Here is a 56,565-nt window from a genome sequence, read left to right on the forward strand (position 1 = left end):
CGCTTATGGGGAATCGGCTGTTTATCGGGCGGGCGTTGCGGCGTTGCGCTGAACTCCCTGTTCCTCGCAATTGTGGTCGGTTTTGTCACGACGGTTCTGGGCCTGATTTTTGCGCTGGTGGTGACGCGCTCGGGCTTCCGTTACAAACGATTTTTGCGCGCGTTGACAGTTCTGCCAATCATCACACCGCCCTTTGTGATCGGCCTCGCGCTGATCTTACTGTTCGGCTTGTCCGGCTCTGTCACGGTGTTCTTTTCCGATATGTTTGGCATTCAGCCGACCCGCTGGTTGTACGGGATGCCGGGCTTGTTGATCGCTCAAGTTTTGGCCTTCACACCCATCGCTTTCTTAGTGTTGATCGGCGTGGTCGAGGGGGTTTCACCCTCGATGGAGGAGGCCGCGCAAACGCTGCGCGCATCCAAATGGCAGGTGTTCAAGACCGTATCTTTGCCGTTGATGCGCCCCGGATTGGCCAATGCGTTTCTGTTGGGCTTCATCGAGAGCATGGCGGATTTCGGCAATCCACTGGTGCTGGGGGGCAACTTTGATGTGCTCTCGACCGAGATTTTCTTTGCCATCGTTGGGGCGCAATACGACCAAGGCAAGGCAGCCGTTCTGGCCATGGTGCTGCTGTGTTTCACGCTTGGCGCCTTCTATGCGCAGCGGTTTTGGTTGGGCAATAAAAGCTATACCACCGTGTCGGGTAAGGGCGACAGCGGGGTGCATCCGCATATGCCGCGCGCTTTGTCGGTGCCGGTTTTGGGCATCGCGATGCTATGGGCCACATTCACCATTGTTGTCTATGTGATGATTTTCTACGGCTCCGTGGTCGAGCTTTGGGGGGTCAATAACGCGTTGACTTTAAAGCATTATATCACGGCCTTCTCGTTCCGGTTTGAGGACGGAGGCATTCGGTGGTCCGGCTCTGCGTGGAACAGTTTCTGGACGACGTTGAAGATTGCTGCCATCGCCGCACCGCTGACGGCGATTGTCGGGCTGATCACGGCTTATCTACTAACGCGCCAAAACTTTGCGGGTAAAAATGCCTTTGAGTTTGGCACGATGCTAAGTTTTGCCATTCCGGGCACAGTGATCGGGGTGAGCTATATCCTTGCGTTCAACGTGCCCCCGATTGAGCTGACGGGCACCGGGATCATCCTCGTGGTGAGCTTCATTTTCCGCAATATGCCGGTGGGCGTGCGGGCGGGCATCGCGTCGATGTCCCAGCTGGATAAGTCGCTGGACGAGTCCTCGCTGACGCTGGGGGCGAACAGTTTTCAAACCTTCCGGCGCATCATCTTGCCACTGCTGAAGCCCGCCATTTTGGCCGCATTGGTCTATAGCTTTGTGCGCGCGATGACGGCTATCTCAGCGGTGATTTTCCTTGTCAGCGCGGAATATGACATGGCCACGAGCTACATCATTGGTCGGGTTGAGAACAACGATTACGGGCTGGCGATTGCCTATTCCACCACGCTAATCTTTGTAATGCTAACGGTAGTGGCCACCATGCAATTTGTCGTTGGACGCACCAAGATTGGGCGGCGTATGTCGCCGTCAGGACCAACGTCTAAGGGGACAACATAATGAGCATTAATTCCAAAGCCGCCCCTGTGAGCTTTCGCAATGTCACCAAGGTCTATGGCAAGGACGTGGTGGCGGTGGATGACATCAACCTCGAGATCGAGGCGGGCAAGCTGGTCACATTGCTGGGGCCGTCGGGCTGCGGCAAGACCACCACTTTGCGGATGATTGCGGGGCTGGAAATGGTCACGAAGGGCGCGATTTTTATCGGTGACCGGGACGTGTCTTTACTGCCTGCGACGGACCGCGATGTGTCCATGGTGTTCCAATCTTATGCGCTGTTTCCGCATATGACGGTGATGCAAAACGTGTCCTACGGGTTGGGCTTTTCTGGCTTCGACAAGTCCGAGACCGGGGACCGTGCCATGCAAGGCTTGGAGTTGGTCGGGCTGAAAGGCTATGGTGATCGCTTGCCGTCAGAGCTGTCTGGTGGGCAGCAGCAACGCGTGGCCGTGGCGCGCGCGTTGGTGTTGGAGCCGCAGGTGTTACTGTTTGACGAGCCGCTGTCCAATCTGGATGCAAAGCTGCGCCGACAAGTACGTGAAGAAATTCGCGAAATCCAGCAAAACTTAGGCTTAACAGTGGTTTACGTGACGCATGACCAAGAAGAAGCCTTGGCCGTGTCCGATGAAATTGTGGTGATGCGCAATGCAGGTATCGCCCAAATTGGCACCCCGCGGGAGCTTTATGACGCGCCCGCCGACCGCTTTGTGGCGGATTTTATTGGTGAGGCGAATATTATTGCCTGCGAGATTATCGGTGTTCGGGGCGACACTGCGATGATCAGCATTGGCGCTTATACCCACGAGCTTCCGGCCCGCGGCATGACACCGGGGCCAGCGTCATTGGCAGTTCGGCCAACGCGGCTTAAACTTGGCGCGGCCAGCGGGTTGGAGATGTCGGTACGTAAGGCGACCTATGTGGGCAGCCGTATGGAGTACGCGCTGGAAGCCGAATTTGGCACAGTGTTTTTGGTGAGCGAAGAGGTCGATACGCCGCTAAAAGCCGGGGATGTGGTGAAAGTCGGATTGGATGCGATCGGACCTGTGTTGTTGCCAGCGGATCAGACCCAAAAGGGCTGACCCGCCATTGGGTTTACACTTGTTAATGGGCCAAAAGGACCGGCATGTCGCGCTGCTCGACAAGGCGTTGGGTTGTCCCGCCGAAGATGACTTCACGCATACGAGAGTGGCCATATGCGCCCGCCACAACCAGATCCGCGCCGACTTCCTTGGTCCGCTCCAAGATGCAGGTGGCGATGTCTTTTCCGCCGCTGGGGTGCTGCTCGACGGTGACGCTACAGCCGTGATGGGTCAACCACTTCGCCAGATCGGACCCGGGGTTTTCGCCGTCGCTCATCTCGGACATGACGGGATCAAAGCTGACGATTGTGACCTTTTCTGCGGCTTTGAACAGCGGCAGGGCCAGTTTAGCGGTTCGGGCGGCTGGCAAGCTGGTATTCCACGCGATCAATATGTGTTTGGCATTCAAGCCCGCAGAGGTTTCCATGCCGTTCACCACCACTCCGGCTGGTGATTTGAACAGCAAACCATGCACAAGGTTGCTAAAAGTTGTGGCGTCATCGCGGAGGCTATTGGACACGGTGGTTAGGTCGCAAAGCTTGGCGCGGCGTGCCACGAGGTCGGCCAAGCCAGCGGGTTCGGCATAGAGCGAAGTTACGTCACCGGACACGGCTTCCGCCGCTAAAACGTGTTCGATTTCGTCCACTTTGGACTTCAGATCATGGGTGACCTTATGCACGGCGTCTTGCCATGCGTCGGGTATGACGGCGCTTCCATAAGGCAACATTCCGACCCCGTAGTTCGGAAAGGGAGGAATCGCGCCGACCACAAGGGCTGCCAAATGCACATTCTTAGCCCGCGCAGTTTCAATGGCCGGGGTTAGATCGGCCTTGGTGAAATCTGTTCCGATCACCGTCAAAAGTGTTGTGTTTTCCATGCCCTGATCCTTTTCACTAGGTGGGGCAAGTTTAGCTGATTTGATACTGGGCCGGATTGAGATGGCTCAATTGGGACGGCGAATTTTGTGGCACACTCAGCGCATAATGGAATTTGACGCATGAATTTGAAGCCGGTTGCGACCTTTATTGTCTGTGCAGTATGCACTCATTTGGTCAGGGATACGGCGACTAATCCACATGAAAGCATGGAAGGTTAGGAGATGACGAAAGCGAAGACAAACAGCCTTGATGGTATGACTTTTGATTGTCTTACGTTGGTTGAGCTGTGCCGGTTTTGCGGCGCGGAAGAAGCATGGGTTCAGGAGTTGGTGACTTATGGTGTTGTGGAGCCGCTCGCCATTAAAGGGAGCGAGTTCAGCTTTGGGCGGGTTAGCGTCATTCGTGCCAAAATGGCCCGCAGGTTGGAGCGTGACCTAGGGGTTAACATGCCCGGTATTGCCTTGGTTCTGGACCTGATGGAAGAGCGCAACCAGCTACGCCGCCTTCTTGGGCACCGTCGAGCCTTGCCTATTTAAGCGGTGCACGGATACCTATTCGCAGCTTTCGGCTAGCGCCTGCAAGGCGTCGGGTTTCAAGACGATGACGGTGTGGATGCTCTCGATAGAGATGACATTTCCCTTGCGCAGTTGCGTCAGGCTGCGGCTTACAGTTTCAGTGGTCAGCCCCAGAAAATCGGCAATATCAGCGCGGCTCATGGGCAGTGAAAACTGATTAAACAGCCCAAGAGGTTGTCCCACCCGCTTTGACAGAACGCTCAGAAACGCCGCAATTTTTTCGGTCGCTGTTTTCCGCCCGAGCATGATGAAATGCTCCTGCATTTCAGTGATTTCGCGCAATGCGGCTTGTAGCAACTCCATGTGCAGTTCCGGGTCGCCATCCATGCCTTCCAAATGTCGCCTAGGGTATGAGGCGAGAACCGCGTCGCTGAGAACATCGCAGTCGGTTGTGTGTGTCCCGTTTGAGGGAAACCCGATGATGTCGCCGGGATAGCCAAACGCGATAACCTGCCGGCGCCCGGCCAAAGTTAGTCGGGTCAGGCGCAAAACACCGCTGGTTATTTTGTAAATGCGCTCGGCTCTATCGTGTTGGCGAAACAGGTAAGCGCCTGCTTTGACATCGCGGGTTATGTGGTCGTGTAGGGCATTTCCCCGCGATTTACGGGGGGCAATTTCACTACGCAAGCTAGGAGTGGTGACATACATGGCGCGTATTCCTGATGTGGATTACGGCCTGTCTACGCTTGCTATGTCTCAGGACTTATCGGGTAAGGGGGCGGAATTGTATCAATTTGTATCAAGGGGAGCTTCGATGTATGAAGGCTAAATGCCTGACTATCCCAAGACACTGAGAGCAGTTCCTAATGAATAATACCCGAATTCTTGTTGTGGATGATGACCCGAAGCTGCGCAATTTGCTGCGTAATTGTTTCGAGGGGGAAGGTGCGCATGTGCTTGAGGCCGCAACAGGGCAAGATGCACTGGATCAAATCGCTGATAAGAAGATTGATCTGGTCACGCTTGATATCAGCCTTGGGGGCGATGATGGCTTCGAGATTGCGCGCCGTATTCGGAGCACCTCGCAACTGCCTATCATTATGGTGACGGGGAAAAATGATGTGATCGACCGGGTTGTCGGGCTGGAAATTGGCGCGGATGACTACATCACCAAACCCTTCCATGTGCGCGAAGTTATTGCGCGGGTGAAAACCGTTTTGCGCCGCACCAAGGGCGGGGCAGGCACGGAGCCACCGCAGGGATTGGCGGGCATTAATGGAGGCGACAAAAGCAGCAGCGTAACGCTGTCTTTTGATGGGCTAAGGGCCGTTCCGGACCGGTTGGAGTTGATCAATCGGGATGGGACAATCTGTGATTTGACCAGCGGTGATTTCAAGCTTCTCAATGTCTTTCTCAGCCACCCGAAACGGGTTTTGTCACGCGAGATGTTGATGGATTTGCTCGGCGGCGTGGAGTGGGCGCCCTTGGACCGGACCGTTGATAATCAGGTCGCACGGTTGCGCAAGAAGATTGAGCGTGCACCGGCCAAGCCGATGTTAATCAAGACGGTGCGCGGGGTCGGGTACAGCCTTGCTTGTGATGTCGTGAGTAAGCTTACTTAGCTGATAATACTTGCTGAAGCCGCGCGGCCAGCGCGTGGTGTTTGTAGGGTTTATGCAAGATGTTGAAGCTCTCCAAGTTTCCCGTCGCGGGATCGCTCGCCCCCATGGCATGGCCGGAGGTGAGCAAGATTTTGACCGTGGGAAATTCATCTTGGACCTTGCGCGCTAAACTCAGCCCATCCAAATCTCCGGGCATCAAAATATCCGAGAAGACCAAATCCACCCGGACGCCCGACTTTAACATCGCAAATGCCGTATCGCCGTTTGTGGCTTCCAACACATTGTAGCCAAGCTCTCGGATGCGCTGAACAGAGAGTTTGCGCACCTGCGCATTGTCCTCGGTGACCAGAATGGTCTGGCCGGCCCCCTTGGAGACAGCCGTATTTGTCATGTGGGTGCTATCGTCATCGGCTTGCGAAATTGCCGGAAAGCAAAGCGCAAAAACCGTGCCAATACCCAGTTGGCTATGCAAGCTGATGTGCCCACCGGATTGGCGGATAAAGCCGTAAACCATGGCCAGGCCCAGTCCGGTCCCATGCAGGCTGTCCTTGGTCGTGTAAAAGGGATCAAAGGCACGCCGTTGGGTCTCATCGGTCATGCCTTCGCCCGTGTCACTGACCAGCAGGCGAACATAGAGGCCGGGTTGAATATCGGCGTTTTGGGCTTTGTGGGTCTCGTTCAGCGTGACCATTTGGGTCTCTAGCTTGAGCGTCCCCCCTTTTGGCATCGCGTCTTTGGCGTTGAGGACGAGATTGGCCAAGGCAGTATGGAGTTGGGTCGGGTCCACCAGAATAGAGGGGATGTTTGCGGCGAATGAGGTCTCGATCGCATAACGCTCCCCGAGGGAGCGCTTTAACAGAGCAAGGGATTCATCGCAGGCCGTATTCAGGTCTGTCTTGGCAGGCTTCAACTTGGTTTGTCCGGAGAACATGGTCAGCCGCGAGGTCAATTCGGCACCCAGCTCCGTGGCCTCCAGCGCATCCTTGATCAAGGCAAGGTGTCGCGGCTCGGTGATGCGCATCTCCAACAGTTCAAGATTGCCCATGATGACGGTCAACAGATTGTTGAAATCATGGGTAATCCCGCCCGTCATCTGGCCAATGGCGTCAAGGCGTTGCGACCGCGAAAGTGCCAGCTCGGTCGCCTTGCGTTCGGTCAGGTCATGCATGATCGAGATGAAGAGTAATTCACCCTCGACATAAGTGCGCCCGACCGAGAGGTGCACGGGAAAACAACTGCCATCCTTGCGTTGGGCCTCTTCCTCGCGACCAATCCCAATAACCCGCTTTTCCCCGGTTTTGATGTGGTGGGCCATGTAATTTTCGTGGGTCGCGGCAACTTCCGAGGGCATGAGGCGGGTGATGCTTTGCCCCAAAAGTTCACGCGCTTCATAGCCGAATAATTGCTCTGCCGCGCGGTTTGCATGGGTGATGGTGGAGCGGCTGTCGCACACGATAATGGCGTCTACGGCGGCGGCAAAAATACCTGCAAGAAGGGCGGAATCGTCAGACATAGCTGATGCTTTCATTGGGTCGGTTTATTCTGCCCAAACGGGGGCGGTGGTATCAAGTAGAAATCGGGCGTCGGCATGGTTTGTGGAACGCCGCCCTTAAGGGCCGCTTTCGGTCTAACTTAGGGGGCGAATGCACGCTGTCGTTGATCTTTCTCAACGGTTCAAGATGAGCCGTAGCCCCGTTTCAAACAGTTTTCAGACCTTGATATCGGTCAAATTGCGCGGTGCCCTTTGCTGCTATAGTCCGCGTGATCCCAGTTTTGGGTGGTTTTTAAATGGGGTGGAAATGGACAAAGCAATAATGAAATCCAACCGGGAAGCGCGCGGCGCGTTGGCGGTGATGCCAGTGCTGTTGAGCGGCTTGTTTTTGCCCCTTAACGGGACCACGGCTGTGCTTGCATCGGTGGTGCTTGCATGTGCCTTGGCTGGTGTGTCTATGCTCAATTCCCGCCGCCAAGATGTAAACTTAGCAAAGGTGAAATCATGATTGATAACAAACGACTAACGCCCGAGATCAGTGTGTGCGCGCAGCCGTCTGCCAAAGATCTGGCTTTGATCCACACTCTTGGTTTCAAGTCCGTGATTTGCAATCGGCCGGACGGAGAGGCGATTGATCAACATTTGTTCGGTGAAATACGCCAAGCGGCAACATATTCGGGGTTGGAGTCAGCGTATTTGCCAATCGCAGTGTCTGGTCCGACGGATGATGACGTAGAAGCACTGGCCAAGATGTTGGCGTCCATGCCGCGTCCGGTATTGGCCTATTGTGAAACCGGCGCGCGCAGCGAAGCACTGGTGAACGCACTTTTGATGCAAGACGCTTAATCTCACTGCCGGGTGGCAACTTGGCAGCATCTTAGCCAAACAAAAAGGGCGCATCGAGAGGTCGATGCGCCCTTTTTGCCTGCACTTTAAGGCTGCTAGCCGCCGTAAATATAGCGCGGCAGCCATGTGGCAATTGCCGGGATCATGAACACCAATCCAAGGCCGGTAATCTGGATCACCATGAATTGCATCATGCCCAGATAGATGTCCTTGAGGTCCCATTCCGGCACCACGCCTTTGAGGAAATACGCCGATAATGCCACCGGCGGACTGAGCCATGCAGTTTGTAAGCAAACGGCCACCAGAATGGCAAACCACAGCATGTCTACCTCCAGTTTAATCAGCACTGGGGCCAAGATCGGCAAGATGATCAACACGATCGGCACCCATTCCAAAGGCCAGCCCAGCACAAACACCAAGGCGAGGATCAAGATCACCACCACGGAGGCCGAGACATCCAAATTCAGCAGTAATTCGGTGATCATTGTTGGCGTTCCAAGCCGCGAGAACACCGCGCCAAAGAAGTTGGAGGCGGCCACGAGGAACAAGATCAACACCGAGATTTCCAGCGTCTTGATCAGGGCATCATAGAACCCCGCGACAGAGAATTTGCGGTATCCAATAGCCAGCACGATAGAGCCAAACGCGCCCATGCCTGCACCCTCGGTTGGCGTTGCCCAGCCTGCCAAAATGGAGCCCAACGCAAAGGCGATTAGGATCGTTGGTGGTACGAGGCCAAAGAACAGCTCTTTCCAGATGATGGATTTGTTCTTCGGGATCATGTCCTCGGGCAGGGGTGGGCCTAGGCTTGGATTGATCCAGCAGCGCCCCAATGTGTAGACCACGTAAAGTGCGGCCATCATGACGCCCGGTATGATCGCAGCGGCGAATAAATCCGTGACCGGGATTTCCAGCACTGGCCCCATCACCACCAACATAATCGACGGCGGGATCAAAATTCCCAAGGTGCCGCCCGCAGTGATCGTGCCTGCCGCAAGGCGCACGTCATAGCCAGATTTGTTCATGGTTTTGGCGGCCATGATGCCCAGAATGGTCACCGATGCGCCAACAATGCCCGTGGCCGCGCCAAAGACGACCGACACGAACAGCACCGCCAGATAAAGCGAGCCTTTCATGCGCGCCAGCATCATCTGAATGGCTGCGAATAATCGCTCCATCAGACCGGCTTTCTCCATCATGAACCCCATGAAGACGAATAGCGGCACGGCGGCCAGCGTTTGCTCCATCATCGAGTTGTAGAATTGCAGGGTCATCAAGAAGATGGTTAGTTTAACGCCAATTCCCCATGCGCCAAAGACCACGCCGAGGAAAATTAGGGTGAAGGATATTGGGAAGCCGATAAAGATCGCAAAGAGCATGGCCCCGATCATAAGAAGGCCGATTATTTCAGTTGAAAATTCCATTAAACTGGCCACTTTCCGCGTGTCGCTGCATACCAGCTTTTGAGAATTTCAGAGATGCCTTGAATGACGAGGAACAACACCCCCGAGGTCAGCGCGATTTTGATTGGCCACACGATAGGGGCCCATGTGCTATCCCCCGCGCGCTCATTTTGTAGGATGGATTTCCACGAGAAATCATAGCCTGCTTTGAGGAAAAACAGCATCGAGGGCATGAACAGCACCACATAAAGGATTAGGTCAATTCGCCCTTGGGTGCGCTCGGTCAGGCCACGATACAAGAAGTCAGCGCGGATATGCAGCCCGCGCATCAACGCATAGGCCGAGCCCAGCATGAACGAGACGCCATAGAGCATGCGCGACAGATCATATGACCACAGCGTCGGTGCTAAAAAGAATTTGCGCGCTATCACCTCGTAGACCATGCCAAAGATGATGGGCACCACCAGCAGGCAGGCAATGCGGCCCTGCCAGTTAGAGAAGTTATCGATAGCGTAAATGGCTTTGCGTGCCAGCGGGTGCATGTCATCGGGCAAGATTTTGCCCACGGCACCACCGGCATCTGCCAGAAGCTCGTCGCCGACATTCTCGTATTCCGAGAAGTCGATCTTGTCTTGATCTTCGTTGATCATTGGGGGTGTCCCTGTTGGCGAAAAGAGTGCCTCGGCTTTATGCGCCAGAGGTCATGTAGGGTCTTGCCCGCATCCCTTTGAGAGATGCGGGCAGGCTCGTTATTTATCCTCGGCAGCCAGTTGGGCGGCATAGGCACGGCCCAGATTGGCGTTAGAAGTTTGTGCACCAGACCAGAACGGGATTGCTGTGCGGGCAAAGTCTTTTTGGGACTGCCAAACTTCAGCAAAGAACTCGTTCTCGGCGGCGTTGGTTTCCAGCGCTTTCGCGGCGGCGGCCATGTACTCGGTGAAGTAGTCGGCCGGGGTGTCGTGCAAGATCACACCATCTTCATGAACCAGTTGGTCCAGTGCGATGCCGTTCTCGTTGATGCGGTAGGCCAGCGATTTCATCAAGGACGCGTTAGCGGCGACTTCGATGGCCTTTTGCTGTGTTTTTGTCAGGCCGTTATAGACATCACCATTGATATAAAGGTCAGCATTCACAACAACTTGGTGCAGGCCTTGCAGGTAGTAATGCTTCAGCACTTTTTGGAACCCGAACACGCGGTCAGGTTTCGGGCAGCACCATTCGGCCGCATCAATTGTGCCTTTTTCCAGTGCAGGCAGGATGTCCCCACCGCCCATTGAAACCGAGGCCACGCCGATATCTTTATAGGTCTGGCCCGGAATGCCCGGAGGTGTGCGGAAGCGGTATTTACGGAAGTCATCCATGGTCTCGATTGGCTCTTTGAACCAACCCAAAGCCTCTGGGCCGTTTGGCTGCAACATGAAGCCTTTGACGTTCATGCCCATCTCGTCCCACAGCTGGTCGTACAGCTCTTTGCCGCCTGCATAAAGGAACCATGACACGAAGGCCAAGTTGTCCATGCCAACGCCAGCGCCCGCAACTGGCGAGCCGAACAGCATTGCGGCAGGGTGTTTGCCTGACCAATAATGCGTCCAGGCAAAGCCACCCTCGATCAGGCCAGCATCAACGGCATCAAGCGTTTCTTGCACGCCAACAACCGCGCCCGCGGGCAAGATTTCGATGACGACTTCGCCGTCGGTCAGCTCTTTCACGTCATTGGCAAAATCCGTCAACATGACGATTTCATCTGCCGATGATGGGATCACAGATTGTACACGAATTTTGGTCTCGGCAACGGCCGCCGAGGCCAGCATCGACAAGCCAAGCGCGCCTGCCGTGATGGTTTTTAAGTTCAACATAAGGTCCTCCCTAAGGTCCACGCCTTCTGTCTCGTCGTCGGCGAGTTGGGGAAGGCATCCCAAACCACCTTTTCTTCAACGGGTCACTGCGCGCCTCCTCCAAGGTTGCAGTGGTTGAATTCTTAATGCCCTTTGGTCAGCGCATACCCCTCAAACCAGCCCATCATTGGGCCAATTCCGGTCGAGGAATCGAACACGCCGCGGTAGAACATCTCGCAGGCCACATAGATCAGCACGATCAGGCCCAACCAACTGATCCACGGATAATGCGTCAGTAATTTCATGATCATGGTTGCAGCAAAGGCCATCAGCACGATTGCCAAACCTAGGCCAAACACCAGCATATGCGTGTTGCCATCGGCGATGGCCGCGACGGCCAGCACGTTGTCTAGCGACATTGATACATCGGCGATAGTGATTGAAATAAGGGCCGAGAAAAGCGTGCGCTTGGCGGGGCCAGTATAGCCTTTCTCGGGATCATCGGCGTCTTCTAGCGCGTGCTCTGCTTGCTCATCCACACCGTCACGAATTTCAGTGTACAGACGCCAGCAGACCCAAAACAGCAGCAGCGATCCGACAAATAATATGCCGGGAATTCCCAATAGTTTTGTGGCGATAACTGCAAATACAATACGCAAAACTGCGGCGATGATCATCCCATAGAGGATGGCCTTCTTGCGCAAATCAGGCGCGAGCCCAGCCGCAACCATGCCAATGATCAGCGCATTGTCACCCGATAGGATCAGGTCCGCGACCACAATTTTGGAGAAGTCTAGAACAGTGTCAATCATGCTGCGGCGTCCTCGAGGATCATGTCAGATGCTTTCTCGCCGATCATTATCGCCGGCGCGTTGGTATTGCCGCTCACAATCGTGGGCATAATGGAGCAATCGGCGACCCGAAGTCCCGATACCCCACGCACCCGCAGGCGCTCGTCGACCACGGCCATGTCGTCTTGGCCCATTTTACAGGTGCCAGTGGGGTGATAGATGGTGACGGCGGTGTTGCGGGCCCAGTCCAGCGTGGCGTCATAATCGTCAAAACCCACCTCACGGCCCGGGGCAAACTCTTCGATTATATGCTCTTTAAGCGGGCTGAAACCCGCGATGCGCCGCGCCACTTGGATGCCTTTAACGATGGTCCGCTGATCTGTATCGGTGGCCAGATAGTTAGGATGGATAGTGGGGTGATCGCGCCAGTCGCTGGATTTCAGTTCTAAATGCCCCACGCTTTCAGGGCGCAATTGCAACACCGAGGCGGTGAAGGCCGAGAACTTATGCGGCCCATCAGCCGGATGCGAAGCCGAGAACGGCTGGATATGGAACTGAATGTCAGGGGTCTCCAAGTGTGCTTCGGTCTTCAAAAAGCCCGTGCCAAGGCTCGCGGCCATCGCCATGGGGCCTGTGCGTTTCAGCGCATATTCCAGCGCGATAAGCCCTTGCTTGAAGTAGTTTGATACCTCGACGTTGATTGTCGGCAGGGTCGTCTTAAAGACAGGGCGCGCTTGCAGATGGTCTTGCAGATTACAGCCAACACCTTTCAATTCATGGACCATCTCAATGCCATGGGGCTTGACCTCATCTGCATTGCCGATGCCAGATAACATTAGTATCTGCGGGGAACCTATTGATCCTGCTGACAAAATTACTTCTCGGCGTGCACGAAATTTTGCGGGCTTCCCCTTCAAATCCACCTCAACGCCGACAGCGCGTTTGCCATCCATCATCACCCGTTTGGTTTGGGCCTGCGTGAAAATCGCAAGGTTGTCGCGATGTTTGGCGGGTTCTAGATAGGCGACCGAAGTGGAGCAGCGGCGTCCCTTTGACATGGTTAATTGAAAGTAGCCAACACCCTCTTGGTCGCCGTCATTGTAGTCGGGGTTCTTTTTGTAACCTGCGGCTTGGGCCGCGTCGATCCACTTGTCTACGATCTCTCGTTTCAGGCGGGTTGGGGAGACCTGCAACGGCCCCCCTGTGCCGCGATTATCCCGGGCCTGATCGCCCAGCCAGTTTTCGGCTTTTTTGAAGTAAGGGAGGGTGTTGTCCCAGTCCCAACCCTTGTTGCCGAGTTGCGCCCAATGGTTGTAATCTTGTGACTGACCGCGGACATAGAGAAGTCCGTTGATCGAGGAGGACCCCCCCAAAACGCGCCCGCGAGGCCATGGAATGGAGCGCCCGTTCAAGCCGTCATCGCGCGCCGTTACATAGCGCCAGTCAGTTTTAGGATTGCCCATGGTTTTGAAGTATCCAACGGGGATATGGATCCATGGATTGGTGTCACGCCCGCCCGCTTCAAGCACGGCAACAGTGTACTTGCCGTCTTGGGATAGGCGGTTGGCAAGGACGCAGCCTGCCGAGCCGGCACCAACAATTACGTAGTCAAATTCCAAAAATCCCCACTATCACCAAAAAATGAGACTTTTTGTCTCGTTTTTGATATATACACCGTACAGCGATTCGATTTTGGCACAAGGTAATTCCTTGTGGTGGAGGCGTAGGGGCTGCTTGGCGGGCGGTTTTAGAGGGTGGTATGTCAGCTATAGGAGGGTATTTTGCCCGACAGTGATTTTCACGACGATGGCGCAGCGGAGCGGATTCCAACAAACTTGCGGGTCTTGTTGTTGCTCGAGGCGCTCGGGCGCAGTGACCGCGCTATGACGCCGACCGAGCTGAACGCGGTGATCGGGCTGCCCAAACAGACAGTACACCGCCTTTGTGCAACGCTGGAGGCAGAGGGCTTCTTGATCCGGGACACGGGCGGAAAGCGCTTTCGGGCGGCACGGCGCGCGCGCCTGATGGGGGCCGGACTTCTCCATGCCAGTTGGGCGAATATTGCGCGCCATCAAGTGTTGGCGCGCGTGGCTTTGGAGCTCGGCGAGACGGTGAATTTCGTTGTACCGGAGGAAGAGGGGATGCGCTACCTCGACCGCGTCGATACGCGCTGGTCCTTTCGGGTGCAACTTCCGGTTGGCACAAATGTGCCGTTCCACTGTACCGCTTCGGGAAAAATGTTCATGGCATCGCTGGCACCAAAAGCGCGCTTAGAATTTGTAAATGCACTGAAATTATCTGAACACACCGAGGCCACAGTAACCGATGTCGACGTGCTAATGGCGGAGTTGAAGGTGATCGCAAAGCAAGGGTTTGCCGAAGACATGGGGGAATTTTTAGACGGTATGGTGGCGATTGCAGTGCCGGTACGTGACGAGCTTGGGCGTTTTGTCGCCTCGCTGGCGGTGCATGGTCCGGGCCAGCGCATAAGGTTCCCTGAGGCGCGCGATATGTTGCCGCTTTTGTATGAGGCCGCGGAGCAATTGCGCGAGACGCAGTTCGCCTAGGTCTAAGGGTTCAGGATTATCTTTGGGGCCATAACGCGCCCCGCCAGAATGTCGGCAAAGGCCTGTGGCCCTGCGGAAAGCGGGCGCGTCTCGACCCAATTCAGGGTGCCTAACCGGCCCTCCGACATTGCGCAAACCGTGTCTTTAAAGTCTTTTTTCGTGTAGGCGTATGTCCCAAAAAATGTTATTTCTTGTAGGGTTATGCGTCGGACTTCAACCCCTCCATCGCTATCGCCCAGCCCGACATGGCAGATGGTCCCTCCGGGGGCTACTAGGGCGCAGGCGGCTTCACGGGTGGCTTTATATCCGACGCAATCAATGACCAGTGCGGCTTGGGCCTTGTCTAAGGTGTCGGGGGTGCGGACGGGGATATCGGTCAGGGTCCGCAGGTGGGCGGCACGAAGCGGGTTGGTCTCGATTAGGGTGATGTTTGTCGCGCCGAATGCAGTCAGGGCCAAGGCGCAGCCAAAGCCGATTGCGCCGCCGCCAATGATCACTGTGGGGGCGCTGAGGTTGGCGAACGGGTGCTCTGCGCACAGGCGAATGGCATGCCAGCACACGGCCAAGGGTTCGGCAAGCGCGGCTTGGTCGAAACTAAGGGTGTCGGGCAGGGCCATCAGATTGCCGTCGGGCATGGTAAGCCATTGAGAAAACGCGCCTTCTCGCGGTGGCATGGAGATAATCTGGCGTGTCGGGCATAGGTTGCTTCGCCCCGATGTGCAGGCGGGGCAGGTGCCGCAGGTTACCAGCGGGTTCACGGTGACACGGGCCCCGGCCATCGGGCCGGTTGTCGCAACTCCGGCGGCTTCGTGTCCAAGCGTGAGCGGTGCGGGGCGCCGCTCGTCGTGCCCGAGGTAGGCGTGCATGTCAGAGCCGCAAATGCCGACGGAGCGTATTTTGATTAATGTCTCATCCGCCTGCGGCGTCGGGCGGGGGGTATTGCGCATTTCCATGGTTTTTGGAGCGGTATAGACGAGAGTTTGCATCATGGCGTTCTGCTTCCTTGTGTCTGCGACAGGTGCAGCTTTCTCGCAAGTCGGGTGCAACACAAGCGAAATGCCAGTGAAAGCCAGCAAAACAGCGCGGCGGGTGTTGCCCTAAGGTCAGTAAAAACCACAAGATATAGGAAATAAGTGGATATATTGTCATTTCCTCTTGGATAAATCGAACATTTCAGGTTTAAGTGGCGAATAACAATCGAGGCACAAAAGTGCCCGAGTCCAGAGGCGGAGTAGTAATTATGGAAGCGATTGAGTTCGTCGTTCGCGATCGTGCGGGCAATATTAGACGTGGTATGTTGGCGGAAGGTGACGCGGCAAACACGGTCTTCCTAAATGGTGGTGACGATGTCTCCCTGAACCTACGCAGGTTTCAGGTCGCGGGCTACGAGCGCGCGGGCGATGCGATGATCGTCACGCTTGCCGATGGTCGCAAGATCCGGTTGGAAGGCTACTTTAGCGCGGATGCCGATCTTTATATTAGTGCGGACGGCTTGTTGACTGAGGTTGACTTTGCAGGCGCGCAGGAAGGTTTGGTTGAGGCGGATTACGCCGAGGCGCAAGTTTTCGGCAAGTGGAGCCCTGACGATTCACTCTTCTATGTTGGTGGCTCCGAGGTTGATACGATCATTGCGGCGGATGCTATCGCGACGGAAGAGACCTCAACGATGTTGGCGGCTGCTCCGATCCTTGCGGGTCTTGGTGGCGGCGGTGCTGGTCTCGGCGCTGCGGCTGCGGTTGTTGGTGGCGCGGTTGTCGTCGGCGGTGGCGGCGGTGGTGGTGGCGGAGGTGTCGATACCGAAGCGCCGTCTGTTGCCCTGGATCAGGGCGTTGTGTCTGTGGATCACGTCTTTAACGCCGAAGATCACGCCGATGGCGTAGAGCTTGGCGGCACGGGTGAGCCCGGTGCTGCGATTGTTGTCGAGATTGACGGCGAAACCCAAGAGACCGTTGTCGCGGATGATGGGACTTGGGAGGTTGTGTTCGACCCAACCCAAATTCCAGAGGGCGAGTATGACGTGGATGTGACGATCACTGCTACGGATGATGCTGGGAATTCAGCTACCGTGACGGATGTGGTTCGCGTCGACACAGTAACTGTGGTTGATATGGTCACGATTGATGGCGCGGCCACTGGGTCGGGCGATGTGATCAATGCGGTCGAGCACGCGGACGGCGTGACCTTGACTGGCACCGGAGAGGTCGGGGCCAATGTAGTTGTTACCATTGAAGAAAACGGCGCGACCACAACGGCTGTTGTGGATGCGGACGGGAATTGGTCGGTAGAGTTCGGGTCTGATCAGGTGTCGACTGGTGAATATTCCAGCACGGTCACTGTGACCAGCACGGATGCCTACGGCAACACGGCAACCGCCACGGCGGAAATGATCGTGGATACGATCACGGATGTTGCAATCACGGGTAATAACTCCGGCACAGATGGCGTTTATAATGAGGCCGAGGCTGCAAGCTCCGCTGCTCTGAATGGCACCTCGCAGCCGGGGGCTTCTGTTGTGGTGACTTTGACGGGTCCAACCGGGCAAGTGCTGGGCACGCAGACGGTTACGGCATCGTCAGATGGCACATGGACGGTTCAATATCCGGCAGGCTCTCTGCCCGCGGGTGAATATGATGTGACGGCCACGGCCGTTGCGACAGATACGTCTGGCAACAGCGAAACAACGTCGGTCACCATTCCGGTTGATACTATTACCAATGTCGAGATTGCCCAAATTGACGGCCAAGCGGCTGGCACGGGCATCATCAATGCGACGGGTCACGCGGACGGCGTTACCATGTCGGGCACGGGCGAGCCGGGTGGCAATATCACCGTATCAGTTGCCGGTGGCGGCACTGTGACGGGTGTGGTTGGCGCGGATGGCACTTGGAATGTGAACTTCCAGCCTTCGCAAGTCCCTTCGGGCGAGCGGACGGCGGATGTGACTGTTTCTATCACCGATGCGGTTGGCAACACGGATACAGCCACGGCAACGATGAACATCGACACGATCACCGATGTGGCAATTACTGGCAATAACACTGGCACCGACAACGTGATGAACCTTGCCGAGAGCGCAAGTGGCACCGCTTTGAACGGCACCGCGCAGCCGGGGGCCTCGGTCGAGGTCACTTTGGCCACCTCGACAGGCGTAATGCTGGGCACGCAAACGGTTATTGCGAACTCGAACGGCACTTGGACGGCCAACTTCTCGGCCAGCACATTGCCATCGGGTGAATACGACGTCGCGGTTACGGCAGTTGCAACGGATGGCGCGGGCAATACCGCGACCACCACGTCCAGCTTCGCGGTTGATACGATTGCCGATGTCTCGGTCAATACGATCAATGTTGAAGGCGATAACGTGATCAATATCGCCGAAGCCAGCGACGGGGTGCAAATCTCCGGCACGGCAGAGGCGAACTCCCGCGTTGAGGTCGATTTCGGCGGGGCGACACGCACTGTAGTCTCTGACAGCAACGGCAACTGGACCGCCTCCTTTGGTCCGGGCGATGTGCCTGCGGGGGTTGAAACCACAATTCCTGTGCAAGCAACATTCACCGATGCGGCGGGTAACACGGCTGTGGCAAATGGCACGGTTCAGGTTGACACGATCGTGCGTAATCTCAGCGTATCTGAAGCCACCGGCGACGGTGTGGTTGATGCCAACGAGGCCGGTTCCGGCTTCACCATGACGGGCACAACCGAGGCTGGCGCGCAAAGCGTTATGGTGACATTCCACAACTTGCCACCCCGCGCTGCAACGATAAGCGCAAATGGCAGCTGGTCGGTTACATTTGGCCCGAACGAGATCCCAACCGGCGAGTACACCTCGCAGGTGACGGTCGCGACGGTTGACCGTAACGGCAACCCCGATAGCGTCTCGACGCCAGTAACTGTGGACACCGAGGTGCCAGAAGCGCCAGTTGTGATCTCCTACACCGAATACTTCCGCGGCGATCCCGGTGTGTCGGGCATCGGCACAGAGTTGACCGACGATATCGTCGCAATCAGCCAAGTGAGCGAGACCGGCTCGGTCAGCAATGTCAGCTACGACACCAACGTGGTGCGCGGCGACGAGCTGCAATTTACGTTCAATGATCGTATCCCAGACGGCTCGAACCTTGTGGTGAATGCTGAGGACGCAGTTGGCAACGAGAGCGCCACATTGTTGGTGCTGGATGATAATGCCATCGGGACGGTTAACGTCTCGCTCAACGGGCTGTCGAGCTTCAATGTCAGCGCGATTGATCTGTCGATTGTGGCCGAGAGCGAGCTGACCTTGACCGAGGCTGACTTGCTGGGGCTGTCGGATGACACCAACGCCTTGGTCATCCATGGCGACGATACCGACATCGTTAACATCAACGGCGCGACAGATACCGGACAGACCGAGCAAATCGGCGGGCGGGTCTATGACGTCTACACATTGGGCAACGATGGCAGCTTGCTCATCGAGCATGACATCACAGTGAACTACTAAAAGCGGGCAGGGGCGTAGCCATAAGGATACGCCCTTTCCAACCTCTCGATTTAACAAGAAGGGGCTCCGCATGGGACAGGGTACAAGTAAACGCGCAATTTTGCGCATAGTGTTGGCAGGCACTACCGCAGCGTCATTAATGGGCTGCATGGGCGATGAGGCAACGCGCGGGACATTCTCCGCGACCAAGCCCGCTGCTTTAGGCAAAATGAAAACCACCGGACGGTTCGCCGAACGTGTGCAGGTTGAAGACAGCGAAGAGGGGCAAACCACGCCAATTTTCGGGTTCTTCAAGCGCAAGAAATCCAACGAGGCGGCGACACGCAATGCCACGGGCATATTAACCGGCGAAAACCTCGCTGGGGCCAGTGCGAAACCTCTGGCGCAACCTGCGCTGGCGGGTGGCACGGGGGGTAAAGAAAGCTCTCCGTTGATCGAAACGCTGCTACAGCGCGAAGCGGTTCTGGATGCGCGCACGCCCTATGGCAAAGTTGCAGGCTCGGTTCTGGCGGCAAATTCACGCGCTGCCGAGGCCGAGTTACGCTCCGCCAAGTTGCGCGCCGAGGCGGCTTCCAAGAACTGGCTTCCCACAATTGGCCCATCATTGAGCCTGTCTAGTTTGGGCGAAGTCATCGCCTCCATGGTCATTGATCAGGTGTTGTTCGACAATGGCCGCAAAAAGGCCGAGCGCAGCTTTGCCAAGGCCGATGTTGAGGTTGCTGCCGTCGCATTGGCGCAAGATACCAACGATCGGGTCTATTCCGCGCTGGAGCTTTACGTCACCGCGGAACGCGCCCGCGCCCAAGCCACGGCAGGCTCCAAAGCGGCCAGCCGCATGGGTGAATTTGCATGGGTTATGGATCAACGTGTGCGCGGCGGGGTGTCTAATCCGGCCGATTTGCAGATCATCAAGCAAAAGCTGGCCGAGGCTGAAAACCAGCGCAATTCCGACATGGAAACCGCGCGCACGGCCATGGCCGAGCTGAACGCGATGTCCTTGAAGCCGCTTAGCGATGTGCGCGGCTTGGCGTCGATTGCTAATCCGGCGTCATCTAAGCCGTTGTCGGTTCTCAAGGCCGAGGCCGAACGGGACCGCGATATCGCCCAAGCCACCATTTCGCGCGCGGGCTATCTGCCCGGCGTATCGGCTAGGGGCTCGCTGCAAAAGGGCGGGGCGACGGGCAGTTTGGTTGTCGGTGCCGCGAATGGTTTCGGCTTTGGCACCAAGGCCAGCCTCAAAGCCATCGAGGCCACAAAGGACGCCGCCGCACGCCGTGTCTCGCAGGCCTCCGAGGATAATTCGCGCACTATGCGCCGCCTCGAGCAAAGCCTGATCTCGCTCAAGCGCCAGCAGACACAAGGCGAGGGGCTGTTAAGCTCTGCCGACAGCAATTTGTCGCTGTTTGACCGCCAGTATAAGGCTGGTCAACGTCCGATCATGGATGTGGTGCGCGTCTATGAGACCAAAGTTTCGACCGAGCGCGAGCAGATCGGCCTGACGTATCAAATCGCCTTAGTAGAGTTGCAGATTGCCCATCTTATGGGCGCGTTGGTGGACGGTGAGGATATATGAACACGCCCGTCATTGCGTTTGACATGGCACGGGCCAAAGCGGCCCAAGCATCAAATACTGCAAAGCTAGAACCGGTCGAGACCCCGACCGCTGTGGCCAATGATCCGGGGCTGCGCGTTCCTATGCCGCAAGCGCGCGAGAAGGCAGGGCGGTTCTCTAAGAAACTGCGCAGCCGCGCCGATCTGGTGTCGGTTTATGCCGGGCTTCTGGGCGTTGATTTGCAGCCATCTGATGTGCTGGACGCGGCGGTAGAGTTGCCGCTGGACGCGTCTGGCATCTCGCCGGAGTTGCTGGCCAGCGCGATGAAATCGCTGGGGCTGATTTGCGGCGTACGCAGCACTGCGCTGCGTGCTGACCTGTGGCCTGCGCTTGTTGAAATGAAAACGGGCCAGCTGGTTTTGGTGCTGGAACAGCACGAGCAAACATTGACAGTTTTTGACCAAACCATCGGCGACCGCCGCGCAGAAGTACAACTGTCCGAGTTCGCCAAAGTGTTCTCTGGCAAGGTGCTGAAGGCCGAAAGCTCCATGGGGCAAGTCGAGGCGAAACATCGCCTTGAAGCCAAGCCCGCGCATTGGTTCTGGGGCGAGTTCCCCAAGTATAAGCGCCACCTGATCGAAATCACCGCAGGCTCTTTCGTCGCGAACATTCTGGCGGTCGCTGTCGCGCTGTTTTCCTTGCAGGTTTATGACCGCGTGATCCCGCATCAATCCACCGCAACGCTTTGGGTGCTGGCTATCGGGGCCATGGGCGCGTTGACGTTGGAGGCATTTTTGAAGCTAGCACGCGCCCGCATGATGGACGGGGCTGGCCGCAAGATCGAGATGGGCGTGCAAAAGACGCTGATGAACCGCTTGCTGGGTATGAAAGCAGGCACGCCGGGGGCCACGCCGTCGGGGACGTTTTCAGCTATGCGCGAGTTCTCCTCCGTGCGCGAATTTTTTACCGCTTCGACTGTTGGAACGCTAACAGATGTGCCGTTTATCTTCTTGTTTTTATTGCTAGTTTCCTCGATTGCAGGCAATGTGGTTTGGGTGTTGATGATCGGCGGCACGCTGATGGTCTTGCCGGGCTTTTTCTTGCAAAAACGCATGATTAAACTGACTGAAGAGACCCAAGGGGCCTCGGTCAAGGCCAACCGGTTGTTGCACGAGGCCATCTATGAGGCCGATACGGTCAAAGCCCATCGCGGCGAAGACCATTTTGCCCGCCTTTGGAACGAATTGAACGCGCTGTCCGCGCTGAAATCATCCGAGCAACGCCGCCTTGCTTCCGCGCTGACCTTCTGGTCTCAAGGGGTGCAGCAGGCAACTTATGTGGCCGCCGTGGTGATGGGAACCTTCCTTGTTTTTGCTGGGGAATTCACTGTTGGCTCAATCATTGCAGTCGGCATTCTGACGTCCCGCACCTTGGCGCCACTGACCCAATTGGCGGGCACAATGGCGCGCTGGTCGAACGTGAAAACGGCGTTGGCTGGGCTGGATTCTGTGGTGCAATCGCCGCAAGATTTCGACGCCGATCGCAGCTATTTGCGCCGCGAGCGGATCACAGGGCGCTTCGAGTTGCGTGACCTTGTTCACCGCTATGACGAAGACGCGGCACCTGTGTTGGACTTGGGCGGTTTGGCGATCCCTGCGGGTCAACATGTGGCAATTTTAGGGGCCAATGGCTCTGGCAAATCGACACTGATTAAACTGCTGTCGGGGCTTTATGAGCCAAGCGCTGGTCGCGTGCTGATTGACGGAATTGATATGGGGCAGGTGCACCCCAAAGACCTGCGCCGTGGCGTCGGCTACCTGTCGCAAGAGGTCCGTTTGTTCGCAGGGTCCCTGCGCGAAAATCTGAACTTGTCGGGGCTGGAGCGTGATGACGCGCGGCTGATGGCGGCGTTGGATTTTTCCGGGTTGGGGCGCTATGTGCGCGAACATGCCAAGGGGTTGGATTTGCCAATTCACGACGGCGGGGTTGGCCTATCTATTGGGCAACGCCAGTCGATCGGCTGGGCGCGGATGTGGTTGCAGGACCCGTCGGTGGTGCTGTTGGACGAGCCGACGGCCGCATTGGATCAAAGTCTGGAGACAGCTTTGGTCGCGAATTTGCAAGGCTGGCTGAAGGGGCGCACGGCGGTAATTGCTACGCACCGGATGCCCATTCTCGCGCTGACGGAGCGGGTGATGATCCTTAAAGGCGGCAAGCTGTCAGTTGATGGCCCGCGCGAGCAAGTACTTGCGCACCTTAAGAAAAACAAAGCTGGCGGGGCCGGTTCAGTTGCTATCAATACTCCGAAAGGGGGCAAGTAATGGCCACTATTGACGCAGCATTTGATGATGATTTGCGCGGCCCCTCTTGGGTGATCCGCATCATCGGCTTGACGGTTTTGGCCTTTATCGTTTGGGCCTCGGTGGCATGGGTCGATGAAATCGTGCGCTCTGACGGCGAATTTGTCTCCTCCTCGCGCCCGCAGATTATTCAAAACCTTGAGGGCGGCATTTTGTCGGAGCTTTTGGTATCTGAGGGGGATACGGTGTCGCCCGGCGACATTCTGGGCCGCCTGTCCGGCACTAATTTTCAAACTTCGGTTGATGACCTGCAAGACCAGATTGACGCGCTTGATATCCGCCGGATGAGGCTTGAGGCGGAACTGGCAGGGCAGTTTGATTTCCTTGTGGCGGGAGATCTGGAAGCCCGCCAACCCGAGATAGTGTCCTCTGAACGTGCCTTGTTGAACGCGCGCCAAACCGACTTTGAGGGGCGCACTGACAGCGCGCGTGCCATCCTGCGCGAGACCCGTCGAGAGACGGTTTTGATGGAAGATTTACTCGACCAAAATATCGTTTCCCTTGTTGAGGCCACCCGTGCACGCAAGGCCAATACTGATGCCGAGGCCAAGTATAAAGAGATCGTTTCCAAGGCCGAACTGGAGCGCGCATCGGAGTTTTCCGACACGTTAAAAGAATTGGCGACGCTGAAGCAAAACTTGAAAATCAGCAATGACCAGTTGTCGCGCACAGTGATCCGATCCCCGATGAAAGGGATTGTAAACAACGTGGCGATTTCAACCATCGGTGGGGTTGTTCGCCCGGGCGAAGAGATTTTTCAAATCATCCCGATGGGCGAAGAATTGTTCGTAGAGGCCAAGGTGAAACCTAAAGATATCGCCAGTTTGCGGATTGGTCAGGAGGCCACGGTTAAGTTGTCGGCTTATGATTATACGATATACGGCACGCTTTCAGGGAAGGTGAAGGTAATCTCTGCCGATACCTTCAAGGATGAGCGCGTGGCGGATGGTGACCCGCATTATAAGGTGCTGCTGTCGGTTGACTTGGCGCATCTGTCACCGCGTCAAAAGTCAGTGGAAATACGTCCCGGAATGCTGGCGCAAGTCGAATTGCACACGGGCGAGAAGACAATTTTGCAGTATCTCACCAAGCCGCTTTATAAGTCGCGCGAGGCCTTCCGCGAGCCGTAGCGCAAGAATTACCGACGGATAAAGACTTGCACATCTGCAACATTTGTTCCCGTGCCGCCTGTCATAAGTAAATCACCCGAGGCGCCAAGGGCTGCATAGGCGTCGTTGTTCTCGAGCCGCGCTTGCGGGGAGATCCCTGCGGCCTCCATGCGCGCCAAAGACCCTGTATCCACCATGCCGCCAGCGGCGTCGGTCGGGCCATCGCGCCCATCGGTTCCACCCGATAAAAACACCCAATCGCCAGGGATATCTTGCATGGCCATGCGCAGGGCGAGGTCTTGGTTGCGCCCGCCTTTGCCGTTGCCAGTCAGCGTCACAGTGGTCTCGCCGCCAAACAGCAAAACGGCGGGGCTATCTTGCGGCAGGCTGTGAAAAATCGCGGCCAGTTGCGGCGCGACTTCGGCCACATTGCCTTCCAGTCTGTCGTTTAGAATTTGCGCCTCGGGGCAGGCGGTCCGCATGGCATCGAGGCTTTGGCGGTTGGAGGCGACCAAGGTGTTTGACGCTTTTGGCAGCGCTGAAGGCCCGGCTTCTGCGGCGCTTAAATGGCGCTGCACGCTGGCAGGCATATCAGCCCAAACGCCGGCTTTTTCCAGCAAGGCTTTGGCGCTGGCGCGGGTGCCGATGGGGGATGCCGTCGGGCCGGACGCAATCGCGCGTAGGTCGTCGCCGACAACATCTGACAGGATATATGCGCGCACGGGCGCGGGGGAGGCGGCGCGCAAAAAGCCACCACCTTTGAGCCGCGAGAGTTGTTGGCGGATGTGGTTCATATCGTTGATCTCAAGCCCGGAGCCGAGCAAGATTTCGTTAACCTTTGCCTTCTCGGCGAGCGTCACGCCCGCAACGGGCGCAGGCAGCAAAGCCGAGCCGCCGCCCGATATCAGGGCGATGACCTGGTCTTGTGCACAGGTCTCTGCCAGCATTTCCTCAACCGCGATGGCGGCTGCTTCACCCGTGGAATCGGGGATGGGATGGCTGGCGCGCAGGACGGTGCAGCCGTTGATATCATGGGCATTTTCGGGGTTGGTCACGGCGAGGGCACGGCTGGGTGTACCTGCGCTGACTTGGGCCAAAGCGGCGCGCATCATCGGCACCGCGGCCTTGCCAATGGCGATCAAGAACAGGGTGCCACCGGCAGTTAATGCTGTGTTTACCAAGGCGCGCTCGACGGCGCGCGCCGGATCGGCGGCGGCAATGGCCACGTCAAAGAGGTGATGCGCCTCGGCGCGCATGTCAGAGATTTTCGTCATGTGGTGTCCCGCCAAACAAGTGCTCGGCGGGACTATAGCCTAGAGGAACCTATTGACCAGATTTTCCAGAACTTCTTGTTTGCCGGAGCGTGGCTCCGGGTTGATATTTTGCGAAATCACACGATCTGTCAGGCTTTCTAGCGTGGCGTCTTTGCCGATCTCGCCTTTGTCCCAGCCCGCGTAGCGCGCATCGCGTTTTGCTTCCAGTGTGCCATCTTCCAGCATTCTGGCTGCGGCTTTCAGCCCCGCGGCGCAGACGTCCATACCGCCAATATGGGCTGCAATCAGGTCTTCCGGATCCAGCGATTGGCGACGCAATTTGGCATCAAAATTGGTGCCGCCAGTGGTGAAGCCCCCGGCGCGCAGAACTTCGTAATAGGCAAGTGCTGCCTCGGGGATATTGTTGGGGAACTGGTCCGTGTCCCAGCCGGATTGATAGTCATTTCGGTTCATGTCGATGGAGCCGAAAATCCCCAAGCTACGGGCCATGGCCAACTCGTGCTCGAAGCTGTGACCGGCAAGGATCGCGTGGCCTTGTTCCAAGTTCATCTGTACTTCGTTCTCGAGGCCGAACTCTTTCAAGAAACCATAGACCGTGGCGACGTCATAGTCGTATTGGTGTTTGGTTGGCTCTTGCGGTTTTGGCTCGATCAGGATTGCGCCTTTGAAGCCGATCTTATGTTTGTAATCGACGACCATTTGCAAGAAGCGGCCAGCATGCTGGCGCTCGCGTTTCAGGTCGGTGTTGAGCAGGGTCTCATAGCCCTCGCGGCCGCCCCACAACACGTAGTTTTCCCCCCCGAGTTTCTGCGTTGCATCCATGCAGGTCTTCACTGTGGCGGCGGAGAAGGCGAAGACATCCGGGTCAGGGTTGGTCGCGGCACCCGACATATAGCGACGGTGCGAGAACAGGTTCGCCGTGCCCCAAAGCAGCTTCGGCCCGCCTGCTTCCATTTTCTCACCCAGATAGTCGACGATGATCTCAAGGTTGCGGGTGTTCTCTTTGAAGTCCGCGCCTTCGGGGCGGATGTCGGCGTCGTGGAAGCAAAAGTAGGGTACGCCCAGCAGGTCGAACATCTCAAACGCGACGTCTGCTTTCAGTTTTGCGTGTTCAATGGTGTCACCGAACCAAGGGCGATCAAACGTCTGGCCGCCAAAGGGATCACCGCCGGGCCATGCAAAGGAATGCCACCACGCGCAGGAGAACCGCAGGTGGTCTTCCATGCGTTTGCCCATGATGATCTCATCGGGGTTGTAGTGGCGGAAGGCCATCGGGTTGGTGCTGTCTGGCCCCTCGTATTTTGCCTTGGCGATGCCTTGAAAGAAGTCGGTCATGAGAGTGTCCTTAGTGCGTTATAGGTGTCTTTATATCTGCTGTGTGCGGTGGCGAAGGCCTCCGCAAGAGCCGCATCTGGCTCGATTGTGGTTTGTAGTTTGGGCGGGGTGGCCAGCGTTAAATCACCGCTTTGCGCCATCATGCCAAGGCGTGCGGCCCCGAAGGCTGCGCCGAAGTCGCCCGCAACGGGCAGTGCGATTGGGGTGGCAAGGATCGAGGCCAAGGTTTCCAGCCAAACGCGGCTTTGCGCACCGCCCCCCACGGCGATCAACTGACTGACTTTGGTGCCTGTGGCGGCCAAGGCGTCGAGGTTGTCTTTCAACGCATATCCCACACCTTCCAGCACGGCGCGGGTGCCTGCATTGGTGTCGGTTTCATTCTCGATGCCGATTAGACTTGCGCGAATTTTGGCGTCGTTATGCGGGGTCCGCTCGCCCCCCAGATAGGGCAGGAACAAGGCGCGGCCGGGGGCGGTGACGCCTTGCAAGGCCCCTGTCAGCGCGGCGGGGGATTTCCCCACGAGGCGGCCATACCATTCCAAGGCGTCCGCTGCCGATAGGATGACGCCCATCTGGTGCCAAGTGTCTGGTATTGCGTGGCAAAAACTGTGAACGGCAGTTTCGGGGGCAGGGGCGTAGCTGTCGGTTGCGGCAAAGACCACGCCCGATGTTCCTAGGGATAGAAACGCCTGTCCGGGCTTGGTGACGCCCATGCCGATTGCCGTGGCTGCATTGTCGCCGCCGCCGCCCGCGACCGGCGTGCCTGCTTTCATGCCCCATTGGGCGGCCAACTCGGGGCGCAATCCGCCAGAGACGTCAGAGCCCTCCACCAGCCTTGGCATATGCGCGCGGCTCAGGCCTGTGGCCTCCAGCAGGCTGTCGGACCAATCGCGCGCACCGGTGTCCAGCCAACTGGTGCCAGCGGCGTCGGACATCTCGCTAACGGCCTCTCCGGTGAGCCATAAGCGCAGGTAGTCTTTGGGCAGTAAAACCTTGGCTGTCGCCGCGAAAATATCCGGCTCGTGCTCTTTAACCCAAGCCAGTTTCGGCGCGGTGAAGCCCGGAAAAACGATATTGCCAGAGATGGCACGAAATTGCGGGTCGCCATCCATCGCCTCGGCTTGGGCGTGGCTGCGGGTGTCATTCCACATGATGCACGGGCGCAGCACATCGCCGCGCCCGTCAATCAATGTGGCCCCGTGCATATGGCCGGATAGACCAATGGCTTTCACGGCCCCAAGGTCGGCTTTGCCAGCCAGCGCCGACATTATGGCACTGGTTGCGCTTAACCAGTCGGCGGGGGCTTGCTCGGACCAGCCAGATTGGGGGCGGGACACAGTAAGCGGCGCATGGGCCTCGGCCACAACCGCTTGGTTGTCGTCGATCAGCAGGCCTTTTAAGCCCGAAGTTCCAAGGTCGAGGCCCAGATACATTACGCCGCCTGCTTTGGGTTTTTACCCAAGATGATCATCGACAACACGTCGTCTTCTGTGATGTCCTCGACCCTCTCTGTGCCGACGAGTTGACCGTTTTTCATCACGGAAACCCGATCGCATAGCTCCATCATCTCATGGGTGTCGTGCGAGATCAGGAAAATGCCCAAGCCTTGCTTTTTCAACTCCCCGATCAGCTCTGCCACCATTTGGGTCTCGTGGACCCCTAGGGCGGCTGTTGGCTCGTCCATGATCAAGATTTTAGCGTTGAAATACACTGCGCGTGCAATGGCCACTGATTGGCGTTGACCACCAGATAGCGCCGAGACCGGCTCTTTCAACTTGCGAAAGTTAGGGTTTAGACGGGCCATGATTTTGGCCGTTTCGGCCTCCATCTTGGCGTCATCCACAAAGCCCAGTGCATTGGTTAACTCACGCCCAAGAAACAAGTTCGAGGCAGCATCCAGATTATCAGCCAAAGCAAGCGTTTGGTAGATCGTCTCGATGCTATTGTCGCGCGCGTCACGTGGGCTGTTGATCTCGACCTCTTTGCCGTTGATCAAGATTTGGCCGCCGTCTTTCTTATAGGCACCGGCGAGGATTTTAATCAACGTTGATTTGCCAGCGCCGTTATGGCCCAGAAGGCCCACAACTTCGCCTGCGTGAAGGTCCATGCTTACGTGGTCGACGGCCTTGATCCCACCAAAGGAAATCGAGATGTCGCGCAGCTCTACGAGAGGTGTGTCGGTCATGTCAGTTCTCCTTATTTAGCGTTGCGGCGGTAAAGAATGTCGAGCCAGACGGCTAGGACAAGAACTCCACCTACGACGATTTGTTGGATAGCGGCGTCAAAGCCAATCAGCACCATGCCAGTTTGCAGTGATTGCATCACTAGTGCGCCAAGAATGGCCCCGTAGATTGTCCCAACACCACCCGCAAGCGAGGTGCCCCCGATGACGGCGGCGGCGATGACGTATAGCTCATCGAGCGTGCCAAGCGCGTTGGTCGCAGATCCTAAACGCGCGGAGGCCACGACAGCAGACAGGCCAGTAAGGGCGCCCATCAAGCCAAAGATTTTGACTGTCATCCAACGGGTGTTGATGCCTGCAAGCTCTGCCGCCTCAGGGTTGCCACCGATGGCATAGACATAGCGGCCAAAGCGGGTGCGGCTCATCAAAATGGTCATGAAGATGGCAACGCCGACGGTGATAAGTACAGGAATGGCATAGCCGTGCGAGATGAATAACTCCTCAACCGGGATATCAAGATTGTTCTCGGCGATGTGGCGTTTCACGATGCCTTTTGGCCAAGGGTAGGAGTTCACAAGCAAGGTCGCGCCGATAACTGTGCCACAGCCGATCAGGGCCAGAAGTCCTTCGGCCCAAGCAGGGCGTTGTTCTATATGGAATGTGGTGCGGTTGCGCCGCGCCATAGCCAGCAGGCCAAGAACGCCGATGCAGCCCAGAATACCAACGATCCAAGAGCCAGTGTTCCCAACGGCACCATAAGGCCCGCCGCCCATCAACTTAAAGGTTTGATCCACCGGCGAGATGGTCTCGCCACGTGCCACAAGGAATGCGGCACCGCGCCAAACCAGCAAGCCACCTAGCGTGACAATAAAGGCGGGGATTTTGCCGTAAGCAATGAGCGCGCCGTGAAATGCCCCGACGCAAGTGCCAACGATCATGCCAACAACAACCGCGATGATCCAAATCATCGGATGGCCAAGCCCCAAAACTTGAGGCAAAATGTTGACCTGCAACACCCCCATTATAATAGCGCAAAAGCCCAGAACCGCGCCGACCGATAGGTCGATATGGCGCGTTACAATCACCAGCACCATGCCGGTGGCCATAATGGCAATCGAGGAGGTCTGAACAGATAAGTTCCACAGGTTTCGCGGCGTCAAGAAGGCTCCAAAGCCATTAACAAGCGCGCCGTATACATGAAAGCCGATCCAGATCAGGGCCAAAGCTGCGACCATACCCAACATGCGGGTATCAATCTCGGTTTCACGAAGAATGCGGGCAATTAAGCCCTCTTTTGGTTTGGATGTGTCGGACATAGTTAAGCTCCGAATTCAGATGTGCAAAGCCAGTTCCGCCGTCAAATGACGCGCAGATTGGTGCGATGCTAAATGGAGGGAATAGTAAAAGGTGCTCCGGCACGCAGTGCGCGCCGGAGCGGTAGGGACTAGCAGCCGTTAACGCCTGCCATTGCGCCTTCGCAAACTTTGTCTTTTGCGATGTGGCCCGCGTCAATCACGGTAGCAATGTTGTCTTTGGTCACTGGGGTTGGGGCAAGGAAGATGGCGTTCATCTCAACGCCCTTCGCGCCGCCGGACCATTTGACTGCATCGGTGATGCCGTCAAGCGCAGTGCCGCCAGCCAAAGCCACAGCTACGTTTGCTGCGCCGACACCCAATTGGCGGGCATCTTTCCAAACAGACACGGTTTGCGTGCCACGTGCAACGCGGTTCAGCGCTGCGTGGTCGCCGTCTTGGCCACCGATAGGAATGGCCAAGCCTTGTGCTTCCAACGCCGCAATCGCGCCGCCTGCCATGCCGTCATTCTCGGCCAGAACAGCGTCAACTTTGTTGTCTGCAGCTGTCAGGATTTGCTCCATGTTCTTTTGAGCATTGTCCGGCTTCCAGCCATCCGAGAAAGCTTCGCCAACGATTTTGATATCGCCAGATGCCACTTTGTCGCCGATGACTTCCATCATGCCTTCTAGCAAGAATGCGGCGTTTGGATCGCCTTTGTCGCCTTTGATGATCGCATAGTTGCCAGTTGGCTGCGCATCCATAACGGTTTGCGCAATGATCGAGCCGACGCCTTTGTTGTCAAAGGTGATGTAGAAAGTACGTGCGTCTTCAATCAGACGGTCATAGCCAACGACTGGAATGCCTTCGTTTTCAGCTTGATCAATTGCTGGGATGATAGCGTCTTTGTCCATCGCCAGAATGATCAGCGCGTCTGCGCCTTGTGCGATCAATGCTTCAACATCAGTCAATTGCTTTGCAGCAGAGGCCTGCGCGTCAGCAGAGATGTATTTTGCGCCAGCAGCTTCTAGCGCGCCCTTGATGGCGGCCTCATCTGTTTTCCAGCGTTCTTCTTGAAAGTTAGACCAGCTTACGCCGACGGTGATGTCGGCTGCATAGGCTGCGGTACTCATAAGGCTTGCGACTGTGATCGCAGCTACGGTTAATGCTTTACGCATAAGATCCTCCCAGTTCATTATGTCCCCGCTTCGAGTGCGGGCAGCCGAAAGAGCGACTCACGGCATTTCACAATAATGACGTATTTAATTCAGTTGTCAAAATTAAATTGACGAAATGTTTAGAATAGTGGACGCTACTCGTCGTGAAAGGCAGATATTTCTGTAGTTTTCTATCAGTTTAGGCTACTTTCGCGCTACGCTAGGAGGGATATAATTTTGGACCTGAAAGAATTGCCGCACCGCAGCATTGCAAGCTCAGAAAGTGATTCTGTTGGCTGCGGACCCTCGATGCCCTTGATTGGGCAGCTGGCAAAGCCATTGCGACAGCAGGTATTTGAACGTGTGCGGGCCGCGGGGCAAATCCCTCGCATAGATGTGGCCAAAGACTTGGGTATCTCGCCGGGGTCGGTGACGGCGCTTACTGCGGACCTATTGGCGGCGGACCTGATTTGCGAAGTCGAAACCCCACATCACGGCTCAACGCGCGGTCGCCCTCCGGTGGCGCTTAGCGTCAAAGACGGAGGGCGGTTTGTGGTTGGCATGAAGATGGGGGACTTCACCCATTCTGCGGTGGTTCTGGATATGGCGGGCACGCAATTGACTGAAATGGATATGCCAAGCGACACCTTGAAAAAAGATCCTGCAATATTGGTGGACGAGGCCGAAGAATTGCTGTCCAATGTCATTGCCCAAGCGGGGTTGTCGCGTGATAAAATACTGGCTGTTGGCGTGGGACTGGCGGGGATGGTCGACCACGAGGGTGGGGTTGTCCCTTGGTCTCCGATTTTGATCGGGCGCGACACGCCGTTGCGTGATTTGCTGTCTGCGCGTCTTGGTGTTCCTGTGCATATAGACAATGATGCCAACATGTTAACCTTGGCCGAGCTGTGGTTCGGGGCGGGGCGGGGCAAGTCTTCATTTGCCGTTGTGACGATCGAATACGGTGTTGGTATGGGCTTGGTTTTGGACAATAAGTTGTATCGCGGCGCGATGGGGTTAGGCTTGGAATTGGGGCACACAAAGGTGCAGTTGGACGGGGCTTTGTGTCGCTGCGGAAACCGCGGTTGCCTCGAGGCTTATGTGGCCGATTACGCCTTGGTGCGCGAGGCGCGTGTGGCGCTTGATATGACGCAGGATCAGGCGGGCAAAGTGTCCTCCATGCTCGAGACGCTCTATGATCAAGCCAAGGCCGGCAATGAGAGCGCACGCACTATTTTTCGCCGTGCTGGGCGGTATTTGTCGGTCGGGCTGTCCAATATTGTGCATCTGTTTGACCCGGACCTGATCATCCTTTCGGGGGAGCGGATGCGCTATGACTACCTTTATGCAGAAGAGGTGGTGGCTGAAATGCAGGCTCTGACGCTTGATAAAGGGCGCCCGCCGCCCAAGATTGATATTAACGTATGGGGGGGCTACGTCTGGGCGCGCGGTAGTGCGGCTTTGGCGCTCTCTGCGGTCACAGATGAGATTTTCGGGGGCGCATGGGCCGAGTCGTAATATTGGCGGCATGCTTGCCCGCAGCTGTGCTTGCTGATCCGGCATTCGAGCCGCGGGAATTGGCCGCGCCGCATGTTTATACTGGCGGCTGGGAGCATTTCGTCGGCGGCGGGGTCGCTGTGCTGGACTGTAATGGCGATAGTTTGCCTGATTTTGTGGCGGCGGGCGGCTCCAAACCGATGGGGCTTTATGTGAATGAGACCGCGACTGTGGGCGGTGACATGCAGTTTCGCCACGCAGGAATTGAGCCGCTGGTCGGGGTCACGGGCCTGTACCCGATGGATGTCGATAGTGACGGTGTGCTTGACTTGGCGGTGATGCGGGTCGGGCCGAATGTGTTGCTAAAGGGCGGCGCGGAGTGCAGCTTTACGGATGCGACGGATGACTGGGGGTTTGAGACCGGGGACAGGTGGTCCACGGCGTTCTCCGCCACTTGGGAGCAGGGGCAAAGCTGGCCCACATTGGCGGTTGGAAATTACGTGGATCGTGACGATCCAGAGGGGCCGTTTGAGGCCTGTGATGTGAATGAGCTTCACCGTCCAAGTGGCCATAATAACTACAGTAAAACAGATTTAGATCCCGGATTTTGCGCCCTGTCGATGTTGTTTTCCGACTGGCAGCGCAGTGGCACGCAAGACCTGCGCGTGTCGCATGACCGGCACTATTATGTCCGTGGCGGCTCCGAGCAAATGTGGGCCATGCCCGAGGTGCAGTTACGTGATGGGGACGGATTTCAGCCGATCAGTATTTGGGGCATGGGAATCGCCAGCCAAGACCTAACAGGGGATGGCCGCCCCGAGGTGGTGCTTACCTCGATGGGGGATCAGTTGATGCAAATTGCGGGGCCGGATGGCTATCACGCGGCCCCCTATGAGATCGGCACATATGCGGCGAAACCCTATGTCGGCGGGGATGGGCGGCCGTCCACGGGCTGGCACGCGCAGTTTGGGGATGTGAATAATGACGGGCGCGATGATTTGTTCATCGCGAAAGGTAATGTGGACCAAATGCCCGGAATGGCCACGAAAGACCCAAATAACCTGTTGATACAGAACGAAAATGGCCAGTTTGACGAGGCTGGTGGCGTGGCGGGGATAGCCTCTCTTAAGCGGTCGCGTGGCGCTGGTTTGGCTGATTTTAACGGCGATGGCTTGCTGGATTTGGTAGTGGTGAACCGCCGCTCTCCGCTGCAACTCTATCAAAATGTGACGCAGGGGACGGGCAATTGGCTGGCCGTAGATTTGCGCCAAAAGACGGTTAACACCCACGCGGTCGGGGCTTGGGTGGAGCTGCGCCTAGAGGGCCGGGTAATCTCGCGCGAGGTCACTGTTGGCGGTGGTCATGTAAGCGGGCAGGCGTTGCCGCTGCATTTCGGTTTGGGCGAGGCTACGCAGGCACAACTGCGGGTGATCTGGCCTGATGGTGCTCGCTCTGATTGGCAAAGTTACGCAGCCGGTGCGGTTCATCAAATTAGCCGTTAGTTAGCGGTCAATTGGCAACCCGCTTGGGACTTCGTTTGGGATGCCAAGGCGGCCCCGCAGGGCGGCTGGGCCCTCCAACTCTTTTAGGAATGCGATGATTTGCGCGACCTGAAGGTCATTTAGGTGATCGGTAAAAATTCGGGCACGATTGCGGATCGCCGTGACCTCCTCAGGGCGATCCATGACCCACCAATCCTTGACCCCATCGAGAGGGGGCAGAACAGCCGCTGTGCGATCGTAATTTGCGAGGGCAAAGATCGGATCAACATGGGAACGGATGAAGTTCCCAAGGCTTTTATATGCCCCCGAATGACCGTAAGGCGCTGTTTTTGTGACATTTCTAAGTGATGGTGTGCGGAATGCATATAGGTCGGCCTCCAGTCCGGTTACCTCGGCTCGACCAAGGTCGCGTGCGTGGTTTTCGAAGCTGGTGGCCTTTCCGGGACCGATTTGCGGGGTCCCCATGGCATGAAACTTGTGGTCGGTTTGCAGTGGGCCGCTGTGGCAAGTGGCGCAGCCGGCACTGCCGTAAAACAGCTCCATGCCTTTGGTGGCGCGCTCTGGCAGCCTGCCTTTTCCGCGGAGGAGATCGTCAAACGGGCTATCGTCTGAGCGCCATTCGAATTCGATAAATGCACCAATTGCGTTGGAAATATCGGTGAATGCTATGTCGCGCCCTTCGGAAATTTCGGGGTAAACTGCATTGAAAAGATGGGCGTAGACGGCGTTGGAGGCCACACGTTTTGACAGGATGTCCCAAGCCCCGCCGTCGCCGGTGATCCGCCCTTGGCGAACGGCTTTGCTAACGTCGTTTTCGCTGTAGTGGCCCGCCATTTCATCGGCGCTGAGCACGGGAAACATGGTTTGCGCGGATAAAATCGTGGCGAATCCGGCAGTCATGTCATCGTCCATCGGGGTGCGGAACCCGTTGGGCCGAGTCGCATCACTTTCGATGCGGCCATCGTGGAAAAGTGCGGTGAATTCATGGGCGCCAAGGTTGAACAGGGCGGGGGCATTGCGGGGAATACGAGCTTCGGGTGAATTTGTTAGACCTGCGCGGCGCTTTGGTCCCAACCCGACGCCCCCTTCACCGAGGCCTAACGAGACCCCGTCGGCTGTGGCAAGTTTTGGGTGATGGCATGTGGCGCAGGAAATGTTGCGATTGCCGGACAATATTGGGTCATAAAATAGCAATTGACCCAATTCAGATTCTTGCTGAGATAGAGGTCGAAAATCATTATTTACCAGCACCTTAGGAGGCTCTGTTGATGTAACTTTAAGGGGCATCAAGGCCAGAATTGCAGTGGCGAAAAGGAGCTTCATACATCTTTGGAACCCGCCAAGGTATGCATGTCAAGCTAAGCTACATTGCAAAGGGGCTTGAAGTTGTGAAAAAATGGCACAAGTTCATCAAGGGCGCGTGCATGACGAGATGCGCTTGCGCCCGTTTTTCTCCGCTACTAACCTTGCGTTCATATTTACGCATTACGAACCGCTCTAAAGCAGAAGGCAGGCAGGTATGTACGATCCAGTCGAAACTTATATGAACCTTGTTCCCATGGTGGTCGAACAGACCAGTCGCGGTGAGCGGGCATATGATATTTTCTCGCGCCTTTTGAAGGAGCGGATTATTTTTATTAACGGCCCAATCCATGATGGGATGTCCCATCTGATTGTGGCGCAGCTGTTGCACCTTGAGGCGGAAAACCCGTCCAAAGAGATCAGTATTTATATCAACTCCCCTGGTGGGGTGGTGACGTCAGGTTTGGCGATCTATGACACGATGCAATACATCAAGCCGAAGGTGTCCACGTTGTGCATCGGACAGGCGGCGTCTATGGGCTCTGTGCTGCTGGCAGGCGGTGAAAAAGGGCTGCGGTTCTCATTGCCGAACTCACGTATTATGGTGCACCAGCCCTCTGGTGGCTATCAGGGGCAAGCGTCGGACATCATGATTCACGCGGCGGAGACGCAGAAGCTTAAGGATCGGCTATATGATATTTATGCCAAGCACACCGGACAGACCCAAAAGGCCATTGAAAAGGCGTTGGATCGTGACAACTTCATGTCGCCCGAGGAAGCCAAAGACTGGGGTCACATTGATGAAATCGTAGAAAATCGCTCCAAAGGGGACGATGACGAGTAAGCTATTTTGCGCCCTGTTTTTGTGTGAAAATGGGGCGCAATAATTGCGCTTTTGACATTGTACCTCCCTTGATGCTGGCCTAACTTGGTGGGACAGGCATAAACGGCAGATTACGCGGCAAACCAGCGGCGGGCAGAAAATTAGGATTAGGTAGTGTAATGGCTAATAATTCCGGCGACGGCAAAAACACCCTTTATTGTTCGTTTTGTGGCAAGTCCCAACACGAAGTGCGCAAGTTAATTGCAGGCCCAACGGTCTTTATTTGCGATGAATGTGTTGAACTGTGCATGGACATCATCCGCGAGGAGACCAAGACCGCAGGCCTTAAGGCCGCAGACGGTGTGCCCACTCCTCAAGAGATTTGTGGTGTTCTTGACGACTACGTTATCGGCCAATCTCATGCGAAGCGTGTTTTGTCGGTGGCTGTTCATAATCACTATAAGCGCCTTAATCATGCTGGGAAGTCCGGCGATATTGAACTGGCGAAGTCAAACATCATGCTGATCGGGCCAACTGGCTGCGGCAAGACGCTGCTGGCACAAACGCTGGCCCGTATTATTGATGTGCCGTTTACGATGGCCGATGCAACGACCCTGACAGAAGCGGGATATGTTGGTGAGGATGTTGAGAACATCATTTTGAAATTGTTGCAGGCGTCCGAGTACAATGTTGAGCGTGCGCAACGTGGCATCGTCTATATTGACGAAGTCGATAAAATTACCCGTAAATCTGACAACCCTTCGATTACCCGCGACGTATCGGGCGAGGGGGTGCAACAGGCTTTGCTGAAAATCATGGAAGGCACCGTTGCTTCCGTGCCGCCACAAGGTGGGCGCAAGCATCCGCAGCAGGAATTCTTGCAAGTGGACACCACGAACATCTTGTTCATCTGTGGTGGTGCATTCTCGGGGCTTGATAAAATCATCGCGCAACGCGGCAAAGGCTCGGCTATGGGCTTTGGTGCCGATGTTCGCGAAGAGAATGACAAAGGTGTGGGTGATTTATTCAAGGAATTGGAGCCGGAAGACCTGCTGAAATTCGGGCTGATCCCTGAATTTGTTGGGCGTCTGCCGGTTATTGCAACATTGGAAGATCTGGACGAAGATGCTTTGGTTACCATTTTGAGCCAGCCAAAGAACGCTTTGGTTAAGCAATATCAGCGCTTGTTCGAGCTGGAAGATGCGAAGCTGACCTTCACGGAAGATGCACTGTCGGCCATCGCCAAGCGTGCGATTAAGCGTAAAACAGGCGCGCGTGGTTTGCGCTCTATTTTGGAAGATATCCTTCTTGATACGATGTTTGAGCTCCCTGCTTTGGATAACGTCGATGAGGTTGTCGTAAACGCTGATGCGGTTAGCCGTGAGGCAAAGCCGCTAATGATTTATGGCGAGGCGAAAAAAGAGATCGAAGCTGAGGCTGGTTAATGGTGATGCGGCGGATTTCCTCTGGCGGTATTTTCGAGCCGAAAATTGGATATTGCCGCGCAGTTGTTGCCGGTGATTGGGTCCATGTCGCGGGAACCGTCGCGGGCCCTCTGCCCGAGACGGGCGAGCCACCAATAGGGGCTGCAGCGCAATGCGTCTCGGCTTTGGACATAATTGAGACTGCTCTGACACAAGCAGGCGTTGGCTTTGTGGATGTTGCGCGGGTTAACTATTACCTGCCTGCTGCGGATGAGTTTGAGAGCTGCTGGCCTGCGTTGCGTGATGCATTTAGCGGAAATCCTCCTGCGGCCACAATGATTGAATGTGGGTTGATTAATCCAAAATATCGCATTGAAATAGAAGTGACCGCTTACAAACCCGGGCTTTAGTACATGGGCTTCCTCTGGACGGGAGCGTGACTTTGGTCCATACAAATCTGGATAGATTTCGGAGGCCGATATGGGCATCATCAACACTCTTCTGCGCTCGCTGACTTGGTGGAATAGCCAGACATTGAACACGCAGTTTTTTACTTGGCGCAAAGGCGTTAAAGTTGGTGAGGATTCCGCTGGAAACATTTTTTATAAGACGTTCGATGGCAAGCGCCGCTGGGTGATCTTTAATGGTGAAGCCGAAGCTTCTCGCGTCGACCCTGATTGGCACGGCTGGCTGCACCATACTTGGGACGAGCCGCCAACCGAGAAGCCGTTTGTGCATAAGGATTGGGAAAAGCCGCATCAGCCGAACCTAACCGGAACGTCTATGGCATATGCGCCTAAAGGGGCGCTGCGTCATGCAGAGCCAAAGGCGCGCCAAGATTACGAGGCTTGGTCGCCGGAATAGACCAAATCTGACGGGGGTGCGCAGGTGGCAGAAAACACGACAGAGGTAATTGTAGGCACGGGCGTTTTGGCTGTGGCTATCGGGTTTTTGATCTACGCGACAGGGGCGACAAGCTTTGCTGCGGGCGGCGAAACCTATCCGTTGAAGGCAAGCTTTAGGTCGGCTGAAGGTATCAATGTTGGCACAGATGTGCACATGGCTGGGGTCAAAGTTGGCTCGGTCACAGACCTCAAATTGAACCCTGAAACTTTCCGTGCAGATGCTACTTTCACTATGAAACGTGGCATTGATGTTCCGGATGATAGCGCTATTTCAATAGCTTCAGAGGGATTGCTCGGTGGAAATTTTGTTGAAGTCATTCCTGGTGGCTCCCCCTTTAATCTTGAGGCGGGCGGGGAAATTGAGGACACGCAAAGCTCGGTTTCCTTAATTACGCTGCTTATGAAGTTTGTTGCTGGGAACGGCGACGAATGAAACATCTGACTGCCGCGTTGATTTTGTTGGGACTGCCCGCAGTCGCTCAAACCACAATCGAGGGCGACAATACAGTTATCCGCTTGGGCAATGCCCCGTCAATTGAGAGCAAAACCCGTGCTGCTGCGTCTAGCGCGGCTCAAGCCGTCATGCGCGGCCTTGATAAATTGGCCGGCGCTAGCGAGGATATCGTCTTAACCTCTGGTCAAGTTAGCCAATTCGGGACGCTGACGATCACCATGCACGACTGTCGCTACCCGAAAGGCAACCCGCATGGGGATGCTTTTGTGAACCTGTCGATTATAGATACTGGTTTGGGCAAAGCGGTATTCGAGGGTTGGATGGTTGCCTCTAGCCCGGCGCTGAATGCCATGGATCACCCGCGCTATGACGTTTGGGCGATCAGGTGCAAACTTGATGACCGGACACCGTCAGTGGTTGCCGGTGAAAGTTCGCCTCGGCCGCTAATGCGTCCCGAAGCGCTTGCTGGTAACTAGCGCGCGGGATCTCTATTCCGCCCATTGTGGCGAGGTGTGGTGTTGAAAATTGAGTATCGAGCAGTTTAAATCCGCCAGCATTGAGTCGGGAAACCAGATAGGCCAGCGCGATTTTGGACGCATTTTCGCGGCGCGAGAACATAGATTCCCCAAAGAACGCAGCTTTCAAAGTTACCCCGTAGCAGCCACCGACCAGCTCATCTTTGTCCCAAACCTCGACTGAATGAGCATGGCCTGCGTCAAACAGCTCCATGTAGATGTCAAAAATCGGGCGGTTAATCCATGTCTCGTCACGATCGGCGCATCCGGTGATGACACCGGCGAAATCGGTGTCAATTTTGATCTGATAGGGGGCCCGCAAAATCACTTTGCGCAGTGATTTTGAGATGTGGAATTCCCCAAGCGGGATGACGCCGCGCACATCCGGATCAAGCCAGAATAAACCGTCATCCTCGCGGCTTTCCGCCATCGGAAAAATACCGCGTGCATAGGCATTCAGGATCAGCGCCGGAGAAAGCCCCGTGGAATTTACGCCATCAGTCATGCCCACAACCAATCAAGGCGCGTACCCTCAGGTGTTTTCTTCGAGCCACTGTTCCAGCCAGTGGATGTTGTAGTCGCCGGTTTGCACTGCATCTTCGGCCAGTAATGCATGGAACAACGGGGTGGTTGTGTCGATGCCATCGACGATCAATTCACCCAATGCGCGTTTTAGCCGTGCCAGTGCGGTCGGGCGATCAGCGGCGTGAACGATCAGTTTGCCGATCAAACTGTCGTAGTAAGGCGGGATCGAATAACCGTCATATAGTGCCGAGTCCATCCGAACACCAAGCCCGCCAGGGGCATGATATTGCGTGATTTTTCCGGGGCAGGGCGTAAAGTTTGGCAGCTTTTCAGCGTTGATGCGAACTTCAATCGAGTGACCGTTCACCACCAAGTCTTCCTGTTTGAAAGACATGGGCAGCCCAGCAGCGACGTTGAGTTGTTCGCGCACAAGGTCGACACCAAAGATGGCCTCTGTCACCGGGTGCTCGACCTGTAGGCGGGTGTTCATCTCGATGAAATAGAACTCGCCGTTCTCGTAGAGAAATTCGATCGTGCCTGCGCCAGCGTAATCAATATCAGCAACGGCATCGGCGCATATCTTGCCGATTCTTGCCCGTGTTTCCGCGTCAATTGCGGGGCCGGGGGCCTCTTCAAATACTTTTTGGTGGCGGCGTTGAAGCGAGCAATCACGCTCACCCAGATGCACAGCGCGGCCTTTGCCGTCGCCGAAAACCTGTATCTCGATGTGGCGCGGCGTCGTCAGATATTTCTCGATGTAGACTTCATCATTGCCGAAGTTGGACTTGCCCTCGGCGCGCGCGGTTTGGAACGCGATCTTCATATCATCGCGCGACTGTGCAACTTTCATGCCACGCCCGCCGCCGCCAGCAGTGGCTTTGATGATGACCGGATAGCCGATTTCATCGCCAAATCGATAGGCGTCTTCAAGTGTCGGTACACCACCACCAGAGCCGGGAACGCAAGGCACGCCTAGCTTTTTCATCGTCTCAATCGCGGTGATCTTGTCGCCCATAACACGGATGTGTTGGGCAGTGGGGCCGATGAATTTCAACCCATGATCTTCAATTATTTGAACAAATCCCGCATTTTCCGACAAAAACCCATAGCCAGGGTGAATGGCTTCAGCCCCGGTGATTTCACAAGCAGAAATGATGGCGGGAATGGATAGATAGCTGTCGGTGCCGGGCGGCGGTCCGATGCAAACAGCCTCGTCGGCCATGCGCACATGCATGGCGTCGCTATCAGCGGTTGAGTGCACGGCGACGGACTGGATGCCCATTTCGCGTGCGGCACGGATTACGCGCAGGGCAATTTCACCCCGGTTTGCGATTAGAATTTTTTTGAACATGGAGGGCTACTCCACGATCATCAGCGGCGCGCCGAATTCCACAGGGGTGCCGTCTTCGACCAGCACGCGCTTTACTGTGCCGGATTTGGTGGCTGGAATGTGGTTCATGGTTTTCATGGCTTCGATGATCAGCAAGGTTTGCCCCTCGGTCACCTTATCGCCAACGGAAACGAATGGTGGTGTGTCGGGCTCGGCCTGTAAGTAGCAGGTGCCGACCATTGGCGATGTCACCGCCCCGGCATGTTGTGCAGGATCGTCGTCTGTGGCGGCAGATGCAGCGGGTGCTGGGACTGGGGCTGCGGCGGTAGGTGCCGCTGCTACAGTCGTGGCAACTGCTTGTTGTACAACGTTTACTTGTTTGGAAACTCGTACAAACAGGCTGTCAGATTCGCCGTATTCGCGTGTGACCTCAAGCTCGGTCAGCTCATTACTTTTGAGCACTTCAGCCAGTGCCTTAACGAAGGCGACATCGCCGTCATGGGAGTTTTTTGCCATCTTATCTTCATTCCTCACCCGGGGGCCGTTCTTCTCTGCGGGACTCGACCCAACGGAACGGCCTTACTATGATTTACCGCTTATAGGACAAGGGGGATTAGGTGAAAACCCGTGAAATAGCCCGACTAGGGGGGCGCGGCCTCGTCAAAGTCGGGGCGCGGGACAAGCAAGTCGACCTGCTCGCCAGTTGGTTGGGGTGTTTGTATCCCCTGCATCTTGCGCAACAGCGCCTGTAATTCATGCCCTTCGCGGGTGCGTAATTGAGGGTGTGACTGGTCGCTATGTGGTAGCAATGCCGCCGCCGAGGACGCCGCCGGGGTCACTGGTGCCACGCGGGCTTGTGTGACGGGGGCCTGTGTTAGCGGCGCAAAAGGTGTCTGAGACCGATCTTGCACTGGCTGTATCGCTGGTTTGGTTTGCACCGGTATCATACCGGATAAATGGTTGTAGAGAAGTGTCATCGCAGAGCCCTTCCGATAACAGAGGAACCCACCCAGGTGAAATTTGACGCCTCATTATAAACCTGCGGTTAACAGGGCCCACGGAAAAGGGCGCAGTTTGATGAAACTGCGCCCCTAAGTTGTATCAAATTGGAGTGACGTTAAATTGCGAGGTACTCTGCGCGCAACTGGTCATTCTCCAGCACCTCTTCGGCAGAGCCGTCAAAGACCACGGAGCCTGTGTCAAGGATTACGGCGCGATCCGCCAGTTTCAAGGCGGCCACGGCGTTTTGTTCCACGATGATCGTGGTGATGCCTTGGTCGCGAATGAGTTGCAGTGTTTTTGCGATTTCTTGCACAATAACTGGTGCCAGACCCTCGTATGGCTCATCCAGTAGCAGAACTTTGATGTCCCGACACAAGGCGCGTGCGATGGCCAGCATTTGCTGCTCGCCACCAGACAGTGTTATGCCCTCTTGCTTGCGGCGCTCCTCCAAGCGGGGGAATAACTCATAAACGCGCTCGATCGACCACCCGATAGGCGGGGCGATTTGTGCGAGCTTCAAGTTCTCCTCCACGGTCAGCCCGGCGATGATGTTGCGGTCTTCTGGGACCAAAGCAATGCCAGCAGCCGAGGCCTGATAGGAGGCCATATCGTGCAGCGGTTGGTGATCCAGCCATATCTCGCCGTGCTTAAGTTGCGGGTCATTCATGCGAGCAATCGTGCGCAGGGTCGAGGTTTTACCCGCACCGTTGCGCCCCAGAAGGGCAAGAATTTCGCCCTCATGCACGTTAAAGCTGACGCCTTGCACGATGTAGCTTTCGCCGTAATAGGCCTTTATGTCCCAAACCGACAGGAAGGCGGGGGCGGTGGCCGCGTGGTTGGCGTTCTTGTTGAAGTCGGGTTTTACATTCATTTTTCCGGCTCCTAAACCTGTGCCTCACCCAGATACGCTTCGCGCACCTTGGGATGGCCTTTGATGTTTTCAGGGGTGTCTTCGACCAGCGGAGTGCCTTGCGCCAACACGGTGATACGATCCGCCAGCGAGAACACGACGTGCATGTCGTGCTCGATGATGGCCATGGTGATGTCGTATTTTTCCTTGATCTCTTTGAGCAAATCAATCGTGTTGTTGGTGTCGGCCCGCGCCATGCCTGCTGTTGGCTCGTCAAGCAGCAGCAGTTTTGGTTTTTGGACAAGGCACATGGCCATCTCTAGGCGGCGTTTGTCGCCACGCGACATGGATGACGCAATCATGTTGCGCTTATCAAGCATGTTGACGTCCTCAAGGATGGCCTCGGCCATGCCAATGATGTCGGATTGGCCGCGTACAGGTTTGATAGCGTTCAGCTTGAACGACCCGTCGCGATGCGCGAAGCAGGGGATCATCACGTTCTCGAACACGGTCAGGTCGGCGAAGATTTCGGGTGTTTGGAAAACCCGTGCGACGCCCATCTGGTTGATCTCGTAGGGTTTTCGGCCCAGCAGGGACTGGCCCTGAAAGGTCACTGACCCCGTGTCCGGGATCAGCTTGCCCACGAGGCAGTTCAGTAGCGTGGATTTACCAGCCCCGTTGGGGCCGATGATCGCGTGAACCGTGTGCTCTTTCACGCTGAGGTTTACGTCACCTAATGCTTGCAACCCGCCAAAGCGCTTGCCGACATTTTTGATCTCTAGGATACCCATGTCATATGCTCCTTATTCAGCAGGGGGGGTGTCAGTGGCAGAGGTGGCATCGTCAGGCTTACCCCACCGATTGCGAACGGCTTTTGCGATGCGCTGCCCGCCTTCAACCAATCCGCCGGGCAAGAAGACCACGACGGTCACAAACAGCAGCCCAAGGGTCAAGTGCCAGCCTTTGCCCACGAACGGGTGGACGATGGCGATCACAAAGTTCTCAAACCCATCAGGCAGAAACGCGAACCACTGGTGCAGCACTGTGTCGTTGATCTTGGAGAAGATGTTCTCGAAGTACTTGATGAAACCAGCACCCAGAACCGGACCAATCAAGGTGCCAGCGCCGCCGAGGATAGTCATCAAAACGACTTCGCCAGAAGCTGTCCATTGCATACGTTCTGCGCCTGCCAGCGGATCCATGGAGGCCATCAGGCCGCCAGCTAAACCCGCATACATGCCGGAGATCACGAAAGCCGCCAGCGTGTAGGGGCGTGGGTTCAGGCCCGTGTAGTTCATCCGCGTCTGGTTGGTCTTGATGGCTTTCAGCATCAGCCCTAAAGGTGAGCGGAAGATGCGGATAGACAGGTAGAACATGCCCAGCATGATGATCGCACACAGGTAGTAGCCGATGTTAAGGTCAAAGCTCCATGGTCCCAAATCCAGCGAATAGGTGCTTTGCATCTTGGCACCAAACAGGTGCGGGATGTTTGGCATGTTCTCGGACTGAAGGTACTGCGGGTCAGAGTTGTAGACCTGCAAGCCGGTCTCGCCATTGGTCAGCGGTGTCAGCACCGAATAGGCCAGCGCAAACGACATCTGTGCAAAGGCAAGTGTCAGGATCGAGAAGTAAATCCCTGACCTCCGGAGCGAGATGTAGCCAATCAGCAAGGCAAAGGCCGCCGAGGTGACAACCGCCAAAAGGATGCCGGGTAGGATGTTGTAGCTCAAGAGCTTGAACATCCACACGGCAGAGTAAGAGCCAATGCCGAGGAAGGCCGCGTGGCCAAAGCTGAGGTAGCCGGTGAGGCCGAACAAGATATTGAACCCGATGGCAAAGATGCCAAAGATCACAAAGCGTTGCATCAAGTCGGGGTAGCCCGCGTTGAATTGCGCCATCGCGGAGCCCTCAGGGAAGGGGTTCAGGATGAAGGGAGCGAACATCGTCAAAATAGCGACGGCGATCAGCAGGGAGGTGTCTTTCTTTTCGAGACCAAACATATTCTTAGTCCTCCATCACGCCTTTGCGACCCATAAGGCCACGCGGACGTACTAGTAGAATGATAATTGCAACAAGGTAGATGATGATTTGGTCAATACCCGGAACGATGTTTTTGATCACAGTCATTGACGACAAGCTCTCCAAAATACCCAGCAAGAAGCCAGCCAGCACAGCACCGGGCAAACTGCCCATGCCGCCAACAACCACGACCACAAAGCTGAGGACCAAGAAGTCCATGCCCATATGGTAGTTGGGCGAGTTAATAGGCGCGTACATGACACCGGCCAGTCCCGCCACCGCGGCTGCTATGCCAAACATGATGGTAAAGCGTTTGTCGATGTTAATGCCCAACAGGCCCACGGTCTCGCGGTCGGCCATGCCAGCGCGCACAACCATCCCGAAGGTGGTGAACTGCAAGAAGGCGAAGACGGCGGCGATAATCACTGCGGAGAAGCCAAAGTTGACCAGTCGCCAGTAAGGGTATTTGACCACGTCAGCGCCAAAGCCCAGCAACACCCCGAAGTCATACGAGCCTTTGAACACGTCTGGGGCAGGGGTCGGGATCGGGTTCGCGCCGTAAATTTGCTTGATGACCTCTTGGATCACGATGGCAAGGCCAAAGGTCACAAGGATCTGGTCGGCATGTGGGCGACTATAAAAGTGCTTGATCAGCCCGCGTTCCATGATGAAGCCAATGGCAATCATGATCGGGATGGCAAACAGGATGGCAATCGGGACGGACCAATCGATTATGGCGCCGCCCATCTCAGGGCCGAACCAGCTTTCCACATAAGGCGTCTTGATCTTGGCTGGGTTGCCAAGAAAGTCCACCCGTGTGGGGTCGATTGTCTCGAAGGAAATCGACAAGATGCGCTGCACGGTGACCGCGCAGAATGCACCGAGCATGAACAAGGCCCCGTGGGCAAAGTTCACCACGCCCAGCGTGCCGAAGATCAAGGTTAGGCCCAGGGCAATCAGCGCATATGCTGAGCCCTTGTCCAAACCGTTCAATAATTGAAGAAGGATTACGTCCATCGGTCCCGTACTCGCCATTTAGGGGTGATCGCATGGCCCACGTACCGCTCCGCTCAAGCGGAAATGGTGGGGCATGGGGGTGCCGGGGCCCGCTTCCTTTTTGGGTAAAAGCAGGCCCCGGCTGTTGTGCTGTTAGCTTAGGCTTATGCGCCCGGGTTACATGAACCCAGTTCGCCACCTGCAAACATTGCATGGTCGACCGCATATTCAACCTGTGCACGTGGGGTAATTTCCACGATTTCCAGAAGGTCAAACTCGGAGGTCGGGTTGTCTTTACCCTTCACAACCAGCACGTCTTTGAAGCACTGGTGGTCGCCGGCGCGATATTCTGTTGCGCCGTTGCCCAAGCCGTCGAATTTGAAGCCTTCGAGAGCTTCGGCGATGCCGCATGGGTTGAACGTGCCTGCACGCTCGGCCGCATCTGCATAAAGCATAGTTTGGCAGTAAACGGTGTGAGCCGCCTGGCTTGGTGGGAAGCCGTACTTTTCGCCAAACGACTTAACGAATGCTTTAGAGCCTTCGTCGGTCAGGGACCAGTGCCAGTTGGTAGAGCCAAAGATGCCTTTAACGTTTTCGCCAGCACCACGAGCCATCAGGCGCGAGTACAATGGAACAACGATTTCAAAGTCTTTGCCGTTCACTTGCTTTTCACGCAGACCAAACTGAACCGCAGACGTCAGCGAGTTCACCATGTTCCCGCCGTAGTGGTTCAGAACCAAAACATCGGCGCCAGAGTTCAGAACCGGAGCAACATAAGCCGAGAAATCGGTTGTCGCCAGCGGTGTCAGAACGTTGCTTGCTGTCTTCCAGCCCATAGCTTCGGTTGCAGCTTGGATAGATTCCTGCTGCGTCCAGCCCCATGTATAGTCGGCTGTCAGGTGGTAGGCGGTCCGGTCAGTGCCGTAGCGTGCTTTCAGCACTGGTGCCAAAGCAGCCGCAGACATGTAGCCGTTAAAGAAGTGACGGAAGCCATTGGCTTTCTTATCTTTACCGGTTGTGTCGTTGGAGTGCGTCAGACCAGCCATGAAGATCACGCCAGCTTCTTGGCACAAACCTTGAACAGCAATAGCAACACCAGAGGACGAACCACCAGTAATCATCACTGCGCCGTCTTTTTCGATCATCGATTTGGCCGATGCGCGCGCTGCGTCAGATTTGGTTTGTGTATCGCCAGTGACGAATTCCACTTTCTTGCCCAAGATACCGTTGCCTTGCAGGGCTTTGGACGTGAAGGTGTTCATCATGCCGCCGTCGCCGCCACCGTTCAGGTGCTCGACTGCCAGCTCATAGGCGCGTAGCTCGTCCGCGCCCTCATCGGCGTAGGGGCCGGACTGTGGTACGTTGAAGCCCAGTGTTACGCTGGAACCCGTTGGTGCATTGAGATAGCCGGAATGGCCGTCGGCCCACACGGAGCCGTCATAAATCGTTGGCATAGCCAAAGCGCCGCCTGCCATTGCAGACGTCTTGAGCAAGCCACGACGTGTGAAGTTCGAATTGGACATTAAAATCCTCCCTAAGTGATTGTGGCCCTCTTCCTCCTCAGAAAGGAGCCGTGGTCTGATGGTTCTCAGGCCATCCCCAGTATCGGGGAGGTAAGGTAAATCACGCAACAAGCCTTTGGGTGGGTTGGAAAAATTTGTAAACAAATGGACATTGCGCGCGCAGAAAGTGTAAAGTAATTTTCAGCGCGTTGCGGAAATGCACTGGATTCGTTCACTAATCCCGTGCTCTGAGCGCCTTAGTGGGAAGGAATTGAAATGCCAAAATCTGCCCTAACCGGCTCTCGAATTCGCGAGCACCGCCTAATGCGTGGCATAAAACAGGCAGATTTGGCGCGTCAGATTGGCATTTCGGCCAGCTATCTTAACCTTATTGAACATAACCGACGCAGAATCGGGGGCAAAACCCTACTTGCCTTGTCTGAGGTCTTGGAAATTGATCCCTCGACCCTAAGCCAAGGGGCAGAGCGGGCGGTGGTGGCAGAATTGCAAGATGCCGCTGCATCCGACGCCGACATGGTGGTCGAATTGGATCAGATTGACGATTTGGTGGCGCGGTTTCCGGGCTGGGCTGCAAAGATTACTGCGCAACATCGCCGCTTGCGGGTACTGGAGAACACAGTAGGCGGGTTGAATGACCGCCTGACCCATGATCCGATCCTGTCGGAAAAAATGCACGAGGTGCTCTCTACGGTATCGGCTATCCGCTCCACCGCTTCTATTCTTGTAGGCACGCCGGATCTGGGGGCTGAGTGGCAGGAGCGATTTTATTCCAACATTGATACGGAAAGCCGGCGTTTGGCTGAAAGCTCGGCCTCGATGGCGACGCATCTCGACCGATTATCGCGTCAGGATGCAAGTACGACCACCCCGCTAGAGGCGGTCTTTGCTGCGATGGACGCGCGCGGGCACCATTTTCCTGAACTGGAGGTGGAAGATGCGTCCGAGGTGGAGGTTGCCACGTTGGTGGCGGCATTGGCCGAATTGGACAGTTTACCTGCGCGAGAGCTGGGGCAGCAGTATTTGTCGAGCTACTGTCGAGATGCGCGGATATTGCCGCTTGCGACGTTTGAGACCGCAGCCGAAGAGCTGGCTTTCGACCCGGCGGCCCTTGCTGCGCGCTTTGGGGTGGGGTTGGATCTGGTCTTCCGGCGCCTCGCAACCCTGCCGCGCAGCGCGGCAATTCCCGACATGGGGTTGGTGAGTTGTGACGCCTCTGGGGCGCTGATCGTGCGCAAAGCACCCTCTGGCTTTGCTTTACCATGGTTCGGGGCGGGGTGTTCGCTTTGGCCGCTGTTCTCGGCGTTTAACTCGCCCGGCGTGCCGCTGCGCCGTGTGGTGGAGGCCGAAGACGGCACCCAGTTTACAACATTTGCTCTTGCACACCCGTCGGGTCCGCTACACTTTGACCATGCGCCAGTTTACCACGCGACAATGCTGCTCATTGCGCGGGCGGGGCATACGGGCGAAGAGGCGGCAAGCGCCCCGTTACAGGTGGGCAGTTCTTGCCGTATCTGTGCGCGAGTTAACTGCAAGGCCCGGCGCGAGCCAACGGTTTTGGGGCAGGGATAAAGAGTAAGCCTTTTGACAAGTGGAAAATTTCGGGCCTAATGGGGTCAAATAGGGGAAGTCAGCCAAACTTGGGGAGGAGTAGGGCTTATGTCAAAGTCAGTATTGCTCGTTGAGGACGAGCCAAATATTATCGAGGCAATCAGCTTTTTGTTAGAGCGCGACGGCTGGACCGTGCGCATTCACTCAACGGGCCATGACGCCGTGGAGGCGGTCGCGCGGGTCGAGCCGGACGTGGTGGTGCTTGATGTGATGTTGCCGGGGCGCAGCGGCTTTGAGATTTTACGCGACCTGCGCAGTGAAGACGCGACGCGTGATTTACCAATCTTAATGCTCACCGCACGCGGCCAGACCAAAGATCGGGAGTTGGCGGAAAGCTATGGGGTCAGCCACTTCATGACCAAACCATTCTCGAACGAAGAAATGCTGGGTAAGGTGCGTGAACTCTACGCCGGACGGCAAGCTCTAAGCATCGCGCCCGGCGATAAGTCCTAAGCCCGATGGCGCGCCAACCCGATGAGCCAAAAGGGCAAGGTCGTAGTCGGCTGATGGCCAGCAATCAGACGTCTCGCAGTTTGTATCTGGAGCGCCGGGTCTACCAAGGCCGCCGCTTGGTCGATGCGGCCAAGCTATTGCCGGTCATCGGGGTTCTTTTGTTCGTTGTGCCTGCCTTGTTGATGGGCACTCCGGGGGGGCCTGATGCTGGCGCAAGCACGGCCATGCGGCTGGTGTATTTCTTTTTCATATGGGCCTGCCTGATTGCCACCTGCGCAGTCATCGCACGGGGGCTGGCCGGAGGGCACGCGCGCACCACGCGCCATGGACCTGCGGCAGCAAAGCCCCCTGAGGATGCCGGTTGATGGTCAGCTTTAATATTCTGATCACAGTTGCAGCCATCTATACGTTGGTGCTGTTCTCGGTCGCATTCTATGCGGATCAACGGGCCAGTCGGGGATTGACGCGATGGCTGCGCTCGCCTTGGACCTACACTTTGTCGCTGAGTGTGTATTGCACCGCGTGGACGTTTTATGGGGCGGTGGGGAATGCGGCGCGCTCGGGGTTGGAATACCTGACGATCTACCTTGGCCCGACACTGGTATTTATGGCGTGGTGGTGGCTGTTGCGCAAATTGGTTCGGATTGGCAAGGCCGAGCGGATCACCTCAATCGCGGATATGATTTCCAGCCGCTACGGCAAGTCTCCGGCCATTGCAGCAATTGTAACTGTACTCGCTATTGCTGGAACGACGCCATATATTGCTTTGCAATTACAGTCAGTTACGCTTTCTGTTGCGGTCTTTGCCGAATTCCCTAATGGCGGCTATACTGGTGAAGATCTAAATGCGACGGCCTTTTGGCTTTCGGTCGGGCTTGCGTTGTTCACCATCTTCTTTGGCACCCGAAACCTTGATGCCAACGAGCGGCACCACGGCGTTGTGACTGCCATCGCGCTGGAGGCCATTGTGAAACTGGTGGCGCTGGTGGCGGTTGGTATCTTTGTCGTTTGGGGCGCAACCGGCGGCTTGTCAGATACGTTGCAAATCATCGAGGCCAGTCCGGTGGCCGAGTGGCGGCCCAGCCCCAGCCGCTGGACCGCGATGATTTTCTTGTCGGCGGCGGCTATTATCAGCCTGCCGCGGATGTTTCAGGTCATGGTTGTCGAGAACTCGGACGAGCGGCATCTGCGCACCGCCGCTTGGGCCTTTCCGGCCTATTTGATGGCGATGAGCCTGTTCGTGCTACCGATTGCGGTGGTCGGTTTGGCGGTCATGCCTGAGGGGGCCAACCCCGATTTATTCGTGCTGACCTTACCGTTGGAGTTGGGTCAAGAGGGGCTTGCGCTGCTGGCGTTTCTTGGTGGCTTTTCCTCGGCGACGTCGATGGTGATCGTGGCCTCTATTGCCTTAGCTACGATGGTGTCCAACCACATTGTGGTGCCGATCTGGCTGTTGACACAATCGCAAGGCGCGTCCGTCTCTGGGGACTTGCGCCATGTGGTTTTGCTGTCGCGGCGTATCTCTATCGCCGCCATTTTGGGGCTGGGGTACACCTATTACCGCACCACGGGTGGCTCAACCGCACTGTCCGCCATCGGGTTGGTCAGCTTCACCGGTGTGGCGCAGGTGATGCCTGCGTTGTTGGGCGGGTTGTTTTGGCGCGGTGCGACGCGTCGCGGGGCGATTGCCGGGCTGCTGGTTGGCTTTGGGCTTTGGCTCTACACGCTGCTGCTGCCCGCCATCGGAGCCTTTCCCGCGACGATGATGGAGCACGGGCTGTTCGGACTGGATTTGCTTAAACCCCAGGCTTTGCTGGGCATTGGTGATATGGACCCTCTGGTGCATTCTATTTTTTGGTCTATCGTGTTGAATTCACTGGCTTTTGTTTTGATATCCTTGGTGTCTTATCCGACGCCGATGGAACGCATGCAGGGGGCCGGATTTGTCAATGTGTTTGAGCGCGGGGATGAGGCTGTCGGCCCTGCGGGGGGGCAGGCGGAGGCCGAGGACTTACTGGTGATGGCCCAACGCCTGCTTGGCCCCAGAGAGGCGCAAACGCTGTTTCAGCGCGAGGCGACACGGCAAGGGAAGGAGGGCTATCTTCCTGATCCAACATCCGATTTCGTGGCCCAATTGGAGCGCGAATTGGCGGGCTCTGTGGGGGCTGCGACGGCCCATGCGATGGTTGCTCAAATCAACGGGCAAGCCTCTGTTTCGGTGCGTGATCTGCTGGCCGTGGCCGATGAGAGTGCACAGATGTTGGAGTATTCCAGCAAGCTGGAAGTGCAGTCGCGCGAGTTGGAGAAAACCGCGCGCAAGCTGCGAGATGCCAATACCAAGTTGACCGCGTTGTCGGTCCAAAAGGATGCGTTTCTAAGTCAGGTTAGCCATGAATTGCGCACGCCGATGACCTCGATCCGCTCGTTCTCGGAATTTCTGAAAGAGGGCGGGATGAGTGCCGAGGCCCGCACCCGATATTCAGGGATTATCCATGAGGAAAGCATTCGGCTGACGCGCCTGCTCGATGACCTTTTGGACCTGAGTGTTTTGGAAAGCGGGCAGGTGGTGTTGAACGACCAACAGGCAAATTTGCGTGATTTGTTGGATCGGGCCGTGTCCTCTGCCGGTGTTGATCAGCCTAAATCCGGCGAGTTGGTTCTGCGGCGCAATATGGCGCGTGAAGATCTGGATGTGAAAACCGATACGGATCGTCTGAGTCAGGTGTTTATCAACCTGATTTCGAATGCCCAAAAATACTGCGTGGCAGAGGCCCCGTTGCTGCGCATTATCGTGACGCAATATGCGCATAGCGTAGATATTGATTTCATTGATAACGGGGCCGGGATCGACGCAAGTGATGCCCCTTTGGTGTTTGAGAAATTTGTGCGCCTGAGCGATCAGGCCTCGGCGGGGAGTGCCGGGCTTGGACTGGCGATCAGTCGTGAAATCATGCACCGTTTGGGCGGGACACTCGATTATCTTCCGGGACAAAGTGGCGCTGCTTTCCGGGTGCGTTTGCCTTTGGGAAATGGTGCGGAAAAAACATGAGGTAAAAGCCATTCAATTTGGGGCGGTTAATAATATCTCAGGGATTGGGCGTCACATCTACCTGTGAACAAGTAGAGAACGCAGGCGAGATAGAGTGACCGGACCCAACACTGCCCTAGCCCTTATGGTGCGCCCCTTTAAACCAGAGCGCGGGGTGAGCCACATTTTGCTGGAAGATCTGGCCGATGCGCTGTTTCGGGGGCCGGCTAAGACGGGGCATGATATTGATTTGCTGGTTCGTGATGCGCAGGCGCAATGTTTGCCACAGGCCAAGGCTCTTGCTCAAATCCCTGATATTTCAGTGCCAATATTGCTTGAAGGTCCGAAGGAATCCAAAGGGTTGATCATATTTGATGGCGCGCTTGTGGATGGGTTGATCGAGCAGCAGACTCTTGGGCGCATATCATCGGCCCCCCGGGTCGATCGGCCGGTCACGGCGATTGATGCGGCCCTTAGTGCGGGGTTTGCCACCTCTGTCATCACTCAATTGTCTAACCTGTGCTCGGGGCGCCATGACGCCGCGGCCTTGGCTGGGTTCACCTGCGGGGAGCCGCAGACTGACCGCGCCGCGCTGAGTTTGTTGATGTCGAGGAAATCTTACGATGTGTTGCGGCTTACCCTTGATCTTGGGCCGGGGCTGAAAACAGGTCAGGCGCAACTCATGTTTCCTGCGGCACCGCGCGCGAAACGGGCACCAGTTAAGATAAACCCGAAGATGGTCGCGGTTTTGCAAGATAGCCCGTTGCAGTTGCAAGTTTACCTTCCGCCAGTGCGATTGTCGGTCAAAACCATGCTGGGCTTAACGAAGGATTCGACGATATCTCTGCCAGATAATATTTTGGCATCCGCACGCCTAGAGGTCGCAAATAAAATGATCTTGGGACAGGGCCGCCTTGGTCAACTGAATGGCAACCGTGCGATCAGGTTGGCCAATGTACCATCTGCCAATTCGCCAAATACCATAGAGGCCGTGCCGCAGATGGAGCCGTTGGGCTTGTCTGGCGATCCCCATCCCGGCACTGGGAATGACGGGGTTGTTGGCACGTTGAGCGGGTCGGGTGCTGTGGCGGAGATAGCGCCGCCAGATGCAAAGCAAGAGAAGGCCGTGGCGGGAGCTTAACTGTTCTCGCGCGCGTCTGCTGAGCTGTCATTTGAGCGGTAAGTCATTGTTTAAAAAGAAAAGGCACCCGCGAGGGGTGCCTTTTCAAATCGTACAGACCATTGGATTAGCAGCTGTAGTACAGCTTGTATTCCATTGGGTGGGGTGTGTGCTCATAGGCGTAAACCTCTTCCCACTTCAGCTCCATGTAGCCCTCGATTTGGGATTTGGTGAACACGTCACCAGCCAGCAAGAACTCATTGTCCGCTTCCAATTCGTCCAGTGCTTCACGTAGCGATGCACATACGGTTGGGATGTCAGCCAATTCTTCTGGCGGTAGATCGTAGAGATCTTTGTCAGAGGATGGGCCGGGATCAATTTTGTTTTTGATGCCGTCAAGGCCAGCCATCAGAAGGGCTGCGAAGCACAAGTAGGGGTTCGCTGCCGGATCAGGGAAGCGTGCTTCGACGCGCTTGGCTTTTGGATTTTCAGCCCATGGGATACGAACGCAGCCAGACCGGTTACGTGCGGAATAGGCACGCAAAACGGGGGCCTCAAAACCTGGGATCAGGCGTTTGTAGCTGTTGGTCGCTGGGTTGGTGAAGGCGTTCAGCGCTTTAGCGTGCTTCAAGATGCCGCCGATAAAGTACAGCGCTTCTTGTGACAGATCAGCGTATTTATCACCCGAGAACAATGGCTTGCCGTCTTTGAAGATCGACATGTTTACGTGCATACCAGTGCCGTTATCGCCTGCAATTGGCTTTGGCATGAAGGTTGCCGACTTGCCGTATGCGTGCGCCACGTTGTGGATCACATATTTGTATTTTTGCAGCTCATCCGCTTGATGGGTGAGCGAGCCAAAGATCAGGCCCAACTCGTGCTGGCAAGACGCCACTTCGTGGTGGTGCTTGTCAACTTTCATGCCCATGCGCTTCATGGTGGACAGCATTTCCGAGCGCAAATCTTGTGCGGCGTCGGTTGGGTTCACAGGGAAGTAGCCGCCCTTGATGCCCGGACGATGGCCCATATTGCCCATCTCGTATTCGGCGTCGGAGTTCCAAGATGCGTCTTGTGCGTCTACTTCGAACGATACTTTGTTCATCTCAACCGAGAAACGCACGTCGTCGAACAAGAAGAATTCGGCCTCTGGGCCCCAGTAGGACACATCACCAATGCCCGAAGTTTTCAGGTAGGCTTCGGCTTTCTCAGCTGTGCCGCGTGGGTCGCGGTCATACGGCTCCATGGTGTCTGGCTCGACAACGGAGCAGTGCACGCAGATGGTTTTCTCGGCGTAGAAGGGGTCCATATACGCAGATTTTGCGTCTGGCATCAGCTTCATGTCGGATTCGTCGATGGATTTCCAACCCGCGATGGAGGAGCCGTCAAACATGAAGCCCTCTTCGAGGAAGTCCTCGTCAACCAAGTCGGCAACCACGGTGACGTGTTGCAGCTTGCCGCGTGGGTCGGTGAAACGAATGTCGACGTACTCAACATCTTCGTCTTTAATTTTCTTCAGCAGATCTTTGTTGCTCATCTGACGGTCCCTCTATTGTCAGTTAAGTTTGTATAAATTCGTAGGCTCTTTACAGCGCTTCGTCGCCCGCCTCGCCAGTCCGGATACGGATGGCTTGCTCGACGGTGGTGACAAAAATTTTGCCATCGCCGATTTTATCGGTTTTGGCCGCATTAATGATAGATTCAATCGCGCCATCAAGCATGTCATCGGACAGCACAACTTCGATTTTAACCTTTGGCAGGAAATCGACGACGTATTCGGCGCCACGATACAGCTCTGTATGGCCTTTCTGGCGGCCAAAACCTTTGACCTCGGTGACAGACAGGCCTTGAATGCCCAACTCCTGTAGCGCTTCTTTCACTTCGTCCAGCTTGAACGGCTTGATAATCGCTTCAATCTTTTTCATCGGTAATCGACTCCCTTTACTCGCCTTACTTGGGGTGAGACCACTTTCAATTGGCAACTACAATTGGCAGACTGCCGTGGGGTTCAGTTCAAAGCGATGTGGAATGCTGCTCGACTACTTTTTATGCGAAACGACTAAAAAACAGGCGAAATGAAAACTATGAGTGTTTCCAGTCCCATTGAGACGATCACAAGCGATGAAATGCGCGCGTTGGAGCAAGAGGCTATTAGCTCTGGGCGGGTCACAGGGCTGGAACTAATGGAGCGCGCGGGGCACGGCGTTGTCGAGGCCATTTTCAATGAGTGGCCAGAGTTGAGGCGCGACGGCTATCGCGCCGTCGTTTTATGCGGACCGGGCAATAATGGCGGCGATGGCTTCGTCGTTGCGCGTTTGCTCAAAGAACTGGGCTGG

Annotated in this window: 52 protein-coding genes (2 of these 52 running past the window's edge); 25 read left to right on the forward strand and 27 right to left on the reverse strand. The window is 56.1% G+C overall.

What is annotated here, in order from left to right; all coding sequences use genetic code 11:
• Positions 1-1,587 carry the 3' portion of an ABC transporter permease gene (locus tag AC3Y7R_RS01905; protein ID WP_490040312.1) on the forward strand. The gene continues 639 nt to the left of window position 1, outside the view, so the window shows 1,587 of its 2,226 coding nt (coding positions 640-2,226); its start codon lies off the left edge, out of view; the stop codon is at positions 1,585-1,587.
• Complete coding sequence (locus tag AC3Y7R_RS01910) at positions 1,587-2,666, forward strand: ABC transporter ATP-binding protein (protein ID WP_490040313.1); 1,080 nt, start codon at positions 1,587-1,589, stop codon at positions 2,664-2,666. The genes AC3Y7R_RS01905 and AC3Y7R_RS01910 overlap by 1 nt, the downstream gene beginning before the upstream one ends.
• 22 nt (positions 2,667-2,688) lie before the next feature.
• Here the strand turns inward: AC3Y7R_RS01910 and AC3Y7R_RS01915 are convergent, their stop codons facing one another.
• Complete coding sequence (locus AC3Y7R_RS01915; RefSeq protein WP_490040314.1) at positions 2,689-3,543, reverse strand: universal stress protein; 855 nt, start codon at positions 3,541-3,543, stop codon at positions 2,689-2,691.
• Positions 3,544-3,765: 222 nt separating this feature from the next.
• Here AC3Y7R_RS01915 and AC3Y7R_RS01920 point away from each other — a divergent pair, with 222 nt between their 5' ends.
• A complete protein-coding gene (locus tag AC3Y7R_RS01920; RefSeq protein ID WP_490040315.1) occupies positions 3,766-4,080 on the forward strand; it encodes a chaperone modulator CbpM in 315 nt (104 codons plus the stop codon).
• Between the two features lie 15 nt (positions 4,081-4,095).
• On the opposite strand, the gene AC3Y7R_RS01925 is transcribed toward AC3Y7R_RS01920, so the two are convergent.
• Positions 4,096-4,767: a helix-turn-helix domain-containing protein gene (locus tag AC3Y7R_RS01925; protein ID WP_490040316.1), complete on the reverse strand. Its 672-nt coding sequence runs from the start codon at positions 4,765-4,767 to the stop codon at positions 4,096-4,098.
• Positions 4,768-4,925: 158 nt separating this feature from the next.
• Between AC3Y7R_RS01925 and AC3Y7R_RS01930 the strand changes: the two genes are divergently transcribed.
• The gene (locus tag AC3Y7R_RS01930) at positions 4,926-5,681 is read left to right on the forward strand and encodes a response regulator (protein WP_490040317.1); all 756 of its coding nucleotides are present in this window, start codon (positions 4,926-4,928) and stop codon (positions 5,679-5,681) included.
• Here the strand turns inward: AC3Y7R_RS01930 and AC3Y7R_RS01935 are convergent.
• Entirely contained in the window at positions 5,674-7,194 is a 1,521-nt protein-coding gene (locus tag AC3Y7R_RS01935; RefSeq protein WP_490040318.1) for a PAS domain S-box protein, read from the reverse strand. The genes AC3Y7R_RS01930 and AC3Y7R_RS01935 overlap by 8 nt on opposite strands.
• Positions 7,195-7,480: 286 nt before the next feature.
• Here AC3Y7R_RS01935 and AC3Y7R_RS01940 point away from each other — a divergent pair, with 286 nt between their 5' ends.
• Together AC3Y7R_RS01940 and AC3Y7R_RS01945 are read left to right on the forward strand one after the other, a co-directional pair.
• Positions 7,481-7,681 carry a hypothetical protein gene (locus tag AC3Y7R_RS01940; RefSeq protein WP_490040319.1) on the forward strand — a complete coding sequence of 67 codons (201 nt, stop codon included), beginning with the start codon at positions 7,481-7,483 and terminating at the stop codon, positions 7,679-7,681.
• Entirely contained in the window at positions 7,678-8,019 is a 342-nt protein-coding gene (locus AC3Y7R_RS01945) for a protein tyrosine phosphatase family protein (protein ID WP_490040320.1), read from the forward strand. Before AC3Y7R_RS01940 ends, AC3Y7R_RS01945 begins: the two co-directional genes overlap by 4 nt.
• Before the next feature lie 95 nt (positions 8,020-8,114).
• Here AC3Y7R_RS01945 and AC3Y7R_RS01950 read toward each other — a convergent pair whose 3' ends face one another.
• From AC3Y7R_RS01950 to AC3Y7R_RS01970, 5 genes are all read right to left on the reverse strand, one after another.
• Positions 8,115-9,443, reverse strand: coding sequence for a TRAP transporter large permease (locus AC3Y7R_RS01950; RefSeq protein WP_490040321.1), 1,329 nt, complete (start codon positions 9,441-9,443; stop codon positions 8,115-8,117).
• Positions 9,443-10,072 carry a TRAP transporter small permease subunit gene (locus AC3Y7R_RS01955; RefSeq protein ID WP_490040322.1) on the reverse strand — a complete coding sequence of 210 codons (630 nt, stop codon included), beginning with the start codon at positions 10,070-10,072 and terminating at the stop codon, positions 9,443-9,445. The genes AC3Y7R_RS01950 and AC3Y7R_RS01955 overlap by 1 nt, the downstream gene beginning before the upstream one ends.
• Positions 10,073-10,171: 99 nt before the next feature.
• On the reverse strand, positions 10,172-11,278 hold the full coding sequence (locus AC3Y7R_RS01960) for a TRAP transporter substrate-binding protein (RefSeq protein ID WP_490040323.1): 1,107 nt from the start codon (positions 11,276-11,278) through the stop codon (positions 10,172-10,174).
• A 122-nt stretch (positions 11,279-11,400) separates the two neighbouring features.
• Positions 11,401-12,069 (reverse strand): TerC family protein, encoded by a 669-nt coding sequence (locus tag AC3Y7R_RS01965; RefSeq protein ID WP_490040324.1) that lies wholly within the window; start codon positions 12,067-12,069, stop codon positions 11,401-11,403.
• A complete protein-coding gene (locus AC3Y7R_RS01970) occupies positions 12,066-13,667 on the reverse strand; it encodes a GMC family oxidoreductase (RefSeq protein ID WP_490040325.1) in 1,602 nt (533 codons plus the stop codon). The genes AC3Y7R_RS01965 and AC3Y7R_RS01970 overlap by 4 nt, the downstream gene beginning before the upstream one ends.
• 162 nt (positions 13,668-13,829) lie before the next feature.
• Here AC3Y7R_RS01970 and AC3Y7R_RS01975 point away from each other — a divergent pair, with 162 nt between their 5' ends.
• A complete protein-coding gene (locus AC3Y7R_RS01975; RefSeq protein ID WP_490040326.1) occupies positions 13,830-14,615 on the forward strand; it encodes an IclR family transcriptional regulator in 786 nt (261 codons plus the stop codon).
• Positions 14,616-14,617: 2 nt separating this feature from the next.
• Here AC3Y7R_RS01975 and AC3Y7R_RS01980 read toward each other — a convergent pair whose 3' ends face one another.
• Positions 14,618-15,601, reverse strand: coding sequence for a zinc-dependent alcohol dehydrogenase (locus AC3Y7R_RS01980; RefSeq protein WP_490040964.1), 984 nt, complete (start codon positions 15,599-15,601; stop codon positions 14,618-14,620).
• Positions 15,602-15,855: 254 nt separating this feature from the next.
• Here AC3Y7R_RS01980 and AC3Y7R_RS01985 point away from each other — a divergent pair, with 254 nt between their 5' ends.
• The 4 genes from AC3Y7R_RS01985 to AC3Y7R_RS02000 all read left to right on the forward strand — a co-directional run bounded on the left by AC3Y7R_RS01985 (position 15,856) and on the right by AC3Y7R_RS02000 (position 24,137).
• Positions 15,856-19,095 carry an Ig-like domain-containing protein gene (locus tag AC3Y7R_RS01985; protein WP_490040327.1) on the forward strand — a complete coding sequence of 1,080 codons (3,240 nt, stop codon included), beginning with the start codon at positions 15,856-15,858 and terminating at the stop codon, positions 19,093-19,095.
• Positions 19,096-19,165: 70 nt separating this feature from the next.
• Positions 19,166-20,668, forward strand: a complete 1,503-nt coding sequence (locus AC3Y7R_RS01990; RefSeq protein ID WP_490040328.1) for a TolC family protein — start codon at positions 19,166-19,168, stop codon at positions 20,666-20,668.
• Positions 20,665-22,968, forward strand: a complete 2,304-nt coding sequence (locus AC3Y7R_RS01995) for an ATP-binding cassette domain-containing protein (protein WP_490040329.1) — start codon at positions 20,665-20,667, stop codon at positions 22,966-22,968. The genes AC3Y7R_RS01990 and AC3Y7R_RS01995 overlap by 4 nt, the downstream gene beginning before the upstream one ends.
• Complete coding sequence (locus tag AC3Y7R_RS02000) at positions 22,968-24,137, forward strand: HlyD family type I secretion periplasmic adaptor subunit (RefSeq protein ID WP_490040330.1); 1,170 nt, start codon at positions 22,968-22,970, stop codon at positions 24,135-24,137. Before AC3Y7R_RS01995 ends, AC3Y7R_RS02000 begins: the two co-directional genes overlap by 1 nt.
• A gap of 8 nt (positions 24,138-24,145) precedes the next feature.
• On the opposite strand, the gene AC3Y7R_RS02005 is transcribed toward AC3Y7R_RS02000, so the two are convergent.
• The 6 genes from AC3Y7R_RS02005 to AC3Y7R_RS02030 form a co-directional block, all read right to left on the reverse strand.
• Entirely contained in the window at positions 24,146-25,390 is a 1,245-nt protein-coding gene (locus AC3Y7R_RS02005) for a glycerate kinase type-2 family protein (protein ID WP_490040331.1), read from the reverse strand.
• Between the two features lie 39 nt (positions 25,391-25,429).
• Complete coding sequence (gene xylA / locus AC3Y7R_RS02010) at positions 25,430-26,725, reverse strand: xylose isomerase (RefSeq protein ID WP_490040332.1); 1,296 nt, start codon at positions 26,723-26,725, stop codon at positions 25,430-25,432.
• Positions 26,722-28,158 (reverse strand): xylulokinase, encoded by a 1,437-nt coding sequence (gene xylB / locus AC3Y7R_RS02015; protein WP_490040333.1) that lies wholly within the window; start codon positions 28,156-28,158, stop codon positions 26,722-26,724. The genes xylA and xylB overlap by 4 nt, the downstream gene beginning before the upstream one ends.
• Positions 28,158-28,910 (reverse strand): ATP-binding cassette domain-containing protein, encoded by a 753-nt coding sequence (locus AC3Y7R_RS02020; RefSeq protein ID WP_490040334.1) that lies wholly within the window; start codon positions 28,908-28,910, stop codon positions 28,158-28,160. The genes xylB and AC3Y7R_RS02020 overlap by 1 nt, the downstream gene beginning before the upstream one ends.
• A gap of 11 nt (positions 28,911-28,921) precedes the next feature.
• Positions 28,922-30,223, reverse strand: a complete 1,302-nt coding sequence (locus tag AC3Y7R_RS02025; protein WP_490040335.1) for a sugar ABC transporter permease — start codon at positions 30,221-30,223, stop codon at positions 28,922-28,924.
• 128 nt (positions 30,224-30,351) lie between these two features.
• Positions 30,352-31,377 carry a substrate-binding domain-containing protein gene (locus AC3Y7R_RS02030; protein WP_490040336.1) on the reverse strand — a complete coding sequence of 342 codons (1,026 nt, stop codon included), beginning with the start codon at positions 31,375-31,377 and terminating at the stop codon, positions 30,352-30,354.
• A gap of 288 nt (positions 31,378-31,665) precedes the next feature.
• Between AC3Y7R_RS02030 and AC3Y7R_RS02035 the strand changes: the two genes are divergently transcribed.
• Entirely contained in the window at positions 31,666-32,874 is a 1,209-nt protein-coding gene (locus tag AC3Y7R_RS02035; protein ID WP_490040337.1) for an ROK family transcriptional regulator, read from the forward strand.
• 26 nt (positions 32,875-32,900) lie between these two features.
• Positions 32,901-34,355, forward strand: coding sequence for a CRTAC1 family protein (locus tag AC3Y7R_RS02040; protein ID WP_490040338.1), 1,455 nt, complete (start codon positions 32,901-32,903; stop codon positions 34,353-34,355).
• Here the strand turns inward: AC3Y7R_RS02040 and AC3Y7R_RS02045 are convergent, their stop codons facing one another.
• Entirely contained in the window at positions 34,356-35,678 is a 1,323-nt protein-coding gene (locus AC3Y7R_RS02045) for a cytochrome-c peroxidase (protein ID WP_490040339.1), read from the reverse strand.
• 196 nt (positions 35,679-35,874) lie between these two features.
• Here AC3Y7R_RS02045 and AC3Y7R_RS02050 point away from each other — a divergent pair, with 196 nt between their 5' ends.
• From AC3Y7R_RS02050 to AC3Y7R_RS02075, 6 genes are all read left to right on the forward strand, one after another.
• On the forward strand, positions 35,875-36,501 hold the full coding sequence (locus AC3Y7R_RS02050; RefSeq protein WP_490040340.1) for an ATP-dependent Clp protease proteolytic subunit: 627 nt from the start codon (positions 35,875-35,877) through the stop codon (positions 36,499-36,501).
• Positions 36,502-36,659: 158 nt separating this feature from the next.
• Positions 36,660-37,925: an ATP-dependent Clp protease ATP-binding subunit ClpX gene (gene clpX / locus AC3Y7R_RS02055; protein WP_490040341.1), complete on the forward strand. Its 1,266-nt coding sequence runs from the start codon at positions 36,660-36,662 to the stop codon at positions 37,923-37,925.
• Complete coding sequence (locus tag AC3Y7R_RS02060; RefSeq protein ID WP_490040342.1) at positions 37,925-38,314, forward strand: RidA family protein; 390 nt, start codon at positions 37,925-37,927, stop codon at positions 38,312-38,314. Before clpX ends, AC3Y7R_RS02060 begins: the two co-directional genes overlap by 1 nt.
• A gap of 70 nt (positions 38,315-38,384) precedes the next feature.
• Positions 38,385-38,768 (forward strand): NADH:ubiquinone oxidoreductase subunit NDUFA12, encoded by a 384-nt coding sequence (locus tag AC3Y7R_RS02065; protein WP_490040343.1) that lies wholly within the window; start codon positions 38,385-38,387, stop codon positions 38,766-38,768.
• Positions 38,769-38,792: 24 nt separating this feature from the next.
• Positions 38,793-39,242, forward strand: coding sequence for an outer membrane lipid asymmetry maintenance protein MlaD (gene mlaD, locus AC3Y7R_RS02070; RefSeq protein ID WP_490040344.1), 450 nt, complete (start codon positions 38,793-38,795; stop codon positions 39,240-39,242).
• On the forward strand, positions 39,239-39,739 hold the full coding sequence (locus AC3Y7R_RS02075) for a DUF2155 domain-containing protein (RefSeq protein ID WP_490040345.1): 501 nt from the start codon (positions 39,239-39,241) through the stop codon (positions 39,737-39,739). Before mlaD ends, AC3Y7R_RS02075 begins: the two co-directional genes overlap by 4 nt.
• On the opposite strand, the gene aat is transcribed toward AC3Y7R_RS02075, so the two are convergent.
• The 9 genes from aat to AC3Y7R_RS02120 form a co-directional block, all read right to left on the reverse strand.
• Positions 39,645-40,283 (reverse strand): leucyl/phenylalanyl-tRNA--protein transferase, encoded by a 639-nt coding sequence (aat, locus tag AC3Y7R_RS02080; protein WP_490040346.1) that lies wholly within the window; start codon positions 40,281-40,283, stop codon positions 39,645-39,647. The two genes, AC3Y7R_RS02075 and aat, sit on opposite strands and share 95 nt — an antisense overlap.
• A 27-nt stretch (positions 40,284-40,310) precedes the next feature.
• Positions 40,311-41,654, reverse strand: coding sequence for an acetyl-CoA carboxylase biotin carboxylase subunit (gene accC, locus AC3Y7R_RS02085; RefSeq protein ID WP_490040347.1), 1,344 nt, complete (start codon positions 41,652-41,654; stop codon positions 40,311-40,313).
• A gap of 6 nt (positions 41,655-41,660) precedes the next feature.
• Positions 41,661-42,149: an acetyl-CoA carboxylase biotin carboxyl carrier protein gene (gene accB, locus AC3Y7R_RS02090; RefSeq protein ID WP_490040348.1), complete on the reverse strand. Its 489-nt coding sequence runs from the start codon at positions 42,147-42,149 to the stop codon at positions 41,661-41,663.
• 125 nt (positions 42,150-42,274) lie between these two features.
• Positions 42,275-42,610, reverse strand: a complete 336-nt coding sequence (locus tag AC3Y7R_RS02095) for a hypothetical protein (protein WP_490040349.1) — start codon at positions 42,608-42,610, stop codon at positions 42,275-42,277.
• 140 nt (positions 42,611-42,750) lie between these two features.
• Entirely contained in the window at positions 42,751-43,506 is a 756-nt protein-coding gene (locus tag AC3Y7R_RS02100) for an ABC transporter ATP-binding protein (protein ID WP_490040350.1), read from the reverse strand.
• Between the two features lie 11 nt (positions 43,507-43,517).
• On the reverse strand, positions 43,518-44,276 hold the full coding sequence (locus AC3Y7R_RS02105; protein WP_490040351.1) for an ABC transporter ATP-binding protein: 759 nt from the start codon (positions 44,274-44,276) through the stop codon (positions 43,518-43,520).
• A gap of 12 nt (positions 44,277-44,288) precedes the next feature.
• Entirely contained in the window at positions 44,289-45,485 is a 1,197-nt protein-coding gene (locus tag AC3Y7R_RS02110; RefSeq protein ID WP_490040352.1) for a branched-chain amino acid ABC transporter permease, read from the reverse strand.
• A 4-nt stretch (positions 45,486-45,489) separates the two neighbouring features.
• A complete protein-coding gene (locus tag AC3Y7R_RS02115; RefSeq protein ID WP_490040353.1) occupies positions 45,490-46,521 on the reverse strand; it encodes a branched-chain amino acid ABC transporter permease in 1,032 nt (343 codons plus the stop codon).
• Between the two features lie 143 nt (positions 46,522-46,664).
• Complete coding sequence (locus AC3Y7R_RS02120; protein ID WP_490040354.1) at positions 46,665-48,023, reverse strand: substrate-binding protein; 1,359 nt, start codon at positions 48,021-48,023, stop codon at positions 46,665-46,667.
• Between the two features lie 255 nt (positions 48,024-48,278).
• Between AC3Y7R_RS02120 and AC3Y7R_RS02125 the strand changes: the two genes are divergently transcribed.
• The 5 genes from AC3Y7R_RS02125 (at position 48,279) to AC3Y7R_RS02145 (ending at position 54,253) form a co-directional block, all read left to right on the forward strand.
• Positions 48,279-49,592, forward strand: a complete 1,314-nt coding sequence (locus AC3Y7R_RS02125) for a short-chain fatty acyl-CoA regulator family protein (protein ID WP_490040355.1) — start codon at positions 48,279-48,281, stop codon at positions 49,590-49,592.
• Positions 49,593-49,679: 87 nt separating this feature from the next.
• Complete coding sequence (locus AC3Y7R_RS02130) at positions 49,680-50,084, forward strand: response regulator transcription factor (RefSeq protein WP_490040356.1); 405 nt, start codon at positions 49,680-49,682, stop codon at positions 50,082-50,084.
• Between the two features lie 5 nt (positions 50,085-50,089).
• A complete protein-coding gene (locus AC3Y7R_RS02135; protein ID WP_490040357.1) occupies positions 50,090-50,449 on the forward strand; it encodes a hypothetical protein in 360 nt (119 codons plus the stop codon).
• Positions 50,449-53,133: an ATP-binding protein gene (locus AC3Y7R_RS02140; RefSeq protein WP_490040358.1), complete on the forward strand. Its 2,685-nt coding sequence runs from the start codon at positions 50,449-50,451 to the stop codon at positions 53,131-53,133. Before AC3Y7R_RS02135 ends, AC3Y7R_RS02140 begins: the two co-directional genes overlap by 1 nt.
• Before the next feature lie 94 nt (positions 53,134-53,227).
• Positions 53,228-54,253 carry a FliM/FliN family flagellar motor switch protein gene (locus AC3Y7R_RS02145; RefSeq protein WP_490040359.1) on the forward strand — a complete coding sequence of 342 codons (1,026 nt, stop codon included), beginning with the start codon at positions 53,228-53,230 and terminating at the stop codon, positions 54,251-54,253.
• 106 nt (positions 54,254-54,359) lie between these two features.
• Here the strand turns inward: AC3Y7R_RS02145 and glnA are convergent, their stop codons facing one another.
• Both glnA and AC3Y7R_RS02155 read right to left on the reverse strand, forming a co-directional pair.
• Positions 54,360-55,766, reverse strand: coding sequence for a type I glutamate--ammonia ligase (glnA, locus tag AC3Y7R_RS02150; RefSeq protein WP_490040360.1), 1,407 nt, complete (start codon positions 55,764-55,766; stop codon positions 54,360-54,362).
• 49 nt (positions 55,767-55,815) lie between these two features.
• On the reverse strand, positions 55,816-56,154 hold the full coding sequence (locus AC3Y7R_RS02155; protein WP_490040361.1) for a P-II family nitrogen regulator: 339 nt from the start codon (positions 56,152-56,154) through the stop codon (positions 55,816-55,818).
• A 159-nt stretch (positions 56,155-56,313) separates the two neighbouring features.
• Here AC3Y7R_RS02155 and AC3Y7R_RS02160 point away from each other — a divergent pair, with 159 nt between their 5' ends.
• Positions 56,314-56,565 carry the 5' portion of an NAD(P)H-hydrate epimerase gene (locus AC3Y7R_RS02160; protein WP_490040362.1) on the forward strand. Its footprint extends 450 nt past the window's final position, so the window shows 252 of its 702 coding nt (coding positions 1-252); it begins with the start codon at positions 56,314-56,316; its stop codon lies beyond the right edge, outside the window.

The sequence above is a fragment of the Litoreibacter sp. genome (assembly GCF_058136045.1).

What these genes read in the sequence shown, in the direction of transcription:
- AC3Y7R_RS01930 (WP_490040317.1), top strand. Translation starts at nt 4,926, where the DNA reads ATGAATAATACCCGAATTCTTGTTGTGGATGATGACCCGAAGCTGCGC.
- AC3Y7R_RS01940 (WP_490040319.1), top strand. Translation starts at nt 7,481, where the DNA reads ATGGACAAAGCAATAATGAAATCCAACCGGGAAGCGCGCGGCGCGTTG.
- AC3Y7R_RS02060 (WP_490040342.1), top strand. Translation starts at nt 37,925, where the DNA reads ATGGTGATGCGGCGGATTTCCTCTGGCGGTATTTTCGAGCCGAAAATT.
- AC3Y7R_RS02120 (WP_490040354.1), bottom strand. Translation starts at nt 48,023, where the DNA reads ATGTCCAATTCGAACTTCACACGTCGTGGCTTGCTCAAGACGTCTGCA.
- AC3Y7R_RS01950 (WP_490040321.1), bottom strand. Translation starts at nt 9,443, where the DNA reads ATGGAATTTTCAACTGAAATAATCGGCCTTCTTATGATCGGGGCCATG.
- AC3Y7R_RS02000 (WP_490040330.1), top strand. Translation starts at nt 22,968, where the DNA reads ATGGCCACTATTGACGCAGCATTTGATGATGATTTGCGCGGCCCCTCT.
- AC3Y7R_RS01995 (WP_490040329.1), top strand. Translation starts at nt 20,665, where the DNA reads ATGAACACGCCCGTCATTGCGTTTGACATGGCACGGGCCAAAGCGGCC.
- AC3Y7R_RS02075 (WP_490040345.1), top strand. Translation starts at nt 39,239, where the DNA reads ATGAAACATCTGACTGCCGCGTTGATTTTGTTGGGACTGCCCGCAGTC.
- glnA (WP_490040360.1), bottom strand. Translation starts at nt 55,766, where the DNA reads ATGAGCAACAAAGATCTGCTGAAGAAAATTAAAGACGAAGATGTTGAG.
- AC3Y7R_RS02130 (WP_490040356.1), top strand. Translation starts at nt 49,680, where the DNA reads ATGTCAAAGTCAGTATTGCTCGTTGAGGACGAGCCAAATATTATCGAG.
- AC3Y7R_RS01925 (WP_490040316.1), bottom strand. Translation starts at nt 4,767, where the DNA reads ATGTATGTCACCACTCCTAGCTTGCGTAGTGAAATTGCCCCCCGTAAA.
- AC3Y7R_RS02125 (WP_490040355.1), top strand. Translation starts at nt 48,279, where the DNA reads ATGCCAAAATCTGCCCTAACCGGCTCTCGAATTCGCGAGCACCGCCTA.
- AC3Y7R_RS01915 (WP_490040314.1), bottom strand. Translation starts at nt 3,543, where the DNA reads ATGGAAAACACAACACTTTTGACGGTGATCGGAACAGATTTCACCAAG.
- AC3Y7R_RS02115 (WP_490040353.1), bottom strand. Translation starts at nt 46,521, where the DNA reads ATGGACGTAATCCTTCTTCAATTATTGAACGGTTTGGACAAGGGCTCA.
- AC3Y7R_RS01910 (WP_490040313.1), top strand. Translation starts at nt 1,587, where the DNA reads ATGAGCATTAATTCCAAAGCCGCCCCTGTGAGCTTTCGCAATGTCACC.
- AC3Y7R_RS02005 (WP_490040331.1), bottom strand. Translation starts at nt 25,390, where the DNA reads ATGACGAAAATCTCTGACATGCGCGCCGAGGCGCATCACCTCTTTGAC.
- AC3Y7R_RS02155 (WP_490040361.1), bottom strand. Translation starts at nt 56,154, where the DNA reads ATGAAAAAGATTGAAGCGATTATCAAGCCGTTCAAGCTGGACGAAGTG.
- AC3Y7R_RS02065 (WP_490040343.1), top strand. Translation starts at nt 38,385, where the DNA reads ATGGGCATCATCAACACTCTTCTGCGCTCGCTGACTTGGTGGAATAGC.
- AC3Y7R_RS02035 (WP_490040337.1), top strand. Translation starts at nt 31,666, where the DNA reads ATGCCCTTGATTGGGCAGCTGGCAAAGCCATTGCGACAGCAGGTATTT.
- accB (WP_490040348.1), bottom strand. Translation starts at nt 42,149, where the DNA reads ATGGCAAAAAACTCCCATGACGGCGATGTCGCCTTCGTTAAGGCACTG.
- AC3Y7R_RS01955 (WP_490040322.1), bottom strand. Translation starts at nt 10,072, where the DNA reads ATGATCAACGAAGATCAAGACAAGATCGACTTCTCGGAATACGAGAAT.
- AC3Y7R_RS01990 (WP_490040328.1), top strand. Translation starts at nt 19,166, where the DNA reads ATGGGACAGGGTACAAGTAAACGCGCAATTTTGCGCATAGTGTTGGCA.
- AC3Y7R_RS01980 (WP_490040964.1), bottom strand. Translation starts at nt 15,601, where the DNA reads ATGCAAACTCTCGTCTATACCGCTCCAAAAACCATGGAAATGCGCAAT.
- xylB (WP_490040333.1), bottom strand. Translation starts at nt 28,158, where the DNA reads ATGTATCTGGGCCTCGACCTTGGAACTTCGGGCTTAAAAGGCCTGCTG.
- AC3Y7R_RS02105 (WP_490040351.1), bottom strand. Translation starts at nt 44,276, where the DNA reads ATGGGTATCCTAGAGATCAAAAATGTCGGCAAGCGCTTTGGCGGGTTG.
- AC3Y7R_RS02140 (WP_490040358.1), top strand. Translation starts at nt 50,449, where the DNA reads ATGGTCAGCTTTAATATTCTGATCACAGTTGCAGCCATCTATACGTTG.
- AC3Y7R_RS01945 (WP_490040320.1), top strand. Translation starts at nt 7,678, where the DNA reads ATGATTGATAACAAACGACTAACGCCCGAGATCAGTGTGTGCGCGCAG.
- accC (WP_490040347.1), bottom strand. Translation starts at nt 41,654, where the DNA reads ATGTTCAAAAAAATTCTAATCGCAAACCGGGGTGAAATTGCCCTGCGC.
- AC3Y7R_RS02045 (WP_490040339.1), bottom strand. Translation starts at nt 35,678, where the DNA reads ATGAAGCTCCTTTTCGCCACTGCAATTCTGGCCTTGATGCCCCTTAAA.
- AC3Y7R_RS01920 (WP_490040315.1), top strand. Translation starts at nt 3,766, where the DNA reads ATGACGAAAGCGAAGACAAACAGCCTTGATGGTATGACTTTTGATTGT.
- aat (WP_490040346.1), bottom strand. Translation starts at nt 40,283, where the DNA reads ATGACTGATGGCGTAAATTCCACGGGGCTTTCTCCGGCGCTGATCCTG.
- AC3Y7R_RS02110 (WP_490040352.1), bottom strand. Translation starts at nt 45,485, where the DNA reads ATGTTTGGTCTCGAAAAGAAAGACACCTCCCTGCTGATCGCCGTCGCT.
- AC3Y7R_RS02030 (WP_490040336.1), bottom strand. Translation starts at nt 31,377, where the DNA reads ATGCGTAAAGCATTAACCGTAGCTGCGATCACAGTCGCAAGCCTTATG.
- AC3Y7R_RS02095 (WP_490040349.1), bottom strand. Translation starts at nt 42,610, where the DNA reads ATGACACTTCTCTACAACCATTTATCCGGTATGATACCGGTGCAAACC.
- AC3Y7R_RS01985 (WP_490040327.1), top strand. Translation starts at nt 15,856, where the DNA reads ATGGAAGCGATTGAGTTCGTCGTTCGCGATCGTGCGGGCAATATTAGA.
- AC3Y7R_RS01960 (WP_490040323.1), bottom strand. Translation starts at nt 11,278, where the DNA reads ATGTTGAACTTAAAAACCATCACGGCAGGCGCGCTTGGCTTGTCGATG.
- AC3Y7R_RS01935 (WP_490040318.1), bottom strand. Translation starts at nt 7,194, where the DNA reads ATGTCTGACGATTCCGCCCTTCTTGCAGGTATTTTTGCCGCCGCCGTA.
- AC3Y7R_RS01965 (WP_490040324.1), bottom strand. Translation starts at nt 12,069, where the DNA reads ATGATTGACACTGTTCTAGACTTCTCCAAAATTGTGGTCGCGGACCTG.
- AC3Y7R_RS02020 (WP_490040334.1), bottom strand. Translation starts at nt 28,910, where the DNA reads ATGACCGACACACCTCTCGTAGAGCTGCGCGACATCTCGATTTCCTTT.
- AC3Y7R_RS02025 (WP_490040335.1), bottom strand. Translation starts at nt 30,223, where the DNA reads ATGTCCGACACATCCAAACCAAAAGAGGGCTTAATTGCCCGCATTCTT.
- xylA (WP_490040332.1), bottom strand. Translation starts at nt 26,725, where the DNA reads ATGACCGACTTCTTTCAAGGCATCGCCAAGGCAAAATACGAGGGGCCA.
- clpX (WP_490040341.1), top strand. Translation starts at nt 36,660, where the DNA reads ATGGCTAATAATTCCGGCGACGGCAAAAACACCCTTTATTGTTCGTTT.
- AC3Y7R_RS02050 (WP_490040340.1), top strand. Translation starts at nt 35,875, where the DNA reads ATGTACGATCCAGTCGAAACTTATATGAACCTTGTTCCCATGGTGGTC.
- AC3Y7R_RS02135 (WP_490040357.1), top strand. Translation starts at nt 50,090, where the DNA reads ATGGCGCGCCAACCCGATGAGCCAAAAGGGCAAGGTCGTAGTCGGCTG.
- AC3Y7R_RS02100 (WP_490040350.1), bottom strand. Translation starts at nt 43,506, where the DNA reads ATGAATGTAAAACCCGACTTCAACAAGAACGCCAACCACGCGGCCACC.